This window comes from Marinobacter nitratireducens, assembly GCF_000708045.1.
Classification (GTDB): domain Bacteria; phylum Pseudomonadota; class Gammaproteobacteria; order Pseudomonadales; family Oleiphilaceae; genus Marinobacter; species Marinobacter nitratireducens.
In genome coordinates, this window is sequence record NZ_ANIE01000005.1 from 55,741 (window position 1) to 113,411 (window position 57,671).

Annotated in this window: 49 protein-coding genes and 1 pseudogene (2 of these 50 only partly in view); 27 read left to right on the forward strand and 23 right to left on the reverse strand. The window is 56.2% G+C overall.

The features are described 5' to 3' along the window. On the reverse strand, positions 1-140 hold the 5' portion of the coding sequence (locus D777_RS07410; protein WP_036130141.1) for a metal-dependent hydrolase. 799 nt of this gene lie to the left of the window's left edge; only the first 140 of its 939 coding nucleotides appear in the window; its start codon is at positions 138-140; the stop codon falls past the left edge of the window. Between the two features lie 225 nt (positions 141-365). After that, a complete protein-coding gene (locus D777_RS07415; protein ID WP_036130144.1) occupies positions 366-971 on the reverse strand; it encodes a TetR/AcrR family transcriptional regulator in 606 nt (201 codons plus the stop codon). 116 nt (positions 972-1,087) lie between these two features. On the opposite strand from D777_RS07415, the gene D777_RS07420 reads away from it, so the two are divergent. Further along, positions 1,088-3,118 carry an oxidoreductase gene (locus tag D777_RS07420; RefSeq protein ID WP_036130147.1) on the forward strand — a complete coding sequence of 677 codons (2,031 nt, stop codon included), beginning with the start codon at positions 1,088-1,090 and terminating at the stop codon, positions 3,116-3,118. A gap of 122 nt (positions 3,119-3,240) precedes the next feature. Beyond that, complete coding sequence (locus D777_RS07425; protein ID WP_036130150.1) at positions 3,241-4,200, forward strand: adenosine deaminase; 960 nt, start codon at positions 3,241-3,243, stop codon at positions 4,198-4,200. Here the strand turns inward: D777_RS07425 and D777_RS07430 are convergent. Together D777_RS07430 and D777_RS07435 are read right to left on the reverse strand one after the other, a co-directional pair. Beyond that, a complete protein-coding gene (locus tag D777_RS07430) occupies positions 4,189-4,857 on the reverse strand; it encodes a TetR family transcriptional regulator (RefSeq protein WP_036130154.1) in 669 nt (222 codons plus the stop codon). The two genes, D777_RS07425 and D777_RS07430, sit on opposite strands and share 12 nt — an antisense overlap. A 7-nt stretch (positions 4,858-4,864) precedes the next feature. Further along, positions 4,865-5,626: an SDR family NAD(P)-dependent oxidoreductase gene (locus D777_RS07435; protein ID WP_036130157.1), complete on the reverse strand. Its 762-nt coding sequence runs from the start codon at positions 5,624-5,626 to the stop codon at positions 4,865-4,867. Positions 5,627-5,798: 172 nt separating this feature from the next. Here D777_RS07435 and mtgA point away from each other — a divergent pair, with 172 nt between their 5' ends. Together mtgA and D777_RS07445 are read left to right on the forward strand one after the other, a co-directional pair. Next, the gene (mtgA, locus tag D777_RS07440) at positions 5,799-6,482 is read left to right on the forward strand and encodes a monofunctional biosynthetic peptidoglycan transglycosylase (RefSeq protein ID WP_036130158.1); all 684 of its coding nucleotides are present in this window, start codon (positions 5,799-5,801) and stop codon (positions 6,480-6,482) included. 68 nt (positions 6,483-6,550) lie between these two features. Continuing rightward, the gene (locus tag D777_RS07445) at positions 6,551-7,867 is read left to right on the forward strand and encodes a methyl-accepting chemotaxis protein (protein ID WP_036130160.1); all 1,317 of its coding nucleotides are present in this window, start codon (positions 6,551-6,553) and stop codon (positions 7,865-7,867) included. A 34-nt stretch (positions 7,868-7,901) separates the two neighbouring features. On the opposite strand, the gene D777_RS07450 is transcribed toward D777_RS07445, so the two are convergent. Both D777_RS07450 and D777_RS07455 read right to left on the reverse strand, forming a co-directional pair. After that, complete coding sequence (locus D777_RS07450) at positions 7,902-10,463, reverse strand: EAL domain-containing protein (RefSeq protein WP_160171429.1); 2,562 nt, start codon at positions 10,461-10,463, stop codon at positions 7,902-7,904. Positions 10,464-10,479: 16 nt separating this feature from the next. Continuing rightward, a complete protein-coding gene (locus D777_RS07455; protein ID WP_036130165.1) occupies positions 10,480-11,526 on the reverse strand; it encodes an NAD-dependent epimerase/dehydratase family protein in 1,047 nt (348 codons plus the stop codon). A gap of 333 nt (positions 11,527-11,859) precedes the next feature. Between D777_RS07455 and D777_RS07460 the strand changes: the two genes are divergently transcribed. Next, a complete protein-coding gene (locus D777_RS07460; RefSeq protein ID WP_051669003.1) occupies positions 11,860-13,776 on the forward strand; it encodes an alpha/beta fold hydrolase in 1,917 nt (638 codons plus the stop codon). Positions 13,777-13,860: 84 nt separating this feature from the next. Here D777_RS07460 and D777_RS07465 read toward each other — a convergent pair whose 3' ends face one another. After that, entirely contained in the window at positions 13,861-14,880 is a 1,020-nt protein-coding gene (locus D777_RS07465; RefSeq protein WP_036130167.1) for an AraC family transcriptional regulator, read from the reverse strand. A 144-nt stretch (positions 14,881-15,024) separates the two neighbouring features. On the opposite strand from D777_RS07465, the gene D777_RS07470 reads away from it, so the two are divergent. The 4 genes from D777_RS07470 (at position 15,025) to D777_RS07485 (ending at position 20,672) form a co-directional block, all read left to right on the forward strand. Next, complete coding sequence (locus tag D777_RS07470) at positions 15,025-16,620, forward strand: sterol desaturase/SRPBCC family protein (protein ID WP_036130170.1); 1,596 nt, start codon at positions 15,025-15,027, stop codon at positions 16,618-16,620. Positions 16,621-16,694: 74 nt separating this feature from the next. Then, entirely contained in the window at positions 16,695-17,900 is a 1,206-nt protein-coding gene (locus tag D777_RS07475) for an NAD(P)/FAD-dependent oxidoreductase (protein WP_036130172.1), read from the forward strand. Continuing rightward, on the forward strand, positions 17,887-18,753 hold the full coding sequence (gene sigJ / locus D777_RS07480; protein WP_036130174.1) for an RNA polymerase sigma factor SigJ: 867 nt from the start codon (positions 17,887-17,889) through the stop codon (positions 18,751-18,753). Before D777_RS07475 ends, sigJ begins: the two co-directional genes overlap by 14 nt. Before the next feature lie 374 nt (positions 18,754-19,127). After that, positions 19,128-20,672 carry a sensor domain-containing diguanylate cyclase gene (locus D777_RS07485; RefSeq protein ID WP_160171430.1) on the forward strand — a complete coding sequence of 515 codons (1,545 nt, stop codon included), beginning with the start codon at positions 19,128-19,130 and terminating at the stop codon, positions 20,670-20,672. 97 nt (positions 20,673-20,769) lie between these two features. Here D777_RS07485 and D777_RS07490 read toward each other — a convergent pair whose 3' ends face one another. Beyond that, entirely contained in the window at positions 20,770-21,366 is a 597-nt protein-coding gene (locus D777_RS07490; RefSeq protein ID WP_036130179.1) for a sterol desaturase family protein, read from the reverse strand. 182 nt (positions 21,367-21,548) lie between these two features. On the opposite strand from D777_RS07490, the gene D777_RS07495 reads away from it, so the two are divergent. Together D777_RS07495 and D777_RS07500 are read left to right on the forward strand one after the other, a co-directional pair. Beyond that, the gene (locus D777_RS07495; protein WP_036130182.1) at positions 21,549-22,568 is read left to right on the forward strand and encodes an AraC family transcriptional regulator; all 1,020 of its coding nucleotides are present in this window, start codon (positions 21,549-21,551) and stop codon (positions 22,566-22,568) included. Between the two features lie 101 nt (positions 22,569-22,669). Further along, positions 22,670-24,703, forward strand: a complete 2,034-nt coding sequence (locus D777_RS07500) for an alkyl/aryl-sulfatase (protein ID WP_036130185.1) — start codon at positions 22,670-22,672, stop codon at positions 24,701-24,703. 51 nt (positions 24,704-24,754) lie between these two features. On the opposite strand, the gene D777_RS07505 is transcribed toward D777_RS07500, so the two are convergent. The 4 genes from D777_RS07505 to D777_RS07520 form a co-directional block, all read right to left on the reverse strand. Next, positions 24,755-25,198, reverse strand: a complete 444-nt coding sequence (locus tag D777_RS07505; RefSeq protein ID WP_036131157.1) for a YtoQ family protein — start codon at positions 25,196-25,198, stop codon at positions 24,755-24,757. Positions 25,199-25,285: 87 nt separating this feature from the next. Next, positions 25,286-28,858 (reverse strand): hypothetical protein, encoded by a 3,573-nt coding sequence (locus D777_RS07510; protein ID WP_036130188.1) that lies wholly within the window; start codon positions 28,856-28,858, stop codon positions 25,286-25,288. 223 nt (positions 28,859-29,081) lie between these two features. Continuing rightward, positions 29,082-30,821 (reverse strand): extracellular catalytic domain type 1 short-chain-length polyhydroxyalkanoate depolymerase, encoded by a 1,740-nt coding sequence (locus D777_RS07515; protein ID WP_036130189.1) that lies wholly within the window; start codon positions 30,819-30,821, stop codon positions 29,082-29,084. A gap of 156 nt (positions 30,822-30,977) precedes the next feature. Next, positions 30,978-31,964, reverse strand: a complete 987-nt coding sequence (locus D777_RS07520; protein ID WP_036130191.1) for a hypothetical protein — start codon at positions 31,962-31,964, stop codon at positions 30,978-30,980. A gap of 248 nt (positions 31,965-32,212) precedes the next feature. On the opposite strand from D777_RS07520, the gene D777_RS07525 reads away from it, so the two are divergent. Beyond that, positions 32,213-34,852 (forward strand): DUF6351 family protein, encoded by a 2,640-nt coding sequence (locus D777_RS07525; protein WP_036130193.1) that lies wholly within the window; start codon positions 32,213-32,215, stop codon positions 34,850-34,852. A 28-nt stretch (positions 34,853-34,880) separates the two neighbouring features. On the opposite strand, the gene pdxR is transcribed toward D777_RS07525, so the two are convergent. Continuing rightward, positions 34,881-36,314 carry a MocR-like pyridoxine biosynthesis transcription factor PdxR gene (gene pdxR / locus D777_RS07530; RefSeq protein ID WP_036130196.1) on the reverse strand — a complete coding sequence of 478 codons (1,434 nt, stop codon included), beginning with the start codon at positions 36,312-36,314 and terminating at the stop codon, positions 34,881-34,883. A 103-nt stretch (positions 36,315-36,417) separates the two neighbouring features. On the opposite strand from pdxR, the gene D777_RS07535 reads away from it, so the two are divergent. From D777_RS07535 to D777_RS07570, 8 genes and pseudogenes are all read left to right on the forward strand, one after another. After that, positions 36,418-37,035, forward strand: coding sequence for a pyridoxamine 5'-phosphate oxidase family protein (locus tag D777_RS07535; protein WP_036130198.1), 618 nt, complete (start codon positions 36,418-36,420; stop codon positions 37,033-37,035). A gap of 108 nt (positions 37,036-37,143) precedes the next feature. Then, positions 37,144-38,364, forward strand: coding sequence for a helix-turn-helix transcriptional regulator (locus tag D777_RS07540; protein WP_051669004.1), 1,221 nt, complete (start codon positions 37,144-37,146; stop codon positions 38,362-38,364). A 3-nt stretch (positions 38,365-38,367) separates the two neighbouring features. Beyond that, positions 38,368-39,468, forward strand: coding sequence for a helix-turn-helix transcriptional regulator (locus tag D777_RS07545; protein ID WP_051669005.1), 1,101 nt, complete (start codon positions 38,368-38,370; stop codon positions 39,466-39,468). Between the two features lie 66 nt (positions 39,469-39,534). Beyond that, complete coding sequence (locus tag D777_RS07550) at positions 39,535-40,566, forward strand: threonine aldolase family protein (RefSeq protein ID WP_036130201.1); 1,032 nt, start codon at positions 39,535-39,537, stop codon at positions 40,564-40,566. Between the two features lie 20 nt (positions 40,567-40,586). Then, entirely contained in the window at positions 40,587-41,810 is a 1,224-nt protein-coding gene (locus D777_RS07555) for an RNA polymerase sigma factor (protein WP_227501728.1), read from the forward strand. A 79-nt stretch (positions 41,811-41,889) separates the two neighbouring features. Next, entirely contained in the window at positions 41,890-42,711 is an 822-nt protein-coding gene (locus D777_RS07560) for a YciI family protein (RefSeq protein WP_036130206.1), read from the forward strand. A 36-nt stretch (positions 42,712-42,747) separates the two neighbouring features. Continuing rightward, on the forward strand, positions 42,748-43,107 hold the full coding sequence (locus D777_RS07565; RefSeq protein WP_036130208.1) for a YciI family protein: 360 nt from the start codon (positions 42,748-42,750) through the stop codon (positions 43,105-43,107). 45 nt (positions 43,108-43,152) lie between these two features. Continuing rightward, positions 43,153-43,311 (forward strand): annotated as a pseudogene (locus tag D777_RS07570) (DUF1428 domain-containing protein); the annotation flags it as partial. A 22-nt stretch (positions 43,312-43,333) separates the two neighbouring features. On the opposite strand, the gene D777_RS07575 reads toward D777_RS07570, so the two are convergent. Together D777_RS07575 and D777_RS07580 are read right to left on the reverse strand one after the other, a co-directional pair. Next, complete coding sequence (locus D777_RS07575; RefSeq protein WP_036130210.1) at positions 43,334-44,746, reverse strand: ATP-binding protein; 1,413 nt, start codon at positions 44,744-44,746, stop codon at positions 43,334-43,336. Further along, on the reverse strand, positions 44,743-45,453 hold the full coding sequence (locus D777_RS07580) for a response regulator (RefSeq protein WP_201443356.1): 711 nt from the start codon (positions 45,451-45,453) through the stop codon (positions 44,743-44,745). Before D777_RS07580 ends, D777_RS07575 begins: the two co-directional genes overlap by 4 nt. 227 nt (positions 45,454-45,680) lie before the next feature. On the opposite strand from D777_RS07580, the gene D777_RS07585 reads away from it, so the two are divergent. Together D777_RS07585 and D777_RS07590 are read left to right on the forward strand one after the other, a co-directional pair. Continuing rightward, complete coding sequence (locus tag D777_RS07585; protein ID WP_036130214.1) at positions 45,681-46,025, forward strand: hypothetical protein; 345 nt, start codon at positions 45,681-45,683, stop codon at positions 46,023-46,025. Positions 46,026-46,088: 63 nt separating this feature from the next. Next, a complete protein-coding gene (locus tag D777_RS07590; RefSeq protein WP_036130217.1) occupies positions 46,089-46,613 on the forward strand; it encodes a cytochrome b in 525 nt (174 codons plus the stop codon). A 3-nt stretch (positions 46,614-46,616) separates the two neighbouring features. Here the strand turns inward: D777_RS07590 and arfB are convergent, their stop codons facing one another. Together arfB and D777_RS07600 are read right to left on the reverse strand one after the other, a co-directional pair. Further along, positions 46,617-47,027 carry an alternative ribosome rescue aminoacyl-tRNA hydrolase ArfB gene (gene arfB / locus D777_RS07595; RefSeq protein ID WP_036130220.1) on the reverse strand — a complete coding sequence of 137 codons (411 nt, stop codon included), beginning with the start codon at positions 47,025-47,027 and terminating at the stop codon, positions 46,617-46,619. Between the two features lie 2 nt (positions 47,028-47,029). Beyond that, the gene (locus tag D777_RS07600; protein ID WP_036130223.1) at positions 47,030-48,220 is read right to left on the reverse strand and encodes a multidrug effflux MFS transporter; all 1,191 of its coding nucleotides are present in this window, start codon (positions 48,218-48,220) and stop codon (positions 47,030-47,032) included. Positions 48,221-48,354: 134 nt separating this feature from the next. Here D777_RS07600 and D777_RS07605 point away from each other — a divergent pair, with 134 nt between their 5' ends. The 3 genes from D777_RS07605 to D777_RS07615 are packed head-to-tail and all read left to right on the forward strand — an operon-like array spanning position 48,355 to position 49,850. Beyond that, entirely contained in the window at positions 48,355-48,663 is a 309-nt protein-coding gene (locus D777_RS07605) for a hypothetical protein (protein ID WP_036130224.1), read from the forward strand. Positions 48,664-48,699: 36 nt separating this feature from the next. Next, positions 48,700-49,023, forward strand: a complete 324-nt coding sequence (locus D777_RS07610) for a hypothetical protein (RefSeq protein ID WP_036130227.1) — start codon at positions 48,700-48,702, stop codon at positions 49,021-49,023. Positions 49,024-49,055: 32 nt separating this feature from the next. Next, on the forward strand, positions 49,056-49,850 hold the full coding sequence (locus D777_RS07615) for an SDR family oxidoreductase (RefSeq protein ID WP_036130230.1): 795 nt from the start codon (positions 49,056-49,058) through the stop codon (positions 49,848-49,850). Positions 49,851-49,858: 8 nt separating this feature from the next. Here D777_RS07615 and D777_RS07620 read toward each other — a convergent pair whose 3' ends face one another. Genes D777_RS07620 through D777_RS07635 form a run of 4 tightly spaced genes read right to left on the reverse strand, consistent with a single transcriptional unit; the run spans position 49,859 to position 53,376 of the window. Further along, entirely contained in the window at positions 49,859-50,719 is an 861-nt protein-coding gene (locus tag D777_RS07620; protein ID WP_036130233.1) for a hypothetical protein, read from the reverse strand. A gap of 36 nt (positions 50,720-50,755) precedes the next feature. After that, on the reverse strand, positions 50,756-51,604 hold the full coding sequence (locus D777_RS07625; protein WP_036130235.1) for a DUF72 domain-containing protein: 849 nt from the start codon (positions 51,602-51,604) through the stop codon (positions 50,756-50,758). Then, positions 51,601-51,987, reverse strand: coding sequence for a hypothetical protein (locus tag D777_RS07630; protein ID WP_036130236.1), 387 nt, complete (start codon positions 51,985-51,987; stop codon positions 51,601-51,603). Before D777_RS07630 ends, D777_RS07625 begins: the two co-directional genes overlap by 4 nt. Before the next feature lie 15 nt (positions 51,988-52,002). Beyond that, complete coding sequence (locus tag D777_RS07635) at positions 52,003-53,376, reverse strand: hypothetical protein (protein ID WP_036130238.1); 1,374 nt, start codon at positions 53,374-53,376, stop codon at positions 52,003-52,005. Positions 53,377-53,549: 173 nt separating this feature from the next. Between D777_RS07635 and D777_RS07640 the strand changes: the two genes are divergently transcribed. Continuing rightward, the gene (locus tag D777_RS07640; RefSeq protein ID WP_051669006.1) at positions 53,550-54,170 is read left to right on the forward strand and encodes a PEP-CTERM sorting domain-containing protein; all 621 of its coding nucleotides are present in this window, start codon (positions 53,550-53,552) and stop codon (positions 54,168-54,170) included. A gap of 173 nt (positions 54,171-54,343) precedes the next feature. Then, positions 54,344-55,042, forward strand: a complete 699-nt coding sequence (locus D777_RS07645; RefSeq protein ID WP_036131170.1) for a crotonase/enoyl-CoA hydratase family protein — start codon at positions 54,344-54,346, stop codon at positions 55,040-55,042. 37 nt (positions 55,043-55,079) lie between these two features. Here the strand turns inward: D777_RS07645 and D777_RS07650 are convergent, their stop codons facing one another. Then, entirely contained in the window at positions 55,080-56,936 is a 1,857-nt protein-coding gene (locus tag D777_RS07650) for an alkaline phosphatase D family protein (RefSeq protein ID WP_036130239.1), read from the reverse strand. A 44-nt stretch (positions 56,937-56,980) separates the two neighbouring features. Then, on the reverse strand, positions 56,981-57,671 hold the 3' portion of the coding sequence (locus D777_RS07655; protein WP_036130240.1) for a LemA family protein. 1,514 nt of this gene lie beyond the right edge of the window; 691 of the gene's 2,205 nt are visible here — the last part of the coding sequence; the start codon falls outside the window, past its right edge; its stop codon occupies positions 56,981-56,983.

The following is a 57,671-nucleotide window of genomic DNA, read 5'->3' on the forward strand; positions in this document are numbered from 1 at the left end:
AGTTCCGCATTCAGATAGAAATTGGTGTCGGCATCCTCGACGTTGAAGTCAAACTTCATGTGGCGAATGGGCACTTTGGGCTTTTGAGCCACATAATCTTTGGCGCCTGATGTGGCTTTGGCTGCGGTAGCGGTTGTCATTGCAGATACCTCTGGAGGACGTCGGATGATCACTGGGCTGGAATAGATGGCAGCCTGAAGCGTGCTGCATTAAAGCCAGCGTAATCCGACATTTTGTTCGGATTCAATTCGGAACCGGGAAGAGGCAAAAGGCTTGCAGTGACTGAGTTTCAGGGGAGATTGGGTGGTTTATCGAGCGCTTGTTCGGGTTTTTGTTTCGAGTGTTTTGTGGAGGTCAGATTCCATTCAGTCCGCTGGTGCTCTGGTGAGCAGGTCTACCACCGTTTCAGCGATTTCTTCGAGATCTTCACGCTCGATGTAGATGCCATCGATCAGTAAGCGGGCCATGCCATGCAAGGCGGCCCAGCTTGCTTGTCCAGTGCGAAGCGCAGAGTGGCGGTCAGGCAGAACACCATGCGCCTGCATCTTTGCGACAAGTTCGACCCAGAGGCGAAAACTGGCTTTTGATATCTGCTGGAGCGAAGGAGTGGGGGTGCCGCCTTTCCATATCTCCCGACCGTACATCAGATCATAGGTTTCCGGGTTTTCATGGGCGAACCGGATATAAGCGCGGACCCAACGGTTGAATACCGCCTGACTGTTACCATTCTCGGGATCGTCCAGTATTTCCCGGGTCATGCTGTTCTGCTCTTTGAACCCCATTTCGGCAATGGCACAAAGCAGGGCGTTCTTGTCCTTGAAATGATGATACGGGGCCGTGCGGGAGACCCCTACCTGATCGGCCAGGCGCCGCATGGACAGACCCTCAATCCCGCTTTCACGAATGATGGCGTTGGCGGCGTTGACGAGTGCGGGGCGCAGTTCGCCGTGGTGGTAGGGTTTGGTTGTCATGGGTGGACAATAAATTTACAACTTGACGCTGTCAAGTTTGGGCGATATCTTGACGCTGTCAAAATCGACCGGGCGAAGAAAGCCTGGCGTTCGAACACGCAGAGGAGAGACCAAGCATGACTGCAAACCTATACCCGCACCTGATGGCCCCGCTGGATCTGGGCTTCACCACATTGAAGAACCGTGTGCTGATGGGTTCCATGCACACAAACCTGGAAGAGCAGCCGGGCGGCTTTGAAAAGCTGGCCGCGTTTTATTCTGCGCGTGCTCGTGGCGGGGTTGGCTTGATCGTTACCGGCGGCATCTCTCCCAACATTGAAGGTGTGGTATTTCACGGCGCTGCCCGGATGGATGACGAGGCGGAAGTGCCCCATCACCGGATTGTGACCGACGCGGTCCACGCCGCTGGCGGTAAAATCTGCATGCAGCTGCTTCACGCGGGGCGTTATGCGGCAACGCCGGCCGCGGTGGCGCCTTCCGCTATTCGTGCGCCGATCAGTCCTATTACACCTCGCGAGTTGAGCGACGAGGACGTCGAGAAGCAGATCGAAGACTATGCCCGCGGAGCCGAGCTTGCACGGGAGGCTGGATATGACGGCGTTGAGCTGATGGGCTCCGAGGGCTACCTCATCAACCAGTTCCTGGTGGCACGCACCAACCAGCGGACGGATCGCTGGGGCGGTAGCTACGAGAATCGTATGCGATTCCCGCTTGAGGTTATCCGCCGGGTTCGGGAGCGGGTCGGTGACGACTTCATCGTCATCTACCGCCTGTCCATGCTGGATCTGGTCGAAGAGGGTAGTACCTGGGATGAAGTGGTTACTCTGGCAAAAGAAGTCGAGAAGGCGGGTGTCACCATCATCAACACCGGCATCGGCTGGCATGAGGCGCGGGTGCCGACCATTGCCTCCAGTGTTCCGCGGGCGGCTTTCACCGGTGTAACCGAGAAGATCCGTTCCGAGGTGTCCGTTCCGGTGATCACCTGTAACCGCATCAACACTCCGGAAGTGGGGGAGCAGGCCATTGCTTCCGGTCAGTCTGACATGATTTCCATGGCCCGCCCGTTCCTGGCCGATCCCGATTTTGTTGCCAAGGCAGAAGCCGGTCGTGCGGATGAAATCAACACCTGTATCGGGTGTAACCAGGGCTGTCTGGACCATGTGTTCGAAGGCAAAATGACCACGTGTCTGGTTAACCCTCAAGCTTGTCGTGAAGATGAACCTGAAGTGCAGCCGACGGATGCGCCACGTCGGATTGCTGTCGTTGGTGCTGGCCCGGCGGGTATGATCGTGGCGGCGACAGCAGCGGAGCGTGGTCATAAAGTCACTCTGTTTGAGTCCCGCACCACTCTTGGGGGTGAGTATGAACTGGCAGCCCGCATTCCGGGCAAGGAAGAGTTTTTCGAGACCCTGCGTTACTACAAAAAGCGTTTTGAGAACGCCGGTGTAGAAGTCCGTTTAGGGCAGGTGGCCACCAAGGAAGAACTGTTGGCTGAGGGCTACGATGACGTAGTCGTTGCCACCGGCGTCCGCCCGTGGACACCGCCGATTCCTGGCCTGGAAAACGCCGAATACCTTGATTATCTGGATGTGCTGGAGCACGGCAAGCCGGTCGGTAAGCGTGTGGCCATCATCGGCGCAGGCCCCATCGGATTCGACGTTGCAGAATACCTGACGGAGTCTGACGAGCACGTACATCAGGGCAAGGAAGGTTTCATGGCGGAATGGGGCGTGGACACTCAGTTCGAGGCCCGCGGTGGACTGACCGAACCCAAACCCATGCCGGCCGTAGAGCGTGACATCTTCATGCTGGAGGTGCGTGACATGAAAGTCGGCAAGGACCTGAGCAAGACCACCGGCTGGATCCATCGCGAAGTCCTGAAGAAGCGTAACGTCCAGATGTGGGGCGGCGTCACTTTCAAGCAGGTGGACACTGGCCGGGTAGAGCTCGAGTTCCGCGGTGAGGAAAAGTCCCTCGACGTGGACACCGTGATTGTCTGTGCCGGCCAGCGTCCCCGTGCCGATCTGGCGGAAGAGTTGGAAGGCAGTGGCGTTAAGGTTCATCGGATTGGAGCCGCCCAGGAAGCTCGTGGTATGGATGCCAAGGTGGCGTTTGCGGCAGGTCTCGAGCTGGCTCGAACCCTGTAACAGGTTTGGAAAGGTGGTAGCGCCAGAGCGCTACCACCCCTTCCGTGTCTGTTCAGTTTGCTCTGGCCGTGTCAGCATTGTGTCGAAACCGATTTCAATGGCACTGCCTGAGGCGAAAACAGATGGACGAATCGTGGCTCAAAGCCCTCCCCAAAGCTGAACTGCACCTGCACCTTGAGGGTGCCCTCGAACCTGACCTGCTGTTCTCCCTCGCAAAGCGCAACGCCATTGATCTGCCGTGGGGGAGTGTGGATGCGCTGCGCCAGGCCTATTCCTTCAACAACCTTCAGGAGTTTCTGGATCTCTACTATCAGGGCGCTAATGTTCTGCGCACTGAGCAGGACTTTTACGACCTGACCCGGGCCTATCTGCAACGCTGTAAGGCGCAGGGTGTTGTGCATGTTGAACCCTTCTACGATCCCCAAACCCACACTGATCGCGGTATTCCCTTTGCTGTCGCCATGGAAGGGATTTCTTCAGCACTCCGTGACGGTCGGGATGAGTTTGGCATCACTAGCGGTCTGATTCTTAGTTTTTTGCGGCATCTTCCCGAAGAGGAAGCGTTCAAAACGTTGGAGCAGGCAATGCCTTACCGGGATTCATTTTTCGCGGTCGGGTTGGATAGTTCAGAGAAAGGCCATCCACCCAGCAAGTTTGAGCGGGTTTTTGCCAAGGCCAGGGCCGAAGGGTTTCTTGCCGTGGCCCATGCCGGAGAAGAAGGCCCTCCGGAGTACGTCTGGGAAGCTCTGGATCTGCTCAAGGTTAGTCGCATTGATCATGGCGTGCGTGCCGCCGAAGATCCACGACTTATTGAGCGGCTGGTTGAGGAGCAGATTCCTCTCACGGTTTGCCCGTTGTCCAACATCAAACTCTGTGTGTTCGATAATATGCAGGACCACAACATCCTGAAACTTCTTGAACAGGGTGTGAAAGTAACGGTGAATTCTGATGATCCGGCCTATTTCGGTGGTTATGTCCTCGAAAACTTCACGGCTTTGAGGGATGGCCTCGGAATGACGCAGGACCAGGCCAGGCGCCTGGCACAAAATAGTCTGGATGCGCGGTTGGTATCAGCTGTGTAATCCAAAACCCTGACGGGGTGTCTGGTTCAGGAAGGCAGAGTTAAGCGCTGAAAGGTGGCTTCGCAACGTCTGTTCGAAATCCATCTTGAAGACCGTCAACGGTGCCCGTTCAATGGCTTTTCTGGCAGCCTCGGGTGGGTGGGTCATGTGCCAGCATCCGATCAGCGCCTGCTGGCACTGCATGATGAACTGAAAACAGTCGTTTTCGTGCCGGCCAGTCGCGGCCTGGATAAGAGCCGATAGTTGCTGCAATTGGTCCAGCAGGAATAGCTTGAACTCACGGGCTTCCTCTTCGCTCAGGCCGGTTTCGAGAGCCATGTGCAGGATTGCCGTCAGCCCGCAGAAAAGAGGGTGGCCAATCAGCAGATCGGTGAAGTCTACTGCGTTGGCCAGGGGGGCGCGGGATTGGGCGTCCTGCACCAGATCCTTCAGTTCCCGTTGGTAGATGCGGATGAACAGAAGCTCTTTACTGCGGAAGTAACGGTAAAGCGCTGCTTTGGTCAGCCCGCTGGCTGACGCAACGTCAGCCAGCGTCAGCTGATCATAGCGACGGCTGACAAACAGCTCCGCCGCCGCATCGAGGATGTGTTGTTCCCGCGCCAGCTTTTCCGCTTGCGTGCGAGCGCGCTGTTTACCGCCACAAAGCCTGCTTTTCATTGTTCCCTTAAGCCTGTAGCCAGCCGGCCAGGCGACGTGTCATGAGTCGAGGTGAAAGTTTGCCGAACCATACCGTCAACTTGTTGGTCAGTCCAGGGATGACGATGGCTTTACGCCGTTTGGCGAGAGAAGCCCGAACAACGGCTTGGGTGGTCATCGCGCCGGCCTTGAAGAGTTTTGTTTCCGCAATGTTGGCTTCGGTGGCGAACTCGGACGCTGTGGGGCCGGGGCAAAGCGTGCTCACCTTGATATTAGTATCGCGAAGCTCTTCATGAAGTGCTTCCGTAAAAGACAGGACGAAGGCTTTGCTGGCATAGTAAACCGCCATGTTGGGGCCGCCTTGGAAAGCCGCAGTAGACGCGACATTGATGATAAAGCCCTCCTGAGACGCCTTAAGATTACCCATCAGCTTCCAGGTCAGTGCGACCAGCGACGTCACGTTCACCTGGATCATGTTGAGCTGGCGTTCCAGTGACAGCTCTGTGAAGGCGCCACGGTCGCCGAAGCCGGCATTATTCACCAACCCTTTCAGTGTCCAGCCTGAAGCCTCAACAGCTTTGGCGATCTGGTCGGTACCGTCCGCTGTTGCCAGATCGGCGGCCAGAACTTCGACCGTTATACCGTGAGCGCCGGAGAGTTCACGGGCGAGTGCAGACAGGCGCTCTTCCCGCCGAGCGACAAGGATCAGGTTCTGTTTTTCAGCCGCGAGTGCGCGCGCAAACTCTTCACCAATGCCGGCGCTGGCTCCTGTGATCATTACATAGTTCATGGTGCTCTCCAAGTTAAGTGAACGTAGGTTATTTAATATACGTACCGCTGCCTCTCGTGTAAATAACCTATGGTTACTTATTTTTAGTTCTCCGTTTCGTAACCGACGAAACCTGGCATCTTCGGTAACATGCTCGCCAATACACCATGTCCCTTTCAGAGTTGAAAAAATAATGGCTAAGAAGTCATTCCCCCAAAAAATATTGCGCCTTATGACGCGGTTGGTGGCCGCCGTGATCGCGTTTATGCTGCTGATCGTTCTCCTGTTTCGATTCGTGAACCCGCCGACCTCAGCGTTTATGCTGGCTCACCAGGTTGAGTATCCTGATCAGCGATTACAGCAGAGCTGGGTGGCTCTGGATGAGGTATCCCCGTGGATGCCGTTGGCGGTGATGGCCAGCGAGGATCAGCGCTTTCCCGAGCACTGGGGCGTGGACTTTGTGGCGATTCGCAAGGCGCTTTCCGAGTACTCGGCCGGTGACGGGCTTCGCGGGGCCAGCACCATCACTCAGCAAACCGCGAAGAATCTGTTTCTCTGGAACGGGCGGAGTTTCATTCGCAAGTTGATTGAGGCCGCCCTGGCGCTTGGAATGGAGCTTTTGTGGCCAAAGGAGCGGATACTGGAGGTTTACCTTAATATCGCCGAATTCGGTCCGGGGATTTATGGTGTCGAGGCGGCCAGTCAGGCGTTTTTTGGTCGGTCGGCCCGGCTTCTGAATGACTATCAGTCTGCCCTTCTGGCAGCTGTTCTGCCCAACCCCAAGGTGCTGGACGCGGGCATGCCCTCTGCCTACGTTCAGCAAAGAGTGTCCTGGATACGCAATCAGATGCCGAGGTTGCCGCAGCAAATAAAGTGAATCCGGTTTCTGCCGATAGACTAATCTGGAAACAGACTAAGTACGTTGGCCATTGAAGGATCGCTTTCATGTTCGGGAATAAACTGCGCCAGGAAAATGCTCATCTGAAAGAAGAACTCTACATGGTTCAGCAGTTCCTCGAGGACGTGGGGCTGGAACTGATGGAGATGGATCTGGATAGCGCAGGTATCATCACTGCCTGCAACAAAGTCTGTATCTCCGAGTTTGAATGCAATGAGCAGGACCTGGTCGGTAAGCACGTCCGTGATCTGCTCCCCCCCCAGCTTCAAAGCGGGGCAAGAACAGAACCCATGACATCTGCCCTTCGCGAGGAGCGGTTTTGGATCGGGCACTGGGAGATTCAGGATCTGAAGGGCGAAACCATGTGGCTTCGAGGCGCGGTCTGCCCGATCAGAAATATTCACGGCGATCTGGACCATTTCACAATCTATGCCAACAATCTTACCGAGATTATCGAGACCGCAAAGGAACATGAGAACCAGATAGCGGCAATGCAACGATCCATGGCGGTTATCGAATTTGATCTTCAGGGCAACGTTCTTCAGGCGAATGAGTTGTTCCTGAATTCCATGGGCTATTCCCTGGATGAAATCAAAGGAAAACACCACCGGATGTTTTGCCCGCCGGATATCGCCAACTCACCGGATTATGAACGCTTCTGGGATCGATTGAGAGGGGGCGATTTCGTAGCTGATCGTTTTCGCCGCGTTGACAAAAATGGGAACGAGGTATGGCTCGAAGCCTCCTACAATCCGCTGAAGAACACCCACGATGAATTATACAAGGTCGTGAAATTTGCCACCGTGATCACCGATCAGGTCAAGCAGGAGCAGGATGTCGCAAACGCCGCCAGGGTTGCCTATGAAACCTCAACAGCGACCGATGCCAGCGCCAAGCGCGGTATAGCCGTGATGGATAATACGGCTGAGGTTATGCACCAGTTGGCGGCTCAGATGACGGAGGCGGTGGCCAGCATTGGCAACCTGGACCAGCAGTCGCAGACGATCAACACGATCATCGAGAGCATTAGCGGTATCGCGGAACAAACCAACCTGCTGGCGCTCAATGCGGCCATCGAGGCTGCTCGCGCGGGCGAACAGGGGCGAGGGTTCGCTGTCGTCGCAGATGAGGTCCGTCAGCTCGCATCGCGCACGTCGGAAGCCACCGATGAAATTGTGGGTGTTGTCAGTAAAAACCAGGAACTGACCAAGGCTGCTGTCGATATTATCGAATCCGGCAAGGCTAGAGCGGAGGAAGTGACCGGGCTGGTCAACGAATCACGGGGCGTGATCAATGAGATACAGGATGCCGCCCGTCAGGTGGTTGATGCGGTATCGCAGTTTGCTAATAGGTTGGTGAAGTGACGTAGCGTGGATTGGCTAACCGGCTCGGCCAATCCTAGTTGGCGCTGAGCTCCTGTGCCCAGGCACAGAATGCCTCGAGCGGCATGGGTTTCGCAAACAGGTAGCCTTGCAGGCGGTCACAGCCCAGGTCGTTGAGTGCTTCCATGGTTTGCCGATCTTCAACGCCTTCCGCGACCGTTTCGAGGCTGAGGCTCTCGGCAAGTTTCAGAGTGCTTTGTACGATGCCCAGATCGTTGCGGCTGGAGCACATCTGGCTGATAAAACAGCGGTCGATTTTCAGCTCGTGGATGGGCAGACGGCTCAGATAGGCGAGTGAAGAATAACCGGTGCCGAAGTCATCAAGGGCGATCTTGCAGCCACTGTCGGCGATTCTGAGCAGTGAACCAATAACCGCCTCCATGTTGTGCATCATGGACGTTTCCGTGACCTCGAAGATGATCCGATCCATGGGGATTCCATGCTCTCTTATGCCAGCCAGGGCACTTGGGACAAAGTGGCTGTTGGTGAGGTTCTGCACCGAGAGATTGATGCTGCAGGTGAGGTCAAGCTCGCGTTCACGCAGAGTCTGCATGACCTTGCAGGCCTGATCGACAACGTATCGGGAGAGCATGTCCATCAGGCCTGCGTTTTCTGCAATTTCAATGACCTCCCAGGGTGGCACGGTGCCAAACTGTGGGCTGTGCCAGCGCAGAAGGACTTCAAAACCCACCAGTTCCTGCCCGGTTCTGTTCATCTGGGGTTGCAGATAAAGCTCGATTTCTCCGGCGTCAATCGCGGAGGGTAACGCCGTCAGAAGGTCGAGACGGCGCCGGGCGAAATCGGAAATTCCCTCGTTATAGATCTGAACCGGCGTCTTGCTTGTTTGGCTGCGATCCTTTGCGGCGGATGCGTGCTGGTACAGTATCTCGGTGGTGTTGCCATGGTCTGGCGAGATTGCTACGCCGCAGTGCAGGTTCATGAAAACAGGCAGTCTCACCGAGTGCAGGGCAACCTCGTGGTATCCGACAACCTGCTCAACAAATGGCTCCAGAGGCCCTACCAGTTTGCTCAGGTTGAGTACAAAAACCGCTGAGCCAAACTCCGGAATCGCGATGTAAGCCGGCAACCTCTGTTCGAGGCAAACCGGGCCCGAAAGTCCGGCCAGCGTATGATTCAGTTTTCTAGCCAACTGGCAGAACATTTCCTCTGCCAGGTTGTGGCCCATACTGGACGCGATTTCCCGCACTTGGGGATACTCAACCAGTACTAATGCCAGTCGGTCGTCTTTGCCCAACTGACTCTGTAAACGTTGGTTGAGTAGTGAGGTGTTGGGCAGTTTGGTGATGGAGTCGTGCATGGCTTGTTCCAGGCTCTGCATTTCCAGATCCTGAACCTGTCGTTCTGCCAGCTGCTGCTTACGCATGGCAGAAAGTTTTCTGGCGCGTTCGTCTTTGATTCGGTGAGCAAGCGCAAAGGACAGCAGAAGGACTTCGGCCGCTGAGCCTGCCTGCATCGCATGGTTGGCCACAAAGCCTACCGGGACAATACTGAATACGCTCAGGAGATAGATAGATGTACCCGCGGCGAAACTGGTCCAGGCGAGGACAAAGTAACGTGCGATGGTGACACCTGCGCGCAAGCCGGCGATGCCCACCGCAATGAGTAGCACGATGACCAGAGAGCCAAGCAAACCTGCGAACAGCGCTCCGTGTAATGGATCGACCCAGGTCACTATTAGCAGAACGCCGGCGAGCCCCGCCGCGACCTTCATGCTGATCTCCCAGCGCGGTGAAATCTCGCGCCACTCAAGAAAGCTGTGGGCAAAGAGCAGGGCACAGAATGAAACCAAGGCGGTGCCCACTGGGACCAGGTAGCGCGTGAGGAGCGGTTCGCCCGCCCATAGCCACGCATTGCCAAGCCCCGAGAGGCTTAACATCAGCAGGCTGATAGAAGCCAGGTAGAGCACGTAGTGAATGTAAGCGAGGTCCCTGAGTGAGAAGAACAGGAACAGGTTGTAGATCACCAGTGCACAAAGAATGCCGAAGTAAACTCCCCAGTAGACACTCTCCATGGCGAAATGATTCAGCAACTGGTCCTCTCGCTGCAATTCAACAGGGATCTGCATGGAGGTTGCCGAACGGGCACGAAGAACAAGCTCTACTTCGCCGTTTAAGTTCTCGGGCAGGGGCAGAGCGATCTTATAGCTCCGGGGTTGCTTGCGCTGTTTTTCGATCGTCTGCCGGCTGACTTGATAGAACGGCACAGATTGGCCGTCTCGGAACAGGTAAACGTCGACCTCTTCCAGAAGAGGGTAGGGAATAGAAAGGTACCATTGCCCATCCAGGGGTTGCCGGATCTGAAGTATCACTCTTACCCATGCGGTAACGTCGGTAAACCCGAGATTGAGAATGCTGCCTTCGGTATTTTTCTGCCACCGTCCTCTTTCCCGAACCTGTGACAGACTCAGATCCTCGTTGTCCACGAGGTATTCAATATCGCTGTTCAGATCGACACGGCCTGTTGCCGTGTCAACCTCTCGCATATCCGCGCTGGCATACAAGGCGTAAAGGAGAGTGAGAATCGCTGCTCCCAGAGCCCAGGATCTGAATGTTGCCATACGCCCTGCCAGCATCTTACTCGTCCAACGGTTTGATCAGGCGGCCGGAAAAGCCAAGTGATTCAGCCTCGCGGCAAAACTCCGCAAACTCGCTGTCTGCCAGCTCACCGTCTTGCAGCAGGACCAGAGCCTCTACCAGGCACCCGGGAATATCCTTGCTATTCCAGTCTGGCATTCGGGGGCGCATCATGAAGTCATCGTGGGACAAGACAACCTTTTCGACACTGATCTGATGCCGTTTCAGGATCGCCCTCGCCTGATACGATATACAGGGGTGAGTGTCGTCGGCAATCAGGGAACCGGCGGGAATGTGCTGGTGGAAATCCAATACCGCATCGCCGTGGTGGGTCAATGCTATAAAAAGCTTTTCGTCGTTGAGGTAATCGAGATTGGACGTGCGCAGGATGGAACCCTGCGGGGTTTTGATTTCCTCGTCTTCCTGGTATCGCGGGTCGAGCCCGATGACCCTCCCGAACTGGCTGGCTAAGTCCTGGCAAACCGCGTTTCCGATCCGTCCCGCGCCTCCAAGCACAACAATGCTTTTCTGCTGGCTGTATTGTGGGCGTTCAGCCATCTGGCGAGCGATGTCCCAAATCATGTAGCGCGTGCCAAGGCTTCCATCGACCAGTGGTTCGCGAATCTCCATTCCTGCCTTCTTTACAAAGTTTGGCAGACGTCCCACCAGGGCGATCCGTTTGATCCCGGGGTAGTCCTTCTGGAGCTGGTTGATGTAGCTCCGGACTTTCCCGGTATCATTCTGGAGTTCATGCTCGAAAAACTGCGGTGCTATTAGCAGCCCCCGCATTGCGCCATTGCGGATGAATCCGAGAACAACATTTGGCGGCAGTCGTTTGGCCATCCAGGGCGTGAAATAGGCGCCGACCTGCTGTTCATTACCATAGACCGCAAACAGGAACTCAGGTTTGGCCCAGGCGTTAACGAGTGGGCGCAAGTAGGTGTTGGCAAGCAGAACCGCCAGGCGACGGCTGCTTTTCCAGAGTGAGCGCTTGTATTTGGTTTTGAGCTGTTGCCACGACGAAGAAGATGTATGAGATCCGTTCATTTTATAGTTAGGTAAGCGTCCATAAATAAGCGTTACGGCAAGACGCGACCTGGGGTCCAGGGCAGCGGGACTCCGGTCATTGCCATGAATGTGGACGTCGGAAACGTCTACCGCATTGAAATATAACAGCTTTAGCCTCCTTGCGCTTGCCCTTTTACCTGAAACAGTCTGGACCAAGTCAATGGATTCCGCCATCGACAGCACGTCGCTTTTTGATACCGCTAGCCCATGTCTTTGTCCTTTCAGGCCTTTGATGCTCTTCAATGGAACATAAATTGAGCGCTCTCGTTTTCTCCCAACGGTTTCTGATTCAAACAACAAGGAGAAAAGCAGATGCCTCAAAGCATGCGGCCGAAGGTCCGTCCCCATCATTTAGCTGCCTTTACCATTGCCCTCGCAGCGGTGGGGTGTGTTGAAACCTCATCCGAGCAGAAAGCCTCCGATCAGGCTGTCAGTGCCAATTCTGCGCCGCCGCAGGCGTGTGACAATCCTGGTGGGGGTAATCCGCCAGCGTGCGAAGTGCCGCCGCCGGTCTCCTGTTCCGAGGACACGCCTCTTGACGGGGGGCGGAGCTATCCGGTCATGCTGACCTCCGCGAGTGGAGAGACCATTGCTTTCCAGGTTCTTGAGCCAATTGGAGGCATCGATTGCTCCAAGGGACATCCCCTGGTTTTGCATGGGCACGGTTTCGGTGGATCTCGCAGCGTTGACGGCTTTGAGAATTATCGCAAGGCGGGATTTGCTGTTATCTCAATTGATCAGCGCGGCTTCGGCGAGAGCACGGGAACCGTTCGTGTGATGGATCCTGAGTTTGAAGGACAGGATCTGATTCAGATCCTTGACTGGGCAGAAGAGAATCTGAAGTACCTGCGTTACCGGAATGAGCCCCAGCTGCCGGCGGGCTTGAACCCGAACCCTGTTGTTGGCGCGATTGGAGGAAGCTACGGAGGCGGCTTTCAGCTGCTGCTGCATGGACAGGACCCCCGGCAACGTCTTGATGCGATCGTTCCCGACATTACCTGGTATGATCTGCGCAACAGCCTGAACCCAGGTAATGTCATCAAAACCGGTTGGGATCTGGTTCTGGTCGCCGGTGGTGAAGCCGGGTCCACCCCGAACGGCAATGGCGGTCTGGATCCCATTATTCGCGAGATCCTGGCACAGGGCGCGACGCTGAATCGCTTCCCTGAAGCTGGACTGGATTTCTTCTACTACCATAGCCCGGCGTACCGCTGCGAGGGTGAACCGGTCTCGGTGCAGGAATCGACGGACTTGCTGAGTTACCAGATCAATCCACCGGCTTTTGATGTGGAGCCGACGGCTTACCCGGCAGTAGATGTTCTTCTCACCCAGGGTATGAAGGACACCCTGTTTAACTTTAACGAAGCGTGGCGCAACTTCGAGTGTCTCAAGAGTCGTGGTGGCGACGTACGTCTGTTGACTCACCAAACGGGCCACATACTGCCGCTTGAAGCTCCCGATGAGTTGCAGCCTGCAGAGTATCTTGATCCGACCGCCGATTTGCTGGAACTACCTGGCTTCCAGGCCGCGGCCGGCCAGTTTGCCTGTGGCGATATTTCGATTTCCGATGCCACCCTGAACTGGCTTGAGCATCATCTGCAGGGTAAACCCTTGGCCAGCTATTTTGACGGAACCGACTCAGAAGTCTGTCTGTCGCTGGACGATGGCCAGTCCATCCGTGTTCCGATGGATGAGTTTCCCGCACCTCCACTGAGTGGCGAGGCCCTGGACGGCGCACAGGTTGTGGAGCGTTCAGTCGCAACCGACCTGCCGGTGGCTTCCGGGTACGAAGCGGTTGCGACCGCGACGCAGCCTCCGGCAGCGCTACCCCTGGGGGAGGCCGGCGCAAGCGGGCTCATCATTGGAGGTATTCCGACAGCCACACTGTCCGTCTCTGATCTGTTGGGGCGTACGACCTGTGAGGTGGAGCTCGATCCATATGCCGCCGGTTGTGACCCGATTGTATTCGTCGGGTTGGGCAAGCGTCCGGCTGGTGAGAGCCGATGGCAGCTGATCGATGATCAGATCAAACCTGTTCGGGGCCTGAAAGATCAGGAGGTCGTAGAATTGGTAGGCATTGCTGAGGCTCTTATGCCAGGTGACGAGCTGGCACTGCTTGTCTATGGCTTCCACCCGCAGTACCCGGCGAGTTGGTCCCGGGATGCTTTGGTGCCCTTTGTGAACATCGAGGGCACGGTGCAACTTCCTGTCCTGGGAGGCTCCCTCTAACCCAGTACCCTGATGCTTTCTTCCAGTGTCGTTGCTACTGACGCTCTTGATCGCCATTGGCACAGCCATTGGCCGTGCTGGCATCTATCGGGGAGTGAAAAACGGCTCTTCCCGGAGATGCCCCGGCGATCCTCCGAACCAGCCACGGAAGGCGCGGTGAAAAGCCCCGGTTTCGGAATACCCGAGTAGCTCGGCAATCGTGGCGATGGAGCTGCCACGGTTGAGCTCCCGGATGGCGATTTCTTTCAGAACTTCCTCTTTAAGCTGGCGAAAGCTTGTGCCCTGGCGGGCCAGCTTTCGCTGCAGGTTACGTGCATTCGTCTGCATTGAGTGAGCGCACTGAGTCACGCTGGCCTGGGCCAGACCGTGGTTGGCGATAAATCCCCGGATATTCATCAGCAATTCAGAGCCCTTCTGCTTCGCATTGAGAAGCTGATGGGCGTAATCGAGACTGAGCTGATAAAGCGTCGGGTCGCACCCCGTGATCGGTACGTTGAAATTGTCGGTGTCGAGTTCGAAGCCGAACCGATCACCCTCTGCGACGAGCGGCAGGTTCAGGAGCGATGACAATCCCTTGCGGTCCAGAGCCAAGTGGGCCGGCACAACCAGACTCCGAACCTCGACGCGCTGGTCGAAGAGCTCCCGAATGTAGCGAATGGTTCCTGCGATAACCGACAGGATCTGCTGCGGGCTGGCATCCAGTGCGGCCGGGGTTTCTTCATAGAGGCAACGTAGCGTCTTTTCCCCCGGTTGCATCCCGTAGCGGAATACCCCGTTCTCACTGATCAGCGTCTGGAAGGTTGCCACGTGTTTCAGTGCCAGGCTGACCGAAGGGCAGTGCCAGAGCAGCGGTGCCAGAACCCCGATACTGCGGTAGTCCTGGCTCAACCCGATGCGCACGCCAAGTAAAGGATCGTCGGACAGCGCTGCGGCCTTGTGCCAGAGCCTGCGGGCGGAAACCAGGTCAAGCCGCCCGATATGGTCCGTTTGCCCCGGGACGAAGCCGGGCAGCTCAGAGGCCAGTTTCGCGGTATCAAGCCCATGCCTTTCAAATGAGCGCAGTAGCGAATTGACCCAGACGTTGGCAATCGATAAGTGGTCCATAGGTGCCCCGGGATGCATTTTGCGAATATAGATTAGCAGATAAATTGTCGCAAAATGCCACTAATCGTCGTGGTCTGTCACTGCCTTTTGGCCGCGGACGACTGACAATCGGGTAGTAAGATTCATCGCTGCCGGGACAAAACAATGAGCGACTACAATATTAACGGCCTTGCGATTCCGCTGTTCATGGTTCTGATGCTGGTTGAATATGTGGCGCTGCGCCTGCTGGGGCGCAAGTTGCATCGATTCAATGACAGCGTGAACAGTCTGTCGATGGGGCTGTTGCTGCTGATTTCCGATGCCTTGTTGAAAGCCTATACCTTCGCGGTATTCATCTGGCTGTGGCAAAACCATCGAGTGTTTGAGTTCGACGCTGGCAGTGCACTGACGTGGGTAGTGTTTTTTCTGGGCGTCGACTTCTGTTACTACTGGTTCCATCGCGTTGCCCATCAGGTGAACGTTCTCTGGGGCGCTCATGTTGGCCACCATCAGGGCGAGGAATACAACTTCACCACCGCCCTCCGCCAGAGCGCGTTCCAGTACGCTTTTTCGTGGGTGTTCTATTTACCATTGGCGATACTCGGGTGCCCGCCGGTGGTGTTCGTCGTCCAGTTTGTGGTGTTGAAAATGTACCAGTTCTGGCTGCATACCCAATCAATACAGCGAATTCCGTTGTTTGAAGGGGTGATGTCGACACCATCAAGCCACCGTGTACATCATGCCAAGAATCCTCTCTATATCGACCGCAACTTTGGCGGCACGTTGGTGATTTGGGATCGCTTGTTCGGCACCTGGCAGCCGGAGTTGGCAGAGGAACCCTGTCACTACGGAACAACCCGTCCGCTGGATACTCTGAACCCTGTGGCTGCGAACCTTCAGCACTGGAAGATGCTGGCTCAGGACACCATCAGAACGGCCCGTTGGCAGGATAAATTGTCGCTCTGGGTGAGACCCACGGGCTGGCGTCCCGCTGACTGCGTCGCCGTGAACCACGGACACCCGGGAATGCAGAAAGACGGCTGTGCGGACCGGCCCAAGTACGATCCGCAAACCACGATCGGGAAAAAACTGTATGTGGCGGTATCCATGGCGCTGACCTTTGTAGTCTGCACCATGTTTATCTTCCTCTCGCCACAGCTCTCCGCTATGCAACTCGCCGCCGGGGTGCTGCTGGTGATCTCCGGGCTGGTTGTCGCCAGCGATCTGCTGGAGAACCGGACCCGTTATCGCTGGATGGAGTTCCTGCGTTTTCCACTGATGCTCTGGTTCGGTATCACGTTATGGACCACGCCGGTGCCGACAACCGTGGTCGACTCCATTTCGGTTGAGCGTTCTGCGCAGGAATCTCTCCGCTACGCCAGCTCGGTGTCCCTGTGGCCGGAGTGGCACCCGCAATCTATCGAGATTAATGCACCGAGCGGCGCCTTGACGCTGGGCGACCGGTTTGACGAGGTCATCGAGACGCCATTGGGCCGCAACCGGGTCGTCTGGGACGTGGTTGAGAGCACGCCGGGACGTTCCTGGACGGCACGGGGAAGGAACCTGGACAAGAATATTGAGATCCTGCTGACCTATCGTGTGGAAGAACGGGGCAGCGAGGACAGTCAGTTTGAGCGCTCCCTGACCTACACGATGCCGGATTTCCCGATGGTGGTGGCTAATGCGCTTCACTTCCGGAAGATTATGGAAGAGAAGTCCGACCGGGGGATGGAACGATTAAAGCAAGCGATTGAAGGCTAACAAGGCCGCTCTGTCACAAAAGCGATTTCCTGAACGTCAGTACTTGCAAAGACAACTCGTCAAGGAGCAGGTACATGCGTTCACGCCCGGAAGTTCTTATCCTCGGTGCCGGTTATGCCGGCCTCATGGCCGCGAGCAGAGTGCTTCGCAGTCAATTGGCTAACGTTACTATCATCGATAGCAGTCCACGTTTCGAGCAGCGTATCAGGATGCACGAAGTCCTCGCCGGACGCTCCGTAAAGTCGCCAAAGTACAGCGATTGGTTGCCCGGCAAGAGTGTCCGAATGGTTGTCGACCGGGTGTGTGATATCGACCCGCAGTCAAAGCAGGTGATCACCGAATCGGGCTGCTACACCTACGACTATCTTCTCTTCGCTTTGGGGAGTGAGGTCGATCAGAGTGCGATCCCCGGTGCGTCGGAATTCGCGGTGTCGATTGGGCGCCAGGCGGCGAATGCAGAGCTATCCGGCAAGCTCCGCAATTTGAATAACGTTCAAGGAAAACTGGTGTTTATCGGTGCTGGCCTCACCAACCTTGAGAGCGCAACCGAGCTTGCCGAGACATTCCCGTCCCTGAACATCACATTGATATCGTCGGGAACCCTGTTTAAGGATTTCAGCGTGCCGGGTCGGGAGTACCTTTGGTCAGCTTGCCGGCGCCTGAATATTGAGTTGGTTGAGAAACGCAATGTGACGAGGGTGCTTGAGAACTCGGTCCAGCTTGATGATGGCTCCCGAGTGGAGGCCGATCTGACGGTTGTCGCCCCGGGTTTCAGGGCATCAAAGCTGGGTCAAAAGATGGCCAGTGCCTGGTCTGAAATCATGGTGGACAAGAAGGGGCGAATCCTGTGTTATCCCGACTTGAGCGCGTCGGTGGATCAAACCATCTGGGTCGCCGGGGATGCCTGTCACCGCACGACGGAGCTCCAGCGCCTTTACAGAATGGGATGTGCCCTTGCGCTCCCCATGGGCGCGCAGGCAGGAGAGAACATTGTTCGTCATATTCAGGGGCAAGTGACCGAGGCGTTCAGATTTGGATATATTTTCAGGTGTGTCAGCCTTGGCAGAAAAGATGCCCTCATACAATGGACCGACGAGCGGGATGTTCCCAGGGAAAAGATAACCACAGGGCGAAGGGCGGTGCGAATCAAAGAGTGGATCTGCAAGCTGACGTATTACGCTCCCAAGTGGGAACTGAAAACCGGGATACGCTGTTATTACTGGCCGAAACCCGAGCCTGCGGCCCTGGACGCTACGGAGTGGCCGTATGACGCAGGGTGATGATCTTGATGTGTTTGAGGCGCACCGAACCCAGCTGTTTTCAATGGTCTATCGGATGTTGGGGTCCATCAGTGAGGCTGAAGACGTCGTCCAGGAAACCTACTTGCGTTTTCATCAACAGCCAAAGTCGACCATTTCCAATCCTGCTGGTTGGTTAACTTCCGTTGCCATGAGGGTCGCCCTGGATCAGTTGCGTCTGGCGTACAGGCATCGAGAGCAGTATGTGGGAGATTGGTTGCCGGAGCCGCTCATTGTGGATAACAACCCGGAGCAGGAAAAATTACTGTCCCAAAGCCTGACGATGGCTTTCCTGCATATGATGGAGCGCCTTAACCCCAGGGAGCGCGCCGTTTTCATCCTGCGAAAGGCGTTTGACTGGTCCTATCGGGAAATCGCTGCCACCGTTGGGATTAATGAAGCCGCAGGGCGGCAGCTCTACCGCCGAAGTCTGGGTAAAATGGAGGGGGTGGACCTTACGCCCTCCACGACTCGCGATGACATGCACCTCTTTGATGAGTTCATGGCGACCTGCGCCTCAGGTGATTTTACGGCACTGGCAGGAAAACTCGCTGCTGACGTGACGGTATATTCTGACAGCAACGGGCAGGAGAGGGCGTTGAGGCGCCCGATCTTCGGTAATGAGCGGGTAGCGCACTTCTTGTTACGGCTCCTGAAAAATCAGCCCGATGGTGTCCGGTTGGAGAAAAGATTGCTCAACTCGGAACCGGGACTGTTGGTGCTGGACGGGCAACGGGTGGTTACAGCGCTGGTTTTCTCTTTCCGGTCTGGCAAGCTCTGGCGCCTCTACAGCATACGGAATCCGGAGAAGTTAACGGCTCTGGCGTCTGAATAATGTAGCCTGCGGAAGGTGCCACTTTGGAGGAAAAATAACCCGGTTGGTAACCAATTGAACATATTGTTTATTTTTCCTTCTTTCTCTGCAGGCCGCATGGCTTATAGGTTTACACCGGCTGTCCTGCTGTTCCTAACAACGTTATCCACAGAATCTGTGGGAAAAAAGAGTGCCGATCGTTAAGCCGTATTCATACTGGTTGATTATTGATCTGTGCCAAGTTTGGCGACACTTATAGTTGTTGAAGGCACCATTTGATAACATGATGTAAGAGGTAAAAAGCATATTTCGATAATAAGAAGCAGTGGGGCTATGTCGGGATTGCAACGCCTCCAACGACTCACTGTACATGGACGATGAACGAGCGTTTGGCCATGCACAGACTTCACCACCCCGCGTTTTTTCCGTTTCTGATCGGCCTGCTTTACTATCTGGGCGCGTTTGTTGGCGTCCACTTTGCGGCTCTTGAGAGCGGCATTGTGATTTTGTGGCCTCCGAATGCAGTATTACTTGCCGCACTTCTGAGCCGACCTCCGAGAGATTGGTGGCCCTTCCTGGTCGTCGTATTGGTCGCAGAGGTTGTCGCAGATGTGCCGGCGTTTACTGTGGCCCAGGCCTTGCTTTTTGGCAGTATTAACATCGCTGAGTGCGTGCTGGCCGCAAGTCTTCTGCGCTATTGCCTCAAAGCAGATATGGACTGGCACGAACCTAAAGACCTGAGCCTGTTTCTGGTTACTGTGTTTTTTATTGCCTCCCCGGCTGCGGCTCTTGGTGGCGCCTCCGTGTACGCGTTTGTGTTGGAACGTGACGCACCGTTCTTGACCTTCTGGCGCTTGTGGTGGGTTGGCGATGCGACTGGGCTGATTATCCTGACACCTTTTCTCCACATGGTCTTTAATACCGGATCCTGGCGCCGGCACCTGCTTCCCGCATCGTCTCGTATACTGGAGCTGTTGGCTGCGTGGGGCATTGCTATGCTTGCCTGTTACGCCGTGTTCTTCTGGGATCTGCACTCTGAAAGCTATCTGGCCTTGACTCCCTTGGCTGTCGTTGCAGCGCCGGTTTGGGTAGCAATTCGGTTTGGGCCTTTGGCCGGATCTTTTCTGACAGCCGCTGTCGCCCTGTACGTGGCCTTCGGAACAGCACGAGGCTACGGTCCGTTTATCAATGAATCCGCTGAGCACAGCGCGCTTCTAACCCAGGAATTTGCGGTGTTGTTTACAGCAATGGTGCTCTATATCGCATCGTTCGTGCACCAGAACCGGAGAAAGTCTTTTATGCTTCGCAAGGCTCTTGCGGAGGTGAAGGAGCTGAATCAGGTTCTGGAGGAGAGGGTACAACTGCGCACACAGGAGCTCAACGACGCCAACGACAAGCTACGACTGCTTGCCTCCACCGATGAGCTGACCGGTATTTATAATCGACGTCATATGAGGTGGTTGGGAGAGGATCTGGCAAAGCGAAGCGCCAGGAATCTGAGGCCCTTCAGCGTTTTCCTTCTGGATATCGACTATTTCAAAAGCATCAACGACAAGTACGGGCATGCCATGGGAGACCTCTGCCTGCAGACGTTTGTCAGTGAGGTTTCAGGATCTCTGCGCGCCGTTGACTACTTCGGCCGTTGGGGCGGTGAGGAATTCTTGATCATCGTGCCGGACTCAGACTGTGTGGACCTGATGCGCTTTGGTGCGCGTCTCCTGGAGTGTGCTCGCAATGTCAGGCTACCTGTGGGCGAGGACAGTGTGTCCATCACCATTTCAATTGGTGTCGCTGAATGGAGTGGCAACAGTTTTGAGGACCTGGTGTCGGTTGCAGACAATGCATTGTATCGCGCCAAGGGTGAAGGGCGGGATCGCGTGAGGTTTGGTGCACAGCTCCGGAGAGGGGAAGGAGGCGATTCCGCCTTGCCGTCCGTTTGAGCAGGCCGACTTCCCAAGGTTGTCTATTTTTCCTTCGCTTGCTCAAAGCCGCATGGTTGAGCGGTTTTCACCGGGTTTCCTGTCGTTTCCAACAATGTTATCCACAGTTTTTGTGGGTAAACTTTGCAATTGCTGGCTCCGAGATCCGAAGTGCCGCGTTCAGCGGACGTTCAATAAACCCAGGGAGCCTCAGGCCCAATGGATTGGTTTCCGCCAACTCGGGGTTGGAGATAATTCGGGTGCCCATGATGTAGTCGAACCAGGGGCGGGTAACGCACCAGTTGGCGTCCTGGTTGGTATGCATGTGGTGGTCGTAGTGCCAGGGGATCTTCTTCTTGCCCCACTCGGGGTCGAGGTGTGAACGCCGGTGGACATAAAAGTAGCGGCCGGCCGCGTAGTAGGTCCCCAGGGTAAAAAACGGGGCGACCGGCATAGCCAGTGACGTCACGGCAGTGAGTGTCAGCAGCGAAGTGACTTCGTTGCGAGTCCGCCAGTTACTGAGGCCTTCCGCATAGCCCTCGTCCCGGTAGTCTGACGTGCGGACGAGTTTATGATGCTGCCAGTGGCTCTTCATGGACTTGGGCACCGGGCTGTAACGGGGCTTCCCGGGTCGCGGCGTACCGTGTAGCACATATTTATGTGCATACCATTCCACGCCATTGGCGAAAATGAGGGCGATAGGAAACCCGATCATACAGCTGGCTCCTGATATTATGGCTGAATACCCACTTTGCCATAACGTCTGCAGATCCTGTTGCTATTTTGCGTCAGTATCCGGCGGGGATGGCGGGAATGGACAGCCATCTGTGGAAAGGGTGTATCCTGATATTGAGTTCGGACATACCCTCCCGATAGGACACTACGCTGACCAGAGCTATGACTTCATCTGCGCAATACACCACGCTCGCTGCCTGGCCCATGGCTATTTGCCGGGCTCTCGAGGCTCAGGGCATTGAGCCGGAACCGTTGCTGGCGGCCTCGGGATTGGAGCGCGCAGACTTTCTGAATAACCCGGACGGTCGGGTGGATGTCAGGGAGATGACGCGTTTCTGGGCCGAAGCCCGCGAGGCAACGGGGGATGAGGCTTTTGGCCTGGTAGTGGCACGCTATGTTCAACCCATGCATTTCCGGGCGCTGGGGATGTTGATGCATACGGCCGGGAGCCTGGAGCAGGCTGTGATGAAAGTTGGCGAGTACTCAGCCATGGTGAGTAATTCGGCTCACATTCGCCTGGATGTGTCGCCATCGAGCCTCGGATTCTGCATTGACCCGATTCCCGGGGTCGAAATCAGTCCCCTGGCTGTGGATAGTTTTCTGGCCACCATGACCCGTTTTGTTGGCCAGCTGGGCAATCAACAGCCATTTGTGGACAGAGTTGAGCTGATGCGGACAGCGCCAAAACACGCCGAGCGATGGGATGATGCGTTTCACACACGTGTGGTGTTCGGGGCCGACCAGAACGGTGTCTGGTTTAATCGCCATCAGCTAAAGCAGGGAGTGTTGATGGGGGACCCGCAACTCTTAGCGTTCAACGAGTCTGTCGTGCAATCCTACATCGGTACGTTGCAGAGCACCCCCTTTACGCACCGGGTCAGGCAGAGCCTTCTTTCGCAGCTGGAGCATCAGGAGCCCAAGCTTGCCTCAATCGCTGCTGGCCTGGGTCTGACAGAAAGAAGTCTGCGCCGTCATCTCAGGGATGAGGGGGCCAGCTTCCGGGACCTGCTTCATCAGTGTCGCATGGAGCTGGCAGTGCGGTACCTGGGGTACGCCGGTCTGAGCATCACGGATATTGCCTTGCGGGTTGGATTTACCGATACCGCCAACTTCTCCCGCGCGTTCACCCGAACGTATGGCAAGACACCTTCAGAATATCGAAGCAGAGTGCATTCGGGATGATCTGGTCACTCCGGACAGTGGATTGTCCGTTAGAGACAAGTCGATAATTCCGAATCGCTTACACTCAAGGTCTGTCCAACAATAATACCTTGAGGGTAACCATGTCCCGTTCAACCAATGCCATTCTTGTGCCTCTACTGGGTGCCGCTCTGGCCCTTTCCGGATGCAGTGATGATTCCCGTTCATTTATCGGGAGCGAGAATTCCGAGCACAGCGCTGCCGCTCCAACAACCCGCGATGCAAATAAGAAGGTGTTAGATCAGCGTCCGTTCGAAAACCGGAAAGACTTCGAAAACGCACGCCGTGGGCTGATCGCTCAGGCGCCGGATCTGGTGATCAGCCAGGAGGGCGGCGGTGAGGTCTGGAATATGCCTGCCTATGACTTCGTCGATAGCGAGGGCAAATCTGCACCGGAATCTGTCAATCCGAGTCTCTGGCGCCAGGCCGCACTCAACAATATTCACGGCCTGTTTGAAGTCACCGATGGACTCTACCAGATTCGGGGATACGACCTTTCCAATATGTCGATCATTGAGGGTGACACCGGGTGGATACTGGTGGATCCGCTCACCTCAAAGGAGACTGCCAGTGAGGCATTCCTGTTTGCCCGAGAGCATCTGGGAGAGAAACCGGTAAAAGCGATTGTCTTTACCCACAGTCACCTGGATCATTTTGGCGGCGTGCAGGGGGTGCTCCAGCACCTGACTGATGAGGAGAGGGCCAACCTGCGGATTATCGCCCCGGAAGGCTTCGAAGATGAGGCGACCAGCGAAAATATCATTGCCGGCCCGGCCATGACCCGGCGGGCCATGTACATGTATGGCAAGCAGCTGGGCCGTGATGTCAGAGGTCATGTCGGTACCGGACTCGGGAAGGCTCCCGCCTTTGGCACGTTCGGATTTGAAGCACCGACGGATCTTGTCCGCGAGACCGGCACCGAGATCACCGTGGACGGCGTACCGATGGAATTTCAGGTGGTTTCCGGTTCTGAAGCGCCTGCCGAGTTCACATTCTACTTACCCGAGAGCAACGCCTTCTGTGGTGCTGAACTGGTGAGCCGCAACATGCATAATCTCTACACATTGCGCGGTGCGAAGGTCAGGGATGCACGCATCTGGAGTGCCTACATTGATGAGGCGCGCACCCGGTTTGCCGAGGCGGATGTTTACTTTGCGAGCCACCACTGGCCCTTGTGGGGACAGGCCAATATCCAGGATTTTCTGATCAAACAGCGGGACACCTACAAGTTCATTCATGATCAGAGTGTGCGGCTGATGAACCAGGGCGCCACGCCCCGTGAGATCGCCGAGACTCTGAAACTGCCAGAAGCCCTCAACCAGGACTTCCACAACCAGGGCTATTATGGAACGGTTTCCCACAATGCCAAGGCGGTCTATCAGAACTACATGGGATGGTTCACCGCCAATCCCGCTCAGCTCAATCCACTCCCGGAGAGCGAATCGGCCCGTCGCTATGTCGAGATGATGGGGGGAGAGGAGCAAGTCGTTGAGAAGGCACGGAGCGAGTTTGAATCAGCGAGCGATATGGACGTGACCGAAGGGCAGAAGACCTACCGATGGCTGGCCGAGTTGCTCAACCAGGTCGTCTTCGCGAACCCTGACAACAAGGATGCCAAAGCCCTGCTCGCCAATGTCTACGATCAGTTGGGCTATCAGGCGGAGTCGGGCCCCTGGCGTGATTTCTATCTGACTGGCGCTTACGAACTGCGCAATGGCGCGCCAGAGGTTGGCATTAAGCCAGCGATGATGAAAGATATCCTGTTGCACACGCCGGTTTCGCTCTTCTTTGACAGCATGGCTGTGAGACTGAATGCCGAGGACGCGGATGGCGAAAACGTGACGATCAAGATCACGTTTACCGATCTTGGGGAGAGCTACCTGCTCACGCTGCAAAATTCGGTCCTGCACAACCGGGTGGTCAGCGAAGACACGCCCGCCGATGCGACGCTTGCGATCACCAGACCGTTGTTTGTGGATGTCCTGATTGGAGAAGCGGGACTCAAGGAACTGCTTTTCAGCGACGACATCCGCTTTGAAGGCAGCAAACTCGACCTGATCAGTTTCTTCGGGATGCTGGACAAGCCGCAGGGGCGGTTCAATATCGTCACACCATGAGGCGTGGCATTGGGGCGATCCGGCGAAAAGCCGATCGCCCCTGGTGCGGTGTTACCGGGCAGTGGTCACGTACTTCAGCACTTCAACGACCTGTTCCGGAGTCTGAGCCCAGGCCATGGCGGCGGCATCCACTTCCTTCAGCGGGTGAACGATGTCTTCACCGTGCAGGGTGATGTACGGCTTATCCAGTGCAGCACAGTAGCCGGCGTCGAAGGCCGCATTCCACTGCTTATACTTGTCGCCGAAACGGATCACCGCCAGATCGCACTGTTCCAGCATGGTTTTGGTGCGAATGCCGTTCACTTTTGAAGACTGATGGTCACGCCAGAAGGCAACGTCCGGTTTGCCCAGAACATCGCCCGCAGCATCGCTGGCTTCGTGGTCGGTCACCGGTGCAGTGAACTCCACCGGAAGGCCGGCGGCTTCTGCGCCTGCCTGAATCTGTTCACGCCAGTCTGTGTGGATTTCGCCGGAAAGATACACGGTCCAGATCATGGAAGCTTCCTCACTCTCAAATGAATAGACGCGCATCATACTCGATGCGCGTCCTGAGGGTCAGTCCGTGTGAGCCGCAGGTGGCGGTTATTGAACGAGGTACATGGCGCTGCCAGTCGCGAACATCAGTCGGTGCTGACTGTTGGAGGCTTGAGGTCTGTAGTGCATGCTCCGATGCGCGACAGAGCCCATCAGTTCCGGACTTGTCCAGACTGCCTTGCCCGTGCTGGCGGACATTAACTCAATGGTGCTAACCACGTGGTTGATATCGTCGACGATGGTCTTGCCCACCAGCAACTGTTGGAAGTCCGTTCGAGATGAATCCACGACAAAGTCGGTGACCTCGCCAGGCAAACTGAAACGGCGAGTTTCGATCCAGGTGTTGTCGTTGAGGTCGAAAATAACGAACTCTGAGGAATCGCTGCCGTAAGAATAACTGCCAGCGCAAACCAGTTCCGGCCCCGGCTCATCGTCCAGGTTGGCAAACTGCAACCGGTTGCATTGGGTAGATGCGGTGAACAGGGCAGACAGGTCGGTTCCGGATTGGAGAGCCCCGTCCACAACCTTCCAGACTTTCAGCTGTGAACTTCTGCCGGCCAGGGCCAGATATCGAATGCCGTTATCGCTGGTCAGAGCGAAATCGGTGATCGTGTTGCTCAACGCAACCTGCTCAAGCAATACCTGGTTTTCGATGTCCACCACCGACAGTGAATTGCCGTTGGCAATGAAGGCATCGGCGTAACTGTCGGCGTTGAAGAACTCGGCCTCAACCATGTTGATATTGTCGTCGTAAACACCGCCGGTGCCCCAGTGTTCGGTCAGGTTGCTAAGCTGCAAGGCCTTGAACATGCCGTCGTACGTTGAGGAGGTCGCCAGGAAGATATCGGCGTAGCCGTCGAGGTTGTAGTCGACAATATCGCCATAGCGACTCCCCTCCCAGCTGTTGCTGATTTCCTCCGTCAGGGAGAAGGTGCCGTCCTGATCCATGTAGGCCAGTCGCTGACCGGCGTAGCCGGATTCGGTTGAGGGTACAATGAAAATGGCACGTTCCTGCCCGGGTTCAACGGCTCCCCAGCCGGCTGCGGTGAAGCTATCAAGCTGAATGTCCATGTCCTGACCAACGGTAATGGTTGGTGAGGCGCCAGACAGTTCGGCCACGATCAGGTCGTCGGCACCGGAGCTGCTTTGTCCGGTTCCCCATAAGAGCTCTTTAATACCATCGTCGTTGGCATCACCCACCGTGATGCTCTTGGATCCGTGGCCTTGCATGTCGAGTTGCCAGATGCTCTGGAGCGAGCTTCCCTGCAGGTCATAGGCCGTGATGTTGCCCCACTGACAGTCCCCTACCAGAAGTTCCTGGGCAGCATCGGCATCCACGTTTGCCGACTGGATGGCACAGGTATTGAAATTATCCTGGTAGGCGAGCTGAGACTTGCTGACGGCGGAAAACACTTTTATTGCTCCCCAGGCGTCGGCGGCCAGGATTTCGTCGATGCCGTCGGCATCCAGATCGCCAGCGGCCAGGGTGCCGTCACTGAAGCCGGTACCCAGGTACCACTCGTTTGCCCAGGTGGCACCGTCATAAACCAGACCACTGCTGAGTACGATTTCAAGCTGGGCATCGGCGTCTACATTGCCAATGACCATTTCCCTCGTTGAGCCGTTCACCGCTGTTTCAAACAGCTGCGTTGCGGAGCCGTCCAGTGCAAGCACGGTGAGCGATTGGGTCGCAGAACTGAATTCGCTCTCGGACGTGAGAATGGCGAGCTCCATGATGCTGTCGTCATTCACATCCGCCATGGCAATCGCGTCAACGAAACGGCTGGTTTCGTAGATGGGCCTGGCTGTGTCGGTATCGCCACCAATTACGCTGATGCCATGCTCGGTCGCGACGACTAGCTCCAGTTGCGGATCTGTATCAAGGTTGCCAGTGGTTAGTGCGGTCAGACTACCATCGGTTGGCATGGCATAGGGGTAGGCCCAGCTTTCCTCATAGCCGCCGTTGGCGGCGGACAGGGCGAAGACCCGTTGGTTATCCATCGTGAGGATTTCATTACCGCTGTCTCCGAGGAAATCTCCGATGAACATCGCATGGTTCTGGCCGGGTACGGTAATGCCGCTACGGGCAATCGGAAGGCTTGTGCCGGGGTTGATTACGTCGATGCTGTAATCGACGGCCTCGTCCGTGGAGTCACCAATGCCCAGGCCAAAGGTGATGGTGCTTGCATCGAACAGCAGTTCTTCGACATGCCATTGCAGTGTGCCATCGCTGCCAATCTCCATGCCGGAGGGCCCATAAAGAAGCGTTGCCGGTGAGGCCGGGCCTGGTTCGTCAGGGTCGCTGAAGGTGGCGGTAACGCTCAGAAGCTGGCCTGCCTCAATGGTGTCCGGGATGCCTGAAACGTTCAGGGTTGCCGGGGCATCGCCGATTAAAATGGTCAGGTTATCGCTGGCCTGGGCAAACTGACCATCTGAAACCACAGCGAAGACGACAATTTCATCATCTTTCTGAGTGTAGCTTGATGGCAGGGTGGCAGAGTCGATACCGGTTACGGGAGTTCCGTTGACCATCCATCGGTATGATATCGAGAGTTCACTGATATCGGTGTCCCGATCCGAGTAGCTACCGGCCTCGACGACGATATCTGTTGTGGTATCCGGGGTGGGTGTCTTGAGTATTGGTGCCGCAACCTCTGGAGGAAAACCTGCGTTTTCAATCGCCACCAGCTCAATCCCGCCGAGGTAGGAATACAGGAAGTTGTCGAGGGAGGTAAAGTAGTACCCCAGCTCCGGCTGGTTGTTGCCATCGCCGTCAAACAACACGCGAGTGAACGTTGGGTCGACGATATCCACATACGCGCTTTGGTTCGAAGCTCCGCCGATTTTTACGGTACCAGCCTGGGGATCGCTGTAGTTAGTGATGGGCGTTTGAGTCGAAATGCTGACCGTTCCGGCACCGGAGGCCACGAATGTCCCCTCGAACTCCCAATTGTCGCCGATGGCAGATCGGGAGACGCTGTCTATACGCTGAAAGCCGGTTTCGGTATTGGTCGATAGGAGCCTGACGTCAACATCGAAGTTCTCGGCGTTATCGCCCATAGCGTAGGATACGAAGCCGCTGAGTAACTCCGGCGGATAACCGGGTAGCGTCAACTCCAGGTTGTCGTAATAGACTGTGTATGAGCTGCCTTCACTATTCAAAAGGCTGACCATGGAGGAACCGTTCAGCACAATGTCGTAGTTTTCGACGCAGTTTTCATACTCCAGACGGACGTTACCCACACCGTCGCTGTTCAGGCTACCGTCCATGGTAAAGGTGCCGCCGTCGGAGCACAGATAGGTGGCCGGCATCCGGTCTGAACCGTAGAGCACGCGGTTGTAGAAGCCCTGGGGAGGAAAGGGAAAGTAGATGTCTGCGGGGCCGAAAAGCATGGCCGCATAGAGTTGAATGGTTTCCGGGTCAGCGTCAAGATTGGCGAGGGCATTGCTCCCTTCATAGCGGGACTCTACATAGCCTCCATACTGCTTCTTCAGCTCTGCCGGTGAACGGTCAGTCAGGGTTTTACTGGTCGTGGGTGTGCTGTCTGAACTTCCGCTGCCGCAGGCGGCGAGGATGGATGTGGCTACCAGCAATAAGAACGGTCGGGCTCCCGACTTCATTACGAGACTCCTTTCTGGAAACGACGATATCCCTGTCTGTGTTCTGCGCCACTCGGGTGAAGGGCAGGGTCAGAGTGGGGTGCTAAGTGTTCGCAGGCTATCAGTTTTTGCAGAAGTCTCTCGGACCCGGTTCACAAGAATCGTATCCAATGAATACATGTTTGACGTAATTTGCAGATCCGCCCCGACGCGAGGCGGATCTGATCATTTGGGAGAAGCTGATTCAATTACACTGCCCGGCTTCAAAGAACCCTTCGGAGGTTTCTTTCACCCAGGTATAAACGCCGGAGAGGCCTCCCAGAGAATCATCGCCTCCGGTCGTGTAGTAGCCGCCAGAGTAATAGGCGCGCCCGGCCGTATCGTGGTTGAGGTTGGTGTCGTTCCAGTCCTGGCAGGTGAACTCGCCGCCCCCACCGGTGCCACCGCCGCCACCGTTGCCGCTGCAAGCTGTCGGCTCAGTTGCATACCAGAGTCCGGGGTCGCCTTCATAGAGCGTTACGCTGCTCCAGGTGTCGAAGGAGCCGCCAATGTCCGCATCATCGCCCGTGGTTAGCGCGCGGAGATCCGACATTCCCCCAGCATAGGCCCGGCCGGCTGTAATATGGGCGCTGGGTGACGCGGTGGCCTGTTCACAGGTTTCGGTCGGGGCGTTGGGGTCGACCACCTCAACGGTGCGGTTCTTGGTTGAGGGGTTTCCGTCACTGTCGGTAGCGGAATAGGTGCACTCGTAGGTGCCAACGGCGGTGGTGTCCACATTGCTACAGTCAGCGGTCACCGTCAGTGAGCCGTCTTCTGCATCTTCCGCGGTTGCACCCGGGTCGGTAAAGGTGGTGTTGATTGCCACCGTCATGGGGTTGTCACCAATCAACGTAATGATCGGAACTCCCTGCGGTAGAGAACCATCCTTGCTGTGGCGACTGAAGAAATCCCAGACGATATCCGGATAGCTTGGCCCAACCCGGACGGCCCATTTACCGTTGTTGCCATCTTCACCGCCAACCCAGTAATGGCCATGATCCGTGTCCTGAGTGTTCGGTGTGGCCAGGGGACCGTCCAGGTAGATGGTTTCAACCAGGGAGCGTGAGTTCAGGGTGCCGTCCTGGGTATAACGGGTATGCTCACAGCTGTAGTCGTTCTGGTAATACGGTGAGCAGGCGGTGGTGGAGGCTTGTGCCTCGGCTGTGGTGTCGAAGGCTGGATCGCCATGGACTTTCAGATGGGCATCCCGGGCGTTGTCCGCGCCGGTTTTCAGTACGGTACAGTCGTTTTCGTTCTGCAGGATCATGAGCGGAATGGGGTAGCCGTCATCCAGTTCGCCCTCCATATCAGAGACAACCTGAGACACACTGTGGAATGTCGCGCTTCCCGGACACTGTCCTGAGAGTGATACAGACGCTGAATCCTCACCATAAGGGAGCCCGGAGGCAGGTGCGGCCGCCGCCCAGTACTCGTTGTGGGCAACGGATGCAACGATGGTCATTGCGCCGCCCGAGGAGAGGCCGGTCATGAACCGACGATTCGGGTCGACGCTGTAATTGGATTCCACGGCAAGTGCGATCTGGTGCAGGTCTTCTACCTCGCCGGCGCCTTCATGACGGTGATGATCGAACCAGAAGCCCCAGCAGTTTTCGTTTCGCAGGCCGTCATAACTCGTGATGAACGGTGCCACCAGAATGAATCCGTAGGTGTCGGCGGCTTCTTTGAGTCCCCAGTCGTTCAGGACATCGTCATTGGTCTGTTTACAGCCGTGAAGTGCCATCACCATGGGCGCAGGGGTGGCGAGGTTATCCGGAACATAGACTTTGTAATTCCGGCTTCGGGATTGGTTGTAGGATTGTTGCGGCAGGGTGTAGGCATCGGTCTGGCCGGCGCTTGCGGGGTGCGCAGGAAGCACCAGTATTGATGCGAAGGCAACGCCTGATAGCAACTGACCCACCCGATTCAAGATGAGCGATAACTTCATCGTTCAGAACTCCTTTTATTGGATTTATTGTTCGGCGGTTCTGAACAAGGAAATATCGTGCCACCCTTCTAACCTATTGATTTAATAGAGGTGGCCTGTGTAGATATGCGGGCGATATGGCCTGGATTCCGGACAATTGTCCGGAATCCCTGACTGTCAGTCAGCAAGTTGCTGATGGAGTCTGGCTGAGGCTTGAACGAGGAGCGCTTCCTCGGCGCTTTCAGGCGTCATATCAGACGTCTTCTTGAGAAGGTCCCGTGCGGCTTTTTCGCCATCCTGCCCTCTCACCTTGATAATGGCGCGGGCGTACTCGTAATAGAGGCCTGGATACTCAGGTGCAAGTTCCCGGGCTTTTTCGAAGTGTGCCTTCATTTTCGACTCGCTCGCGCCGTAAGTAATGCGCGCAACAAAGCTGCCCGCTTTTTCGATGATGCCTGCCTGTACACCGGCCAGGAGGGTCATTGCGTAGATGTTTTCAGCATCTTGCTCAAGTAACGATTCCAGTGTTTCCAGAACATCGGAGGTGTATCCCGTTCCCAGAGCCTCGGTTGCAGACATCTCCTCAATGGTGCGGGCCTTTCCGTAGGCGTTGCCAAAGCGAATGATCGGATGATCGGGGGCCAGGTCTCGAATCTCCTGGGTTCGGCTTATGACTTCCTCCAGCAGTGCGCGGCGTTGTTCCGGGTCGGATTCAATGAGTGTTGCGTGCAGCGCCTGTGCATAAAGGGCGGGAAAATAGCCAGCCGGGCCAAGGGCCAGTCCAAGGTCTCTGGCATCCTTGAACCGACCATTGAAGAGCAGGCTCCAGGCGGTCCGCAGTTCGCGGGCATAGGCTTCGAAATGCCCATCAAGCGGACCCTCAAGCAGGTATGAGAGCTCTGGATGAGCCGCTGATGATTCTTGTAGGTGCCTGCGTGTGTAGTCGTAGAGCGCTGGCCATCTCTCTGCATCTGATTGGAGGCTCAGAGCTGTTGGCAGAGGGCCGCGAAACCCGCCCGTCAGCATCTGCCAATGCTGGTCAAGGTTCTGCTGTGAGTAATCGAATGACCGGAGAGATTCGGGGTAGGGCGCCCAGGTCTTGTCAGCCAGCACCAATTCGCTGTGCAGCATTACGGTCAGAAAAAATATTGAAAGCCTTAGCATGGGTTTCTCCTGATTTTTGGTGAAGAAAAACACAGCACGGGCGAGCGTCCATTGGCTTTTATTCTGAGTGATGCTGAAAAGAGGCCAATGGTTGTTGCAACGATAGGGCTTTCAACAAGTTGTGATGTCTGTCACAAAACTGACAGTAAGGGAAGTCTGTTGAGCCAAGGCCAAGAAGCGAACCTTTTGGTGTTATTTCCGTGAACTTGGGTGAATTTGTCTCGATATAACAAAAAAGTGAGTTCGCAATGAAATATGCAAAGTCAGCCTTGGCGCTTGCCATGTTCTTTACCCTCGGGGGATGCGGCGGTTCTGATAACAGTGCGGAACAGCCACCTGGTCCAGTCGTGGGGCAGGAGATTCAGGAGCGCGAGCCAGATCAACAAACGGATCCAGTCGAAAAAGTCGGGGATGGAATCATCCGCGTCCTCTCAAACCGTGCCGACCTCATAAGCGCAGGGGACGCTCTGGTAGAGATCGAAATCCCTGCACCTGAGAATCGGGATGGAGCCAAACTTTTCCTCAATGGTTCTGAATTTTCTCCCGATCTGGTCCCTGTGGCTGAACGTGAAGGGGCTGTCAGGACGCTCGTTGAAGGACTGAGTGTGGGCGAAAACGAGTTGCGCCTGGTTCTCCCCGGAAATGGCGTGGTCACCCAAACCATCGTTAACCACCCGGCAGGCGGTCCGGTGTTCTCGGGTCCGCAGGTTCAGCCCTGGACCTGCACCAATGACGCCGCTATCGACGAGCAGTGCAACCAGGCACCGGACTACGAAATCAAGTACGTGCCCGCGTCGGTGTTTGACCAGTACACGGCCAACTTCGATCCGCAGTCTCCTGGAATCTCGAACGCCTTCGTACCCTACGATCCTGAGAATCCACCTGCAGAAGAGGATGTCGCCACAGTCACCACCGATGAGGGCATGACTGTGCCATTCATTGTGCGAGTTGAGCGAGGTGTTCTGAACAGGGACCGTTACCAGATTATGTCTCTTTTTCAGCCTGATCAGCCATGGGATGGCACACGCCCGCAGGCACAGTGGAACGGGAAGGTATTGATCCATCACGGCGGCAACGTTGGTGTGAGCTACGCGATGGGCAATCCGCCAAATGGTGATATTTCCGGTACGGCACCCGATGGTTTCGAAGTGCTGTTGGGCGACAGTATTTCTGTGGCCCTGTCCAAGGGGTTTGTCACGCTATCCACTGCCCAGGCTAACCTTGGTCATAACGTCAATCTGGTGACCGCTGCCGAATCACTGGTGATGAGTAAAGAGCACATCGTCGAGCAGTATGGTCCGATCCGTTACACCATCGGTACTGGCTGCTCTGGTGGAGCCATTGCCCAGCAGCACATTGCCAACGCGTATCCCGGCATTTACCAGGGGCTGATCGTTCAGTGTTCCTATCCGGACGTCTGGACCACCGCCACGCAGTTTGCCGATTACAATCTGTTGAATGAGTATTTCGGCAACCAGGTACCAGAGTCGCCGGACGACCTCACCGGTTTCTTTGAAGCGCTGCTGACCTCCGATTATCTCGCCCTGCAGTGGCCCGCACTATACGGCCATCTCCCGATTAACCCTGTTGTGTCGGATCTGGCGTTCTTCCCCTCTGCGTTTCCAGATCAGGAAAACTGCCCGGGCCTGAATGGCAAGGCCGAGGTGTACGACAAAGTCGAGCGACCCGATGGTCTGCGTTGCGGCCTGATTGACTATATGGTGACGCAGTTCGGTACCCGTACGCCGGATGCGTGGTCCCCCAACGAGCAGCTTCTTTCACGGGGATTTGCGGGGATTCCGCTGGATAACGTCGGTGTCCAGTATGGGCTGCGGGCGTTGCAGGATGGCACCATCACCGCGGATCAGTTCCTGGCAGTAAACCGGGAAATTGGCGGCTTTGATGTCGACATCGATTATCAGGCTGAGAGAACCGTCGCTGATCCCGAGGCCTTGACCAACGCCTACCGCACTGGCGCGATCAATACGGCTGAAAACGTAGCGAATATCCCCATTATTGACCTGCGTGGTCCTGATCCGGGTATTGCCCACGATGCCTACCATTCCTGGCAGACCCGGGCACGTATCCAGGCAACCCAGGGGCACAGCAGGAACCACACCATCTGGTTTGGCGCATTCCCGTTGGCTGGAGACAGCATCTACACCACGGAAGCGTTGTACGTGATGGATGACTGGCTCTCGAACATTGAGGCGGACACGAGCAGCAATGGCATTGAAGAACGGGTGATCGCAAACAAGCCTCTGGAAGCCCGTGATCGTTGCCTGCCGGTGTCTTCATTGCTGAGTGAGCATGGTCCTTTTGTGCCGTACACAGGGAACCTTCTGACTCCGAATCCAACCTGGACCCAGGCAGACATGCTGTCTTTCCCTGAGTTTCCTGCGGAGCTTGGGCAGATCCTGGATATTGCGACGGGACAGGTCTGTGGCCTGGATCTGGGAGAGCTTGGGCTCCCTGAGATCATCACCGATCCGCTCAGCCCGATCACGGATGAAGTGGTTTCCATTCAACAGCTCGTGGTGCAGACGCGTTTTGGAACGCCGCGCACGGTTGCCGGTGATGACATCAGAACCCTGACCAACAAGTGCCAGCTCAAGCCGGTGGACCCGGCGGATTATCCGGTGAATCTCCTGAACGGAACCTATGATTCGGAGGCGCTGGCACGAGAGGTGGCGAAGATCTTCCCGGACGGCGTTTGCGATTACAGCAAATCGCCGGTTGGTGAAGTGCCCACCCTGACCTGGCTGCAATACGGAGATGAATCCGACAGAGTGACCGGAGGCGATCCGTTGCCAGCCCATGAGCAGAATGTCGCTGGTTGGGCGGCGCCTGCGTTTGAGGTCAACCTGTCACCGCGCAGCGACCTGTAAGGAAATGGTCTGGCAGAGCAGGACGGCATTAGTGGTCCTGATCTGCCAGACTCTCTGCCAGCGCCAGAACGCAGTCCTTCATCTGCCGCTGATTGGCGCTGGCGAATCCCATCACCATTCCAGTCTTTACGTCATCTCCAATGAAATGCGCGCTCAACGGCGTGCTTCCGAATCCTTTGTGCCGCAACGCCTTCTGCATGGCTACGTCGTCAAAAGCTCCTTCAAGAACAAGGTGCATCCCGGCACTCTCTGCTACCGGGGTTACCCGGCCACCGAGGGTTTCCTGGACTCGCTGCTGGAAATAGGTCCATTTATCACGATAGAGCTGACGCATGCGTCGGAGGTGCCTGATAAACAGACCACTATTGATGAACTCGGCAACAGTGGCCTGGGTCAGCAGGGGCGTTTCTCCACCACTGATTTGTTTGGCCCACAGAAAGGGCTCGATTAGAGGCTCTGGCAGTACCAGATAGCCTATGCGTAACCCGGGGAGCAGGGTCTTGCTGAAACTGCCGACGTACAGCACCGGCGGGTTGTCGAATAACCCCTGAATCGCCGGAAACGGTTTGTTGTAGAAATGAAACTCGCTGTCGTAATCGTCCTCAATGATCCAGCACTCATTCTGCTGGGCCCACTGCACCAGAGCCATACGCTGCGACAGGTCGAGAATACCGCCCATCGGGTATTGGTGGGTTGGGGTGCAGGACAGAAGCCTGGCGGGGCATAGGTTCGCAAGTGCTTTCACATCCAGAACCTGATCTTTCAGAGGAACGGGGATGAGTGGGTTGCGGTGACGCCCCAGGGCGTATCGGGCGCCGCGGTAACCTGGATTCTCACACAGCACCCGGTCACCCGGCTCCAGCAACACATCACCGATCAATGAGAGCGCTTGTTGTGCCCCGTTTGTAATCACTACCTGGTTCGCGTCGCATCGAACCCCGCGGGAAGCGCGGAGATAGTCGGCAATGGCAGCTCGCAATGGCATATACCCCTGGATGCTGTCGTACCCACGTACGGCGAGTCGGCTTTCCTGATGGTGAAGAATCCGGTTCCAGCTGCGGACCGGAAACGCCTCCAGATCCGGAAGACCCGGCTGAAAGGGCAGGTTGGGATCCGGATTGGACTTGGCATTGCCTCGCGGAAAGTCTGGCAGGGGAGGTAGTTGGCGCCTTGAGCTGATTGGTTTTTCTGGCTGGGGGCCGGCAGGATCGATAACCCTGCTGATATCCTCGTGGACAAATATGCCTTTCCCAGGGTGGCTCTGAAGAAAACCTTCGGCCTTGAGTTGCTCGTAAACGGCGTTCACGGTGTTTCTGCTGACGCCAAGATCCATGGCTAACTGGCGACTTGATGGGAGGCAGGTTCCCGGGAGCAGTCGTCTCTGCACGATACGCTGAGAGAGTTGGTGGTATAGCTGAGTCTGCAACGGTAGGGAGTCATTCAACCGGATATCGTTTAACACAACTGGTCCTATGGAAATTAATTATCTGGATCTTTAAATGGTATCAGTGCTGACATTTAATGGAACCACATTGACTGATGAGGGAAATCATAGGGAATCCGTTATGTCCGATGGAAAAGAAGTTGTGGAAACGACGTCAGCCATGAGCTGTTGTCCCAGGAGCCAGGTCAGACGAGCCGCGCACCGGGCGACGGGTGAGCGGGCGCCTGCCTACGGATTGATTGATCGCTTGAAAACGGCGCATGTCGCTTTCGTTGAAGATGGGGAACCCCGAATCGTGCCAATGACGGTTTGGCGGCTGGAGCATGACCTTTACCTGCATTGCCTCAACGGTGGGCGTCTTTCCAGAGTACTGTCCTCGGGCAGTTTGCTGTGCATTTCATTCGCGATCACAAACGATTGGGTGATGTCGAAATCAGCGTTTCACCATAGCGCGAACTACGAGTCTCTGGTGCTGTTTGGCCGTCCTTCTCTGGTCGAGGAGGAGCGCGAATTTGATGCCGCTTTCAAGGCCATTATTAACCAGATTGAACCGGATCGTTGGGACAGTGTGAGGCCACCGAATGCGAAGGAGAGAAAGGCCACTTGCCTGTTCAGGGTGCCAATCCGTGAGGGGGCTTTCAAAAGCCGAACCGGAGGACCGAACGAAGAGCCTGATGATATGTCACTGCCGATCTGGCATGGCACATTGCCTGCCAATAGGCATGAGTATGTTGGGTAAGGCCAAACGTTAGAGCGCATTTTCCTTTTTCGTCGTCTTTTCTATACTCTTTGTGTCTGCTTTTTAGGCATGTTGGAAGTCGCGCGACGAAAAAGGAGTTATAAAAGCGTGAATAAGCAATCGGAGGGCGCCCCCTCGTTTTCCCGGAATCATCCGTTTCCTGCCTCGGCCGGGGCTCCCGACGTCCTCGGGAGAGATGAGTTTGAAGGCTTTAATGAGCTCGTATCGTCCCTCTATAAGTGCCTGAAATCCAATGCCGGTTTCCAGCCGTTTTTCGAGGCATTCCGGGAACATTTCCGTTGTATCCAGGGCGGCATTCTCGGGTTGACCAGCTCGCCGATCCGGATGACCTACGGTTGGACGTTCGGTTATCCCGAAGGATTTGAGCAGTGGTTTCTCAATAGCGACCTGCCGCAGCAGGACGCGGCGCTGATTCGCTTCAGTTCGCTCCCGCCGCGGCAGTTTGATTCCCTCGCCGAGTGTGACCCGGAGTTGGACATTCGCGACGTCATGACCGAAGCCACCCGGGAGTGGGCTGAGCAAGCCGGGTTGGGAGACAGTGCCGGTATGCTAATCAGGGAAGAGGATGGATCGCGGATCGTGTTTCTTGCCAACCGACACCTCAGCGAAGGCCCGTATACCCGAAGTGAACTCCTGCAGATGAACATGCTGGCACCTCACATCGAAAACGCAGTGGATCTGTTTCACAAGCTCTACCACTCGAAATCCGATAACGAGTCTCTCTCCATGGCACTGGACAAGATCAGCAAGCCCATGGTGGTGCTTAACGAAATGGCGAGGGTTGTGCAGTGTAATGCAGCAGCTGAGGCTATCCTGAACTCTCACCCAAGACTGTTTGTTGAAGAAAGCGATCAGGCACGTTTGCAGAGCCGGGATGCCGGGTTCAGCCGCAAGCTGAGTGATGCCATTATTACCAGCATTTTCAATGCCCGGGATGGTGTTAACGATATCATCACGCTGTTTGATGAAACGGATGATGAGCGGATCGCTATCTGCATAACGCCGTTGTCGATGGAAAGCAGTGATTCAGGGGAGGCGAACGAACACTATGGGGCGTTGGCAGAACTCATTTCGTTTCGGGCTTCGGTCCCACCAGATATTGAGAGATTGACCAAGCTGTTCCAATGTACCCAGTCTGAAGCTCGTATTGCCGGGCACCTGATGCAGGGGGCAACGATTAACGACATTGCCGAGGCGGAGCACTTGTCGGTTCATACGGTTCGCGATTACGTGAAAAGCCTGTTGTCGAAGAACGGATACCGACGTCAGGCTGAGCTGGTTGGTGCGCTGGTAAGGGCTTTGGGGTGAGTCTTGTTCCACGATTCTGATTTGCTGCAAGCGCTGTACAGTTCACTGACCGACAAGGAAGGGTTCCACAGATTCCTTGAGCAGCTGACACAGGCCGCAAACGGCTGTTCCGCTCAGTTGTTGATGATCCGTAAACGCCCTTTGCGTATTGACCATCTATGGCATCACGGGTTAACGGATGAATTTCTGAGCTGGTACCTGGATAACAACATGATTGCCCAGGACGTGGTGTCAAATCACGCCATTGCCCAGCCTCCTGGTGGCTTCCAGTCTGCACTCTCGCTGTTGCCAGAGGCCGATGTCAGTGAAGACTACAGCAAGTGGGAGAACGATCAGGATATGCTGGATAGCGCCTGGTTTGTTGTCCATTCGACAGAAACTCACTGCCATGTGTTGACCATCCAGCGTACCGTCGCCCAGGGACCCTATCGTCCGCACGAATTAAGGGCATTGGACCGGTTGGTGCCGTTTATCCGCCAGGCCGTGCAGATGCATCGACAGCTGAGTGAACAGAAGCTTGCGGGCAGTTCCCTGGCAGCCGTTATCGATATGTTGCCCGACGCTCATTTCATTCTGGACGATCAGGCCATGATCCGGCATTCCAACGCGGTAGCCCAGGCTCTGGTCGACAAGGAAACCTGTCTGGCGATTACCGATCAAAGGCTGAGCTTTACGGAGCGGGAAACCCAGGAATCGTTTTTTCGATCATCAGTGCAGGTAGTCCGATCGAGCCACCTCCCAGAGGCTGATTACCGGACCGACATGCTTATCCTGCACCGCGGGAAGCGCAAACCGTTGCTGCTTGTCATTCGGCCCATTGAAAGCAGCGAGCTCATGGCTGGAGGCGCCCTCGTTACAGTGTATGATCCCGAGTGCCGGGAATTGCCAAGCGCGGAACTCATTGCCGGATATTTCAATCTTTCCCCGGCCGAGGCACAGCTGTGCGAGGATATCGTGGCGGGCCTGAGTCTCAAGGATGTGGCCGCGAACCGTCATCGAAGTGAGGAAACACTGCGTTCCTACCTCAAACAGATCTTCACAAAAACAGGCTATCACCGACAGGGTGAACTGGTGAGCGGTATTCTCACGGCATTGCTACGCTGACTGTTGCCAACGGGTCTTGCTGTTGTACTCTGAAGGACTTCAGAGCACATGAACAGGAGCTCCCCGATGTCCGATTCCGAACAGTTCGCAAGTGACAACTACAGTGGGATCTGTCCCCAGGCCTGGGCGGCCATGGATGAGGCGAACCGGATGGATGAGCCGGCCTACGGCGAGGATATCTGGACCGCCAGAGCTGCGGATGGCCTGCGAGCCCTGTTCGATACCGACTGCGACGTGTTCTTTACGTTCAACGGAACCGCTGCTAATTCCTTGGCGCTGGCCTCCATCGGCCAATCGTTTCACAGCGTGATCTGTCATGAACTGGCCCACATCGAAACCGACGAGTGCGGTGGACCGGAATACGCATCGAACGGTTCCAAGCTGCTCCCGGGCGAGGGGCGGGATGGAAAACTCACCCCCGACAGCATTGAGCATCTGGTCACCAAACGAACCGATATACATTACCCAAAGCCAAAGGCCGTAAGCATTACCCAGGCTACCGAAGTCGGTACCGTATACACCCCTGATGAAATTCGCGCTATTCGTGCCGTTGCCGATAAACACAAGCTCAACATCCACATGGACGGTGCCCGGTTTGCCAATGCCGTGGCGGCGCTGGGTGTCCACCCTGCGGAAGTGACCTGGAAAGCCGGTGTCGATGTGCTGTGCTTTTCTGGCACCAAGAATGGGTTGGCGGTTGGCGAAGCGGTGGTCTTTTTCAACCGGGCGCTGGCGGAGGACTTCGAATGGCGCTGTAAACAGGCCGGGCAACTGGCCTCCAAGATGCGTTTCATATCGGCGCCATGGTGCGGCCTGATGGAAGATGAGACCTGGCTTGGTAATGCCCGCCACGCCAATGCCTGTGCCGATCGTCTGGCGCGAGGATTGCTGGACATCGAGGGCGTCTCATTGCGGTACCCAAGGCAGGCAAATGGCGTCTTTGTCGAACTCCCCCAGCCCGTTCAGGACGGGTTGAGGGCCAATGGCTGGCGCTTCTACAACTTTATCGGCGGATGCTCGCGACTGGTATGTTCGTGGTCAACCACGGAAGCGCAGGTAGACCGATTCCTGGCGGATGTGCGGGGACTGGTTGAGTAAGCAATGAAGCTTGAGTGTCGATCATGGATGCCATCGAACGTATTTATCAGGAGCAGTCACGCCGGGTGCTTGCAACGCTCATCCGATTACTGGGAGATTTTGTTCTGGCCGAGGAAGCCATGCAGGAGGCATTTACTGCTGCGCTTCATCAATGGCCGGGGGAGGGGGTCCCGGACAATCCGGCGGCGTGGCTGATTCGGATCGGGCAGCGCCGGGGCATTGATCAGATCCGGCGTAAACAGACCGCACGGCAACATGCTCACCTTCTTGAGCAGCCTGACGACACCCAGGAAACTCTGGATGAGCAGAGTATCGAGGATGATCAACTCAGGCTGTTGTTTACCTGTTGTCATCCTTCGTTGTCCCCGGATGCCAGAATAGCGTTGACGTTAAGAGAAATGTGCGGGTTAACTACGGAACAGGTGGCCCGAGCCCTGTTGCAGAAGCCTGCGACCCTGGCACAACGAATCGTGCGAGCTAAACGTAAAATCCGTCAGGATCGAATTCCTTACGAAGTGCCGGAAGCGAGGGCGTTACCAGAGCGCCTGCCGGGAGTACTCAGGGTGATCTACCTGGTCTTCAACGAAGGGTACTCCCGAAGTGATGGCGAGGTCATTGTGGATGTCAGTCTCTCGGCTGAGGCCATAAGGCTCGCGGAATCTCTCGTCGGGCAGTTGCCAGAGGGTGAGGTGTTCGGGTTGCTGTCCCTGATGTTACTGCAGGATTCCCGGCGTTATGCCCGGCAGGATGAGCATGGCGACCTGGTCACCCTGGATGAGCAGAATCGAACGTTATGGGATGGCGACAACATCCGTTCTGGACTGGTGTGGCTGGAACAGGCGTTGGCCAGAACGCCGGCTGGACCATACACCCTTCAGGCTTCAATCGCTGCCACTCATGCCCAGGCCGGTGTTGCCGAGGATACAGACTGGGCACGGATAGTCCGGCTTTACGAAGCGCTTTATCGACAACAACCTTCTCCCGTCATCGCGCTGAATCGCGCGGTAGCGACTGCGATGCGTGATACCCCCGCAGATGGCCTGCGGCTGTTGGATGAGTTGGCTTCCGAAAAGGCAATCCATACCTACCATTTCTTTCATGCTGCACGAGCAGACCTCTATCGCCGTAACGGCAATGTCGAGCAGGCCCGTTCAGCCTATGAGAGGGCACTTGCCCTTTCGGCTCAGGGCCCGGAACAGCGTTTTCTCCAACGCCGGCTGGATGAGCTGACGGGTCAATCCTGAAAAAAATATTTGGCCTCGTGTCGATTTCCGTCTGAGTCACACGACTCACTGATGAACCTATCGAACGGAGGAGACAACGATGCAGTTTATCTTGATGCGTAAAGCGGATGCTGACACGGAAGGCGGTGTCATGCCCAGCGAGGAATTGCTTGGCGCCATGGCAGACTACAATGCGCGTATGACCCGTGCCGGCGTGTTTTTGACCGGTAACGGGATAAAGCCCTCCAAAGAAGGGTGCCGTATCTCGTTTCGTGACGGAAAGCCTCACGTCACCCGCGGTCCTTTCGATCAAACCTCGGAGTTGCTGGCGGGCTACAGTGTGCTCGAGGCCGATTCACTGGAAGAGGCCATTGAATGGGCAAAGCAATGGCCAAGGGAAGATGCTGGAGGCAACGCCAATCTGGAGCTGCGTCCCTATTTCACGATGGAGGATTTTGAGCCAGGAGAAGCGCTGGATAAGCACTACCGCCAGCAGCGATTACCCTCACAGGTCAACGTTCACGTCAGTTTTGGCGGTAACTGCCGGGAAGCGATGAACTACTATGCAGAACTGACAGGCGGCCATCTTGAATCCATTCTGACCTATGGCGAGACGCCTGCCGTTGACCAGGTTCCCGAGGAAAGACGAAACGACGTTATCCATGCCTCATTGAACCTGAGAGGAACGCGAATCATGGGGGCCGACATGGTTGGAGACTGCTACCAGAAGCCCGTGGGCGCCCAGATACACATGGAATACGACAATCTGGAGCAGGCCGAGGCGTTGTTTTCGGCGCTGTCGGAAAAGGGTGAGGTAACCATGCCCTTTGAGGAAACATTCTGGGCTCACCGGTTCGGCATGCTGACGGATCGCTTTGGAATTCAGTGGATGATCAGTTGCCAGACAAAACAGTGCCTGTGATAGGTGTTTTGTCTGGCACAAAAAGGAGAGGAAACGATGAAATACGTGGCTCTGGTCTATTACCAGGAGAGCATTATCAACGCCATGTCAGAGCAGGAGTGGCATGACCTGAACCAGGAGTGCGTGGCTGGCGTGGAGCGGCTCACGAATCAGGGGCATTTTTTGGCGGGTCAGGCGTTGCAGCCAACGGATACTGCAACGACGGTGCAGGTTCGTGATGATGAAATGCTGATTACCGACGGTCCATTTGCGGAGACCAAAGAGCAGCTGGCGGGTTTTTACATGCTGGATGCCCGGGACTTGAATGAAGCTTTGCAATTGGCCAGTCGAATTCCACCGGCCCGCTTTGGCAGCATTGAGGTGCGCGCGGTGCGCGAGTTACCACCCAGGGATTAAAACAGGAGCATGATGATGAGCTACATCGATGGATTTGTTGCAGCTGTGGTGTTCTCATGGGTTGTCTGGCCCTCCCGTGAGGTGCGGGATAGCGCGATGCCGCGGATTATGGAAGACCCACGTTTGCATCCGGATACGAATCCGATGCCTTTCGATGGCAAGAGACTGATTTATGGTGGTTTCGATGTCATTGTTGATGTGTGATCGATCCAGTTCTGTTAAAGACCTAAGCTGATCCGGTCGGGGGGAGGGGAAGTATCACTGATACTTTCAGGCCCAGTCCATCCGGTCCACTGTCTAGCTGGATATCTCCTCCCATCCCGCGAATCAGCGTCCGGGCGATCGCCAGTCCCAGTCCGGCTCCACCGGTATCCCGGCTTCGGGATTGTTCGAGTCGATAGAACGGCTCGAACACGCTCTCCCTCTCGGCTTCGGGAATACCTGGGCCGCAGTCAATGATCGTCACGATTGCATTGTGTTCGCTGCAGGACAGGCTGGCTTCAACACGTCGTCCGTAAGTCACGCCGTTCTCGATCAGGTTGCGCAGGGCGCGTTTGAGTGCCTCGGGTTGTCCCTGCAAAACGCATCGTGGACTGTCGTGGTATTCCACCGCCATCCCAATATCCTGCAGGTCAGAGCAAAGGCTATCCAGCAGGGTGGCGATGTCGTAGCGCCGGTATTGCTCTGTGGTACTTCCGCGAATGAAATCCAGGGTTGCTTCGGAAAGGGACTGCATCTCCTCCAGTGTTGCCAGAAGGCGGGTTTTGTCCTCGCCATCGGGTAGCATTTCAACGCGCAAGCGCATGGATGTGATGGGGGTTCTCAAGTCGTGCGCGAGCGCAGCCAGCAGGCGCTCCCTGTCCTGTTGGGCGCGGCCTACCTGGTGCTGCATCTGGTTGAATGCCCGGGTGACTTCGCGAATGTCTTCCGGGCCTCGCTCATCCACATGAACCTTTTCTCCGCGGGCGAAGGCATGGGCGGCCGCGCTGAGTTCGTTCACCGGTTTAAGGATTCGCCGGATAGCCACCAGAACCGTCAGTGTCAGCAGGATGGCGGTAACGCCAACGCTGCTGAGGGTGGCTTTCAGCCAGAGCCAGGAGGGCGCGGAAGGTTGCGCACTCGCGTTAAACCAATCACCTGATGCCAGCGCTATGGATGCCTTGAGCGTTGGTGGGCATTCCCGTTCTTCGTGTTCCTCGTCACGTTCATGATGGTCATCATCGTCTCTTTCGTGCTCTTCGTCTTCATCATGATCCGACTCGTGGTGCTGTATGCATGCCAGATCATCCGTCGCAATGGAGCTTCGAACCTGGCCCGGTTCCAGCTTCAGTTGCTGTAATAGTTGATCGCTAATGGCCGATGAGTTGTCAGCCGTCAGGGAAGGGGCGCTGTCGATAGACAGGCGCATGGTCGGATTTGTCAGTGCGCGTATGATACGAGCCTGGCGTTCGGGCACGGCGCTGTCCAGCAGGGTATAGGCGTCTGAAAAGCGTTCCAGAACGTGCTCTTGTCCAGCGCTTCGCAAAGCTCCCTGGCGCTCTCCGGCCAGGATTCCGATGGTGATGATCTGGGCAATCAGGAGAACGGCAATCAGCAGGAGTGCCAGTTGTCCACCCGCACGTCGTGGCCAGAGCGTCATTCGCTTTCACCTCCAACGCTTGCGATCCACTGATACCCGCCGCCCCAAATGGTCTTGATCAGCTTTGGGTGGCGAGCGTCGGGATCGATTTTCCGCCTCAAACGACTAACGTGGTTATCGATGCTGCGATCGAACGCATCGGCTTCTCGCCCCTGAATCAGGTCCATCAACTGGTCTCGGGAGAGGACCCTGCCAGCGTGCTCCAGGAAGGCCAGTAGCAGCTTGTATTCTGCAGTACTGAGGGAAACCTCTACGCCCTCCTGATCGATCAGTTGATGTCTGTCTACATCGAGCGTCCAGCCTTCAAACACGAGTCGCTGTCCGACCATGGCACTGCGCTGGGGAGGGAGCGCCGCTGTTCGCCTCAATACAGCTTTGATGCGGGCGAGTAATTCACGGGGGTTGAAGGGTTTGGTCAGATAATCGTCCGCGCCCATTTCCAGGCCGATGATGCGATCGGTTTCCTCACTCATGGCTGTTAACAGGATGACAGGTAGTTCGGTGTGCTCGCGCAGATAGCGGCACAGTGTCAGTCCATCATCGCCGGGCATCATGATGTCCAGTACCACGAGATCCACTGTATGGTCCCTCAACTTTCGCTTCATGGCGTCGCCGCCATCGGCAACCTGAACCCGCATGCCGTGATCCTGAAGATACCGACCGACCAGATCCCGAATGTCACGGTGATCATCCACCACCAGAATCATCGGAGAATCGCTCACTCTTAACCCCACCCTTTGTTTGATGGCTCCGATTATAGGGGAGTAATCCCGTGTCGTGGGAATGGGGTTGTCGTAAACCGTCGCAACCAAAGACTTTGCGACAAATTGAGACAAATCGGCCGTTGTCTGGAGATATCTCTGCGACAGTTTGTTGCTGGAATGAACACCCACAGGCAAGCGCCTTGTGTATCAAACCAGTAAGGAGTTCTTCTATGAAAAAAGTGACTGCATTCATGGCCGTGTCTTCGGTTGCCCTGATGACCGCTTTGCCCTTTGTTGTTTCGGCGGATGATGATCGCTGGGAAGACGAGCGATACGAATACCGGCGCAATGATCTGTCCATGGGAGGGCAGCAAGAGCAGTACAGTGCTGACGAAATGAAAATCATGGCCCATGGCCGGGCTCTACAACGGTTTGGTCCAGGCGTTCAGGTTGCGATGAATGAGACAGCCGACGGTACTTACCGGGTCGAACTGCGCGATCAAGAGCAGAACCTGATCCGTGAGCACGAGTTCAATCGCTTCGGTGGTCGGGTTCGTGGTTCCAATCACGATTAACAAGGATTGATAGCGGCAGCGTCGGGGATCGGCGCTGGCCGGCTGTCCGGCAGGAGATGAACGATGAGTATGATGGATGCTGATAACCGGTACGGGGCGGTTTCCCGGGCCCTGCACTGGTCGATGGCAATACTGTTGCTGGTGAACCTCAGCTCTGAAGTCTGGTTCGAAGCACTTGAGCACCGTTGGTCGGATTCGGATCTGATGGCCTGGCACCAGACTCTGGGGCTGACGGTGTTCGGGTTGCTACTGTTCAGGCTTGCCTGGCGTTGGGTAAACCGGTCAAAAATCTCCATGCCAGAGAACTGGGCCAGGATGGCGAAGATCGGACACTTGGCGCTCTACGGATTGATGATCCTTATGCCATTGTCCGGGTTGGCAACATCGCTCGGTGAGGGCGATCCGGTGTCTTTGTTCGGCTGGATGGTGTTTGCGCCGGGGCCTGAAATGGAATGGCTGGAAGATGCCGGCGAGGAGATTCACGAGGTGTTGGCAACGGTCTTCTGGGCGGCTATCGGCATCCATGTGGCAGCGGCACTTGCCCACCAATTCTGGTTGGGTGACCGGGTCATGAAACGGATGGCGTGATGATCAGAGCACTTTTCCCCTGAGTGCCTTGGTCTGGCCCCGACGGGTTTTATTGTCCACCCGTCGTCGTTGGGAAGCCTTGGTGGGTCTGGTCGCCCGCCGGGCTTTCTGCTGTTTTACGGCGCGCTGAATCAGGGCTTTCAATCGCTCCAGGGCGTCTTCACGATTCTGTTCATAGGTCCGGAAAGACTGGGCCTTGATGATGATTATGCCGTCCTTGGTGATGCGCTGATCAGAGAGCGATAGCAGTCGTTCCTTGTAAAACGGTGGCAGGGTGGAGCGGGGGATATCAAAACGCAGGTGCACCGCCGAGGCTACCTTGTTGACGTTCTGGCCCCCAGCGCCTTGGGCGCGGATCTGGGTGATCTGAATTTCCCAGTCCGCAAGTTCTACTGCATTGGAAATCTTCAACATATCTATGCCAGGGCTAACTCTCTCTCAACAGCTTTAGGGGCTCCCAGCGCCAGAAGCACTGCGCCAGCGGAACAGGCTAGCATGCTGGCAACGATTGGCAAAAGCTGGCCCCCTCCGAAGACGGAAGATAAGGCGCTGATGCCGCCCGCGATCGTGAACTGCGATGCGCCCAGCAATGCCGCAGCTGTTCCCCCGAGATGAGGGAAAAACTCCAGCGCATTCGCCATGTTGTTGGGAACGATGGCGCCTTGCCAGCCAATGGCCGCGATAATAAACGGGGCAACCAGCCAGAGCGGTGAGTCCAGCGCCACGACAGTCACCAGCCCTACAAGGGCCAGGAATTGTAGTGATACCTGAACGCGCAGAAGCGCTACCGACGAGAATCGACGCAACAGAGGCCGGTTAATCAGATTCAACACCGCCATCAGGGCGATGTTGGCGGCGAACAGAATCGAAAACATGCTTTTCGATAGCCCGAACCACTCCTGATAAATAAAGGAAGAATGGGTGATGAACAGCAGCATGGAGCTGAAGCAAAGCACCTGAATACCGACGAATCGCATGGTGGTTTTATGACGCAGAACCAGCAGGTAATTGGTGGCCAGGGTTTTAACGGGGGTGGTTGCCGGCGGCCGCGGCTGGAGTTTCGGGAACAGAAACGTTTGGAGCGCAACGGCCAGGAACAGCGCATAGCCGGCCAAAAGCACGAATATGCCATGCCAGTCACCCAGGGTCAGCATCAGGGCGCCGAGTGAGGGCGCAGCGGCGGGCGCGATAAACATGATCAGGCCGATGAGTCCGAACAGCCTGGCCGCTTCCTGGCCATTGACCTGATCCCGAACAATAGCTGGTACGGACACCGCACAAAACGCACCGCCGATACCCTGAACGATGCGCCAGGTCACCATGGCGGACAGGGAGTCCGCCAGTGACACCATGACGCCGGCGGTGGCAAAAATAGCAAGGCCACCAAGCAATATGGGGCGGCGGCCGTATCGATCGGAGAGCGGGCCACCGACAAGTTGTGCAAGTCCCAGGGTGCTTACGTAAGCGCTCAGGGTTAACCCGACATCTGCGAGCGGAATGCCCAGAGCGTCGGAAATATCGGGAAAGGCTGGCAGGTAGGCATCCAGCGCCAGAGGGCCCAGAGCGACTGTCATTCCGAGCAGTAATGCAAGTTGAAAATGAGACACAATCCACCTCCTTTGTAGATAGAAAGCTAACTAAGATCGTGATATATCGCCATGCGAAGTTTCCGAAGCCGGATTTCTGATAGTATTTCAGGCTGCTATAAACGGCAGAGCCGATAACCTGGAGAGCGAGATTCGTGAATTACCGCTATTTGATTGCTATTGCCGCTGCAGCCGCTTTGTCCGGCTGCCAGACCTCTACCTACATGTCGAGCGCCGCAACCGACGGCGATGGCGTCACCTGCAGTGAAATCTATCAGGCCTTCGATGCCTATGACAGCGACCGCCAGTCGGCCTCTGCCCTGGCCGACCTGAGCCGCCTGATCAGCCCGACGGCCGGTAGTTACGCAGACATGGGTGTCAATCAGGCGTCCAAGTACTACGAGCAGATCAAGGCCAGTGCCAATCTCGCGCTTGCAGTTCGTGGCTGCGAGCCCGTGAATTGAGGCCAAAATCCAACCTGACGTTCTGGAAGCTGTAAAATGTCGGAAGATCCCCTGAAGACCCTGTCTGATATGGCCAGTGATGCTCACGCCAAGATTCAGGCTGCTCACGAGCATATTAACCCGGTAGTGGAAGTCCGTCGGGGCATGCGCGATTCAGGCATCCCCGCAGACGTCATGACTATAGACTGTTTACGTACCCGACGGCGCATTACCCTCATTCTGCACGACGAACAGCCGGGCAATGTGCTGTATCAGTTCATCACGATTGATGAGGAAGTTGGGAATAATTTTCAGGCGATGGCTTTGTCTGATCTGTCAGTGAACACCTTGTTCGACTGGATACAGGATTATTTCGGCTGACCCTGTTCAATCAATAACAATAAGGATTTGAAATGTCTGCCCAGACGGTCTGGATTACAGGCGCTTCCTCCGGTATCGGTGAAGCTCTCGCCCTTCAATATGCCCGCGCAGGAGCGGGGCTTGTCCTCTCGGCACGGCGGGAAGCAGAGTTGCAGCGTGTCGCCAATCGGTGTGTTGAGGCCGGATTGCCCCAGGACCATATTCTGGTGCTTCCGCTCGACGTGACCGAATGGGACAGTCTACCCGGTGCCGTTGCCGCGGTGATGGATCGTTTCGGGGCTGTTGATGTGCTGATCAATAACGCCGGCCTTTCCCAGCGCTCCCTCTGCAAAGACACCGATCTGTCCGTCTACCAGAAATTGCTGGACGTGGATGTCATGGGGCAGATAGCGCTGACTAAAGCCGTACTTCCCCACATGCTGGAGCGTGGTTCGGGGCATCTGGCGGTCACTGCCAGCGTGGCGGGTAAGGTCGGCGTGCCATTGCGCACCGGCTATTGTGCCGCCAAACATGCCGTTATGGGGTTCTATGACGCCTTGCGAGCCGAAGTCGAAGGTGATGGGCTGCACGTGTCGACGATTGTTCCCGGATTTATTCGTACTGATATCTCCCGCAATGCCCTGGCTGCCGATGGTTCAGCGTTTGGAGAGCTGGATGACAATATTGCCGCGGGCATGGACGTGGATGAGTGCGCCGAGGTTATTTTCAAGGGATTGCAGAGCCGAAAGCGGGAAATACCTGTGGGCAAAGGCAAGGAAATGTCAGCGCTCTGGTTGAAGCGGCTGGCACCTGAGGTGTTGTTCCGGGTGACCCGATCCATGAAATAGCAACGGCTCTACTGCATCGCATCCGGGGTGTACCAGAATTTGTCGGCTATCTCGTTCAGGGACCGGTAAGCCTCGGGAGTCTCCAGGGAGATAATGATGCGTCGATTCAATTGGCTTCGGGTGAGTGCTTCGTGGATGCGGGGGGCCGTTGTAAAATGCCGATCGAGCGCTCCCATTTCGTAGGCCCGGGCAAACCCATCGGTCAGAATTCGGTGCAGGTCGCTGCGCGCCGGATTGACGAACAGGAAGTAGTCATAGCGAAAGCGCAGGGCGATGTCCGGGACAATGGCGAGTCCCTGGTTCTGAGGTTTGCGGAGTTCTTCGTAAACCTCCTGAACCCCACGGTGAAAGGCATCGAACCGGCCGCGTTTGAGCATTGGCCACAGGTTGGCGTATTGGGAAATGCTGAGAGTCAGACCATTGGCCTCGAGATAATCGTTATCGGGCCAGCCAATTCCACTGCCTATAACAATGTTTTGGAGGTCTTCCACGGTGCGTATCCGGGACAGCGCCTCGATATGCTCTTGTGGCGCAACCAGTAATCGGTATCCCAGAAGCCCACGCGTCATCGGTACGTCTACTCTCAGGAATCGGGACTCCCGTTCAGGGCTGTAGCCGCTGAAAAACACATTAATTTGCCCTCTTCCCTCTTCCAGGAGTCTGAAAATCCGGTTTTGGGGGGCGTCCCACAATGGTACAAGTATCAGTTCATGGTCGCCTGGTGCGTACTCTAGGGCTAACCGGATGACCGAGATTTCGTAGGCAAAAACGTCTCTATCGCCATGCAGCAAGCCTAAACGGAAGGTCTCGGCGCGCAGAGTGGCCGACAGGGTAAGCGTTAGAGATAGCGCTATCAGGGTTCGAAACATGGGGTCAGTTCCCGGTTAGACATGACAAAGTGTAGCCTATTGGAACAGACCAAGTTGGGGTGGCTTCGTTTCCAGGGGGAGTTCCGGGAAGCCGCAACGCCGTTCTTTCAGGAGTTTGGCCCAAAGCCTGGCGAGTTCGAGCGCGTCATCGTTGTTGGGCATGTGCATGAAAATAAAAGGGCGCATTCCCCGGTCCAGCCAGTCAACAACCCGGTTTACCCAGGGGAGGAGAAATGCACGGTTCAGAGCGAGATCCGGATGGCCGATAAAGCGGACAACGGGGGGCGCCTCTGTCGGTAGCACGTGGACCGGAACGTCTGGCTTCTTCCGTTGTGCTTCCCGGGTTGCTTCATCTGTCGGGGCCGCTGAAAACAACGCTCGGCTGTCAAAGCAGACCCTTGATGTATTCCGGTCCCGGAGCCCCCGGTTGAGCGCTCTCTCGTCATCTCCCTTCTCGAAAAATGCGGGATTCCTGACCTCAACCGCACAGACTACGGGCTCCGGAAGTGCGTCGAGAAAGCGCCAAAGGTCGTCAAGGTGGGAAGGGCCGAACGCAGCGGGAAGTTGAACAAGCAAGGGGCCGAGCACATCGTTCAGGGGCGCCAGAGTGCGGAGAAAGCTGAGGGCTTCGTCACCGACCTTTGCAAGCAGCCGGTCATGGGTAATCTGGCGGGGGAACTTGAACAGGAAGCGAAAGTCGTCAGGTACCTGGGCTCGCCATTGCTCGCATTGGGCCAGGGTGGGTGTGGAGTAGAATGTTGTATTGCCCTCCACGCAATTAAACACCGCGCTGTACCGTTCAAGGGGGCTTCCGCCCGCCGGCAGCAGAGCCCGCCACGCGGGAGATTGCCATTGCGGGCAGCCCAGGAAATACGGCAGCGTCATGATGCGGTCGGGACTGAAAAGTGGTGCGCTTTCACGACCTGAGTCTCCACATGGACGTGCTGAATGCCCAGCTTAAACCTCACATTGGCGTTTGCGATGCTGTTCTGAATCAGCGTATAGGCGTCGTGTTCGTCGTCGGGAAGCACGGAGAGCAGCAATGCCATGACGGACTCCTTGTGAATCTCGCCATCATAGTCTGATTTGAACGCCGGCCCGTCATCGGCCCAGTACCCGGTGAGTACCGGCAGCCCGGCCCCAGCGGTTCTGGTGACACCCCCAAACCTCTGGGTGAGTCGCTCGGCAATGAAATCGCCGGTTGCGTCCATTTGCTCGGGTGGTACAGAGAGCAGGACGAGAAAACGGATCCGGGTGTTTTCAGTCACAGGGGGCCTCAAATATTATCGCTTTGCCAGGTAAATATAGGCAAAAACCAGGATCAAAAGCAGGGACGACAGGCCAATGGAGCCATCCGGTGGCAGCCAGAGGAACGCATCCAGAAGTCCGGGGATGTCGTCCTCCCTGAGGTCTCTGGCGGCGGTTGTCAGGGAAATGAACAGATCCACCAGAGCGACCCCACCAATACCGGCCAGAATCAGCTCTACCGTCTTGTCCACCCGCGACTTGCGTTCGTCCAACAGGCGGGCAATACGGGAGCGAATCAGGTCGGTGCGTTCCAATGCGCTGGCAATCAGGTTGTCGAGCTTCCAGGCCGCACAGGTATCCTCGACAATTCGGGCCCGTTCGCCCTGAACGCCCACCCGGGCCTCGTTGAACTCCAGCCGCGTAAATTCAAGGTGATCGAGACTCAGTGTGACGTCTTTCATCAGTCGATTGAGTTCCCGGTTGCGGGTCCGTCTCGCCCCCAGGAGATCTGTCAGCTGTGAATAGCTCGATTTGAGTATGGAGCCGTAGATAAACAAAATCGCATTGTAGAACTGACAGAGGGACAGGCCTCGAAGCCAGTCATCTCGGATGGCCGCAGACGAGCCACCAGTAATGAGAATGTTGCCCGAGCCCACGTAGTGCCCTTTTTCCCCCAGTTGCTCCCGGGTGCCGGGGAACGATGCCCACTCATGCAATGCCTCTCCCAAGGACGTTGCCAGCACGGATGGGGCGATCGCCGCGTATCGGCCCGTCCATAACACGTGGCTTGGCGGCGCATGCTGACGATCAAACGTGACATCTTTAAACACCTGAAGCTTGTTGGGGTCCCTCAGTTGATGCTCGTTTTGTTGCTGCCTCGATCCGAATCTCGACCGAAAATTCAAACAATATTCATGGAACAGTGGGTAAAGACACAGGTTGTAGATATCGGATGCAAGGTTCGACAGGGTTTTGTCGAGCTCGCCGGAAAGCAGGGCCTGATGAATAGCCGGTAGGTTTGATGGTAGTGAGATATCCAGCTGAAGCAGAGCGATGGTGTCGTCATACAGATAAAGCTGGCAGCAGTCGACAGTGCCGCTCCAGGCTTTTGTTAGCTGTGCCATGGACTCCGATGCCTCGGTACAGGCGCTGGTGTCGACCGTATAACATTCGAAAGGCTGAAAAAACTCCGGCAGGTTGTCATGGTCGAGCGTGCCATAACCGTTGGCCCATGGCCACGGGAATGCCTTCAGGGTATCTGAAGCCCCAAGAAGTGATTCGCTTGGGGGTATGCCCAAGCCACCGGTCTCTTCCCTGAGCGCGTGGGCAGCTCGTTGCTCGCTGTTGGAGCTTATGGGTGTCCTTACAGGCGACAGTGTGGCGATTCTGAATGTGGTTTCTTGTTCCATGCTCATTTTCTTTACAGGGGGTGTCGACAAAGCTTACACATCCAGAGTCCGGTGTATGTAACCGTTATGTTAGCTGATTGATAAAAAGGTGAAAGTACTGAATTGGCCCCTACTTTGCTGAATATATGAACAACGCATATTTCTGTCATGAACACGAAGTAGAGGAAGTCGTTATGTCTCTGTTCAGTCGTCTAGCTGGTCTCAGTGCTTTTACAATGTTGTTTGCTTTCGCCACTCCCGCAAGCGCTAACCTGGTTGTTAACGGTGGTTTTGAAAACCCGGATGTAGCGTCCGGTACCTGGAAATCGTTCGACTCCAGTGACGTGGCCGGCTGGGATGGTAGCCGCATTGAAATCTGGGACAACTATAACGGTGAAACCGCTCACGAGGGCAGCCAGTTCGCTGAACTGAATTCTGACCCGTACACCGGTTCCGCGTTCAGCATTTATCAGGACATTGAAACCGTCATCGGTGAAACCTACGACGTCAGTTTTGCCTACCAGGCGCGCCAGAGCGAACGTGAGTCTTTCGAATTTGCCCTGATCCCTGATGGCAGTGTCGCCAGCACATGGTTGCTTGACGATCACACCACCAGCGGCTGGAGCATTTTCTCTGGCAGCTTCATCGCCAGTGCCATCAACACTCGCCTCATGTTTACATCGGTCACTCCCGAGACCGGAACCATTGGCAACTTCCTGGACGACGTAAAAGTTATCGTCTCTGTTCCGGAGCCCGGAACGCTGGCTCTGTTGGGCCTTGGTCTGATGGGTATGGGCCTGTCGCGCCGGCGCTGAGCCAGACGGACAACACGGATGTATTTGAAAGGGCCGCTTATGCGGCCCTTTTCTGTTTTGGGCGTCAATCCTGTTTTAGGGATTGAAAGTCTGCGGCCGGTGCACCAGAATTCCTTGTCTGAATATGTAAACAAACACTCACTTGAATGAGTGCCAATCACGAGGGAAAGCTGGTGACCGAGCTAGTAACTTACGACCTGAATGACGGCATCGCGACCGTTACGATCAGCAACGGCAAGGCGAATGCCCTGAGCCACGAAGTGTTTGAAGGCCTGAACAAGGCTCTGGATCAGGCAGAGCAGGACAAGGCGATCGTCATCCTGACGGGTCAGCCGGGCGTTTTTTCTGCCGGCTACGATTTGAAAGAGATGCAGAAAGGCCCGAATGAAGCGGCTGCCCTGGTTAAAGTCGGCTCCACCTTCACCCGCCGCCTTGCGGCCTTCCCGCTGCCGGTGATCGGCGCCTGCAGTGGCCATGCGATTGCCAAGGGCGCATTTATCCTGCTTTCTGTGGACTACCGTATTGGCATTGAAGGCCCGTTCAAGCTGGGGCTGAACGAAGTGGCCATTGGCATGACCATGCACCACGCCGGTCTCGAAATTGCCCGCCACCGCCTGGTGCCGGCGCATTTCTACCGTTCCGTTGTGAATGCGGAAATCTACAGCCCGGAAGGTGCGGTTGAGGCCGGATTCCTGGATGAAGCCGTTGCCCAGGACAAGCTGGCCGCGCGGGCACTGGAAGTAGCCAGCTACTTCAAGACCCTGAACATGCGCGCCCATCGCGAAACCAAGGTGAAGGCGAAAGCCGATTACCTGGCAGCGCTGGACAACGCCATCGAAAAGGACGCCGAGAGCCTCGGGCTGAACGGTTGATATGCAGGCCGCCTTCGGGCGGCCTTTGTTTTTCCGGTTAGCGGTTGTCCGGGGTTTCGCGATAGTCAGCGAGGTCGTACCGTTTCTCGTACCACCCGCTATCCCCCGCACACAGCAGTCGGCTCTCCAGTGGCTGGCCCTGATCGTCAAGGGCCAGGGTGCCGATGTTCTTGTCGCTGGTAAGAAAATACCTTTCGCCGTCTGGCAGCAGGTAACGGATCTGCTGGTCGCTCAGACATCGCCCCAGCTTCTCAATCAACCGCAGCCCCACATCCGCGCCGACCGGCGCATTGTTACTTGCACTGCTGCATAGCTGCCAGAATACCGGGCCTTCCTTCAATGGCTGGAAACGGCGGGCGAAGGCGTAATGAACATCCCCCGAAAACACCATGATGTGCTCGACACCGGGAACCCGGAGGCAGGCGTTCTGAAGCGCGTTCAGCGAGGCCTCGTCTGCGGCCCAGGGTTCTCTGTCCAGGGTTCGTTTCAGCATCGGGAACTTGAGTTGCAGGTATTCAATCTGGCTGAACCCGTACATCGGGGTGGGGGATACCAGGATCAGTGTCCTGTTCTCGGGTAAAGCGGCCAGCCGGTTCCCCAGCGCCTCGATTTCCGGATCAGACATCAGCCCGAGTGAGTGTTTGCCGCGCTTGCTGAACGCCCGGTGGGTGCGGGTATCCAGCACCGCGACCGGTGGCGTCTGCTCCAGTTCATAGCCCCAGTACTTTGTGAACAGCCAGGTGTCGAGGGAATAGTCCCGGGAATCGGTCAGGAACGCCTGCAAATCATTCAGCTCTCGTTCGGCTCCGTCGGGGCGGTTCCCCCAGTGCTGGCAGAGGAAATAGGACACCAGAGCGTTTCTCTGGGTATAGCGACCAAGGTCGGTCGTGGTCAAACGGCGATTGTGGGCTTTCGACAGGTTCCAGTCATCGGTGACTTCGTGATCGTCGAAGATCATATAAACGGAGATATTGGCGAACAGCTTCCTCACCTCGTGTCGGGCCGACGTCGCGAAGGCCTGCAAGTTTGAGAGGTCTTCCTCATACGCCGTGAGATCATACTTGTACTGAACCGGCGGCGCCTTGCCGTCCCGGGTGTTCCGGGGATGGGTTGCCAGCCTCGGTTTGAGGGCGTCGTGGCTGGCGAAGTCTGATCCGTCGTCCGGTGCAACCCCGGCGAACGCGAACAGGTACATGCAAAGGTACTCTGAGAGGCTGAGCAGGTGTGAGGATTTTGCCGACGACGTAAAGCCCAGCCCGGCGCGGGTTACCCATTCGCGGGCATCGAGCTTGCCAAGGCGGAAAAGGTCTTTACCGGCGGGGATGTGTTCGAGATCATCTTGGAGTCCCAGCCGGTCTCGGAGTCTGTGCAGGTAATCCAGTAGCAGGGGCGATACGTCGTCTGCGTAGATCTGGTCCCCGGTGAGAAACATCTGGCTCGGCCGTGCGACCGTGCCAAGATTCTGCTGAAGCTGTTCCAGGGCCCGCGCCATCTGGTCCGGCCGGGATGTCTGGTGGCTGGCATGGGGCTTTCTGCAGGACGCCTGTAAAAAGTGTTGATGGATTCGAGGGAGATAAACGCCCGGTAGGGCCTGCCCGCTCAGGCAAAGGGAATCCAGCAACTGGCGGTCACCGAAGGGCTCGCCGTCGACGGTTATCTCGTAGAAAACCTCACCATGCCCATCGCCGAGATCCAGAGCCGCCCGCAACAGGCAGAAAACGCAACGCTCTCCGGCAATAACCTTGGTGGCTTCGGAGTGCGTGCTCAGCGTCTGCTGCTTCTGATCGTCCGCAAAAACGTTGAGTTCGAGTGCGCTGGCAGGGCGGTCCAGCACAAACCAGACATTGAGTTCAGAACGGTTGGCATGGCGCACAACCGGGCCGCATATCATCATGGAAAGGTCCTTTTCCCGTTGGCTGTTTTGTTGTAAATGAGAGGTTACTGCCCTTCTTGGCTGAACTGTGAAACCGCTTTGAATCGGAACAGGGCTGCCAGAATCAGATCCGGGAAGGACTGAATCCGGGTGTTGTATATCCTTGCACTCTCAGTGTAGCTGTCGCGTAGCAGCGACAGGTAATTCTCGGTATCCGCCATCATGGCCATGAATGTCTGGATTATCTCATTGGTTTTCAGGTCCGGATAGTTTTCGACCCGGGCCTGTAAGAACCGTGCAACCTGACGCTCCAGGCCCATGGTTTTTTCCAGTTCGGCGGCAGTCCGACCGGAAGACGGCGGTGTTTGCCGCAGATGAGCGATGACCTTGTGCAGTTTCTTCTCATGGGAGAGGGCGACTTTCACCACGCTCTCAAGGTTCGGCCAGAGATCATGGCGCTGCTGAAGAATGGTGTCGATGTTGGCACGAGCCCGGTCGACCCGGTTCTTGAGAAAAACAATGTCGTTATAGTGCAGTATGCCGGTGTAGATGCTTAGCAGCAGTGGCACCATGAGCGCCGAGAGTATGAGGTTGTCCGGGCTGAATCCCCCGTCGGCTGCGAATAGAGCCGTGGCTGAAAACAGCGTCAGTCCAAGGCTGACGGCGATGCCCGCAAACCCCCGGGCGCCGCGATCCAGTACGATATCCTCTTCGTCCTTGCCGCTGATGAGAAAAGGGGAGTTTTCATCCTGTTGG

What these genes read in the sequence shown, in the direction of transcription:
- sigJ (WP_036130174.1), top strand. Translation starts at nt 17,887, where the DNA reads ATGACGCAGGGTGATGATCTTGATGTGTTTGAGGCGCACCGAACCCAG.
- D777_RS07515 (WP_036130189.1), bottom strand. Translation starts at nt 30,821, where the DNA reads ATGAAGTTATCGCTCATCTTGAATCGGGTGGGTCAGTTGCTATCAGGC.
- D777_RS07510 (WP_036130188.1), bottom strand. Translation starts at nt 28,858, where the DNA reads ATGAAGTCGGGAGCCCGACCGTTCTTATTGCTGGTAGCCACATCCATC.
- D777_RS07490 (WP_036130179.1), bottom strand. Translation starts at nt 21,366, where the DNA reads ATGATCGGGTTTCCTATCGCCCTCATTTTCGCCAATGGCGTGGAATGG.
- arfB (WP_036130220.1), bottom strand. Translation starts at nt 47,027, where the DNA reads ATGTTGAAGATTTCCAATGCAGTAGAACTTGCGGACTGGGAAATTCAG.
- D777_RS07435 (WP_036130157.1), bottom strand. Translation starts at nt 5,626, where the DNA reads ATGAACTATGTAATGATCACAGGAGCCAGCGCCGGCATTGGTGAAGAG.
- D777_RS07450 (WP_160171429.1), bottom strand. Translation starts at nt 10,463, where the DNA reads ATGGCAACATTCAGATCCTGGGCTCTGGGAGCAGCGATTCTCACTCTC.
- mtgA (WP_036130158.1), top strand. Translation starts at nt 5,799, where the DNA reads ATGGCTAAGAAGTCATTCCCCCAAAAAATATTGCGCCTTATGACGCGG.
- D777_RS07470 (WP_036130170.1), top strand. Translation starts at nt 15,025, where the DNA reads ATGAGCGACTACAATATTAACGGCCTTGCGATTCCGCTGTTCATGGTT.
- D777_RS07620 (WP_036130233.1), bottom strand. Translation starts at nt 50,719, where the DNA reads ATGTTTCGAACCCTGATAGCGCTATCTCTAACGCTTACCCTGTCGGCC.
- D777_RS07560 (WP_036130206.1), top strand. Translation starts at nt 41,890, where the DNA reads ATGCAGTTTATCTTGATGCGTAAAGCGGATGCTGACACGGAAGGCGGT.
- D777_RS07455 (WP_036130165.1), bottom strand. Translation starts at nt 11,526, where the DNA reads ATGAACGGATCTCATACATCTTCTTCGTCGTGGCAACAGCTCAAAACC.
- D777_RS07475 (WP_036130172.1), top strand. Translation starts at nt 16,695, where the DNA reads ATGCGTTCACGCCCGGAAGTTCTTATCCTCGGTGCCGGTTATGCCGGC.
- D777_RS07485 (WP_160171430.1), top strand. Translation starts at nt 19,128, where the DNA reads ATGCACAGACTTCACCACCCCGCGTTTTTTCCGTTTCTGATCGGCCTG.
- D777_RS07610 (WP_036130227.1), top strand. Translation starts at nt 48,700, where the DNA reads ATGTCGGAAGATCCCCTGAAGACCCTGTCTGATATGGCCAGTGATGCT.
- D777_RS07640 (WP_051669006.1), top strand. Translation starts at nt 53,550, where the DNA reads ATGTCTCTGTTCAGTCGTCTAGCTGGTCTCAGTGCTTTTACAATGTTG.
- D777_RS07625 (WP_036130235.1), bottom strand. Translation starts at nt 51,604, where the DNA reads ATGACGCTGCCGTATTTCCTGGGCTGCCCGCAATGGCAATCTCCCGCG.
- D777_RS07635 (WP_036130238.1), bottom strand. Translation starts at nt 53,376, where the DNA reads ATGGAACAAGAAACCACATTCAGAATCGCCACACTGTCGCCTGTAAGG.
- D777_RS07565 (WP_036130208.1), top strand. Translation starts at nt 42,748, where the DNA reads ATGAAATACGTGGCTCTGGTCTATTACCAGGAGAGCATTATCAACGCC.
- D777_RS07580 (WP_201443356.1), bottom strand. Translation starts at nt 45,453, where the DNA reads ATGATTCTGGTGGTGGATGATCACCGTGACATTCGGGATCTGGTCGGT.
- D777_RS07520 (WP_036130191.1), bottom strand. Translation starts at nt 31,964, where the DNA reads ATGCTAAGGCTTTCAATATTTTTTCTGACCGTAATGCTGCACAGCGAA.
- D777_RS07430 (WP_036130154.1), bottom strand. Translation starts at nt 4,857, where the DNA reads ATGAAAAGCAGGCTTTGTGGCGGTAAACAGCGCGCTCGCACGCAAGCG.
- D777_RS07425 (WP_036130150.1), top strand. Translation starts at nt 3,241, where the DNA reads ATGGACGAATCGTGGCTCAAAGCCCTCCCCAAAGCTGAACTGCACCTG.
- D777_RS07575 (WP_036130210.1), bottom strand. Translation starts at nt 44,746, where the DNA reads ATGACGCTCTGGCCACGACGTGCGGGTGGACAACTGGCACTCCTGCTG.
- D777_RS07460 (WP_051669003.1), top strand. Translation starts at nt 11,860, where the DNA reads ATGCCTCAAAGCATGCGGCCGAAGGTCCGTCCCCATCATTTAGCTGCC.
- D777_RS07585 (WP_036130214.1), top strand. Translation starts at nt 45,681, where the DNA reads ATGAAAAAAGTGACTGCATTCATGGCCGTGTCTTCGGTTGCCCTGATG.
- D777_RS07550 (WP_036130201.1), top strand. Translation starts at nt 39,535, where the DNA reads ATGTCCGATTCCGAACAGTTCGCAAGTGACAACTACAGTGGGATCTGT.
- D777_RS07420 (WP_036130147.1), top strand. Translation starts at nt 1,088, where the DNA reads ATGACTGCAAACCTATACCCGCACCTGATGGCCCCGCTGGATCTGGGC.
- D777_RS07590 (WP_036130217.1), top strand. Translation starts at nt 46,089, where the DNA reads ATGAGTATGATGGATGCTGATAACCGGTACGGGGCGGTTTCCCGGGCC.
- D777_RS07535 (WP_036130198.1), top strand. Translation starts at nt 36,418, where the DNA reads ATGTCCGATGGAAAAGAAGTTGTGGAAACGACGTCAGCCATGAGCTGT.
- D777_RS07525 (WP_036130193.1), top strand. Translation starts at nt 32,213, where the DNA reads ATGAAATATGCAAAGTCAGCCTTGGCGCTTGCCATGTTCTTTACCCTC.
- D777_RS07415 (WP_036130144.1), bottom strand. Translation starts at nt 971, where the DNA reads ATGACAACCAAACCCTACCACCACGGCGAACTGCGCCCCGCACTCGTC.
- D777_RS07465 (WP_036130167.1), bottom strand. Translation starts at nt 14,880, where the DNA reads ATGGACCACTTATCGATTGCCAACGTCTGGGTCAATTCGCTACTGCGC.
- D777_RS07495 (WP_036130182.1), top strand. Translation starts at nt 21,549, where the DNA reads ATGACTTCATCTGCGCAATACACCACGCTCGCTGCCTGGCCCATGGCT.
- D777_RS07650 (WP_036130239.1), bottom strand. Translation starts at nt 56,936, where the DNA reads ATGATGATATGCGGCCCGGTTGTGCGCCATGCCAACCGTTCTGAACTC.
- D777_RS07500 (WP_036130185.1), top strand. Translation starts at nt 22,670, where the DNA reads ATGTCCCGTTCAACCAATGCCATTCTTGTGCCTCTACTGGGTGCCGCT.
- D777_RS07505 (WP_036131157.1), bottom strand. Translation starts at nt 25,198, where the DNA reads ATGATCTGGACCGTGTATCTTTCCGGCGAAATCCACACAGACTGGCGT.
- D777_RS07445 (WP_036130160.1), top strand. Translation starts at nt 6,551, where the DNA reads ATGTTCGGGAATAAACTGCGCCAGGAAAATGCTCATCTGAAAGAAGAA.
- D777_RS07615 (WP_036130230.1), top strand. Translation starts at nt 49,056, where the DNA reads ATGTCTGCCCAGACGGTCTGGATTACAGGCGCTTCCTCCGGTATCGGT.